The sequence below is a fragment of the Paraburkholderia sp. BR10923 genome (assembly GCF_040948765.1).
In the GTDB taxonomy this organism is placed as follows: domain Bacteria; phylum Pseudomonadota; class Gammaproteobacteria; order Burkholderiales; family Burkholderiaceae; genus Paraburkholderia; species Paraburkholderia youngii.
The window spans coordinates 1-56736 of record NZ_JBFPKO010000023.1; the positions used below are offsets into that span (position 1 = coordinate 1).

A 56736-nucleotide genomic window follows, 5' to 3' on the forward strand; every position below is an offset into this window, starting at 1 on the left:
GCCATCGGAGGAGCCACCGCCATCGGAGGAGCCACCGCCATCGGAGGAGCCACCGCCGTCGGAAGCGCCACCGCCGTCGGAAGAGCCGCCGCCGTCGGAAGAGCCGCCGCCGTCGGAAGCGCCACCGCCATCGGAAGAGCCGCCGCCATCGGAGGAGCCACCGCCATCGGAGGAGCCGCCGCCATCGGAAGAGCCACCGCCATCGGAGGAGCCGCCACCGTCGGAGGAGCCACCGCCATCGGAGGAGCCACCGCCATCGGAAGAGCCGCCGCCATCGGAGGAGCCGCCACCGTCGGAGGAGCCGCCGCCATCGGAGGAGCCGCCACCGTCGGAAGAACTGCCGCCGCCGATTGAAACACCGCCGGCAACCGGCAACGACGCGTAACAGCGTATTTCGCAGTACCGTGCAGCCGGCGAATGCCTTCGCGCATCGCCCTGCACGGTCTTTCAATTTTCATTAGGAGAAAATCGAGCATGTTTCCAGCGGCTCGCAAGGGCGATGCGATCGGACATGGCGGTTCGATCGCCGGGGGTTCCCCGACGGTCTTCATCAATCAAATGCCTGCGGCGCTCGTCGGTATGAGCTCTGCCGTTTGCACGCTGCACCCGGGCTCCCAAGCTGTGGTCGCGGGTTCGGGGACGGTGTTGATCAACAACCTGCCGGCGGCATTGGTTGGCGGCAAGGTTTCGTGTGGCGCGCCGTGTTCCGCTGGTTCGCCAGACGTGCGCATCGGTTCATGATGACGACGGTAGCCACGTGACGACGGGTCTCGCGGGAATCGGCGGCGAGCTGGTCAGACTGCCCGGCGTCGTATTGCCCGTCGCCTGTGTCGGACCGTTGGTCGATCGCTGTGAGCGCCTCGGCGGCCTGGTCGACCGCTTTCGAATGCGTCGTGCGCTGTCTGGCATTCTGTGCGGCTCGGTCGATGTGATCAGCGGCAGCAAAATCTGCCTGCCTGCCGACGAAACCGACTTCAGGCTGCGCGGCCGTCTTCCGCTTGCATGGTCGCGTTGTTATTCGAGCGCGCAGCATGCGCTCGGACTGCTCGGGGTTGGCTGGCGCACGAACTGGGAAGTCACGCTGCATAAGCGGGACGATCAACTGCTCTATACCGACGAATACGGCAGCACGCTCAGCGTGCCGTTTCCCGAGCGGGGGACACAGGTAATAGCGTCGGCTGCGCAATTGCACATCGCGCATCGGAGCGACGGACGCCTCGTCGTTGCGGATCTGACGCCGCATTACCGCGTGTTCGGCGACTTCGACGCCAACGGAATCGCACGGCTCAAATACGTCGAGGATCTGCGTCAGCAGCGGATCGGCCTGATCTGGGACCCCGACGGGCGCTTGCTGCGCATGCGTGGGACCTGCGGCCACGAGCTGCGCATGCACTATGAAGCGCGGATGGGACCGCGTCTGAGCGCTGTCGAGTGTGTCGACGGCGGTCCAACCGGCGCGCTGGTCCAGTACGGCTACAGCCAGCATGGCGAACTCACCGAGGTGCGCAACCGGGTCGGCGAAATCGTGCGTCGCTTTGCATACCGCGATGGGCGGATCGTCGAAGAAGCAGACGCGCTCGGCATGGCGACACGCTACGAATGGCAGACGATCGGCGGCGCCGCGCGCGTGGTTCGACGAGTCACGTCGGAAGGCGCGCGTGATCGCTTCGCTTACGACTTCGATAGCCAGACCAGTGAGGTCAGCGATGTCTTCGGCAACGCGGCGCATTGGCAATACGACGAGCAGGGCCGCGTGCTGTCGCACACGGACTTCGACGGCCGACGCTACCGGTTCGGCTACGACGCCGCCGTCGCGCCGGTCACACTGCAACTGCCCGGCGAGCGGGAGGTTCGCATCGAATACGATGCGCTCGGACGCGTCGCGTGCGAGACGGACCCGCAGGGCGCCACCCGCTCGACACAGTATGCGTTTGCGTCACGCGAGCCCGTGTCGGTCGCGTTGAGCGATGGCCGTGCGTGGATGTGGGCACGCAACAATCGCCTACAGCCATTGCACTATCAGACCCCGTCGGGAGAATTCACGCGTTTCGAATATGGCGACGCTGGCGATGTCGTACGCTCGACGGATGCGCTGGGGACCGTCACGACCTTCGCGCATAACGCGTGGGGGCAGGTGACGCGTCGCACGGGAGTCGGCGGGAGCACGACCCGCTACGAGTATGACGTCAATGGTTACGTCGTGAGCGTGACCGACGCGCTCGGCGCCGTCACGCGAATCGAGCGCGATGGCCTCGGCCGGCCGTTGACCATCACGCGCCCGGACGGACAGGCCGAGCGTCATGGGTGGAATGCGGCTGGCCAGCGCACGTCGTTCGTTGGCCCGAGTGGCCGAAGCCGGCACTGGTATCGAGACCGGCGCGGCAATGTCCTACGTGCGGTCGACGAAGAGGGTCACGTGATCGTGCGTCGGTACGATGCACATGGGCGTCCGGTTCGAATCGAAGGCGCGAACGGCGCGGTGCAGGTGCTTCGGTGGAATGCGAGCAGTTGCCTGTCGATCTCGGACGCCGATGGCGTGGAACGCAGCTTCGACTATGCGGCTAGCGGGCAGGTCCGTTGTCTCACGTGGAAGGCGGGCGAGCAACAGCGTTGCGAAACGTTCGACTACGACCGTGCGGGCCGTCTCACCCAGCGAGAAACCGCGCATAGCCGCTATATCTATCACTACGGGGCGGGCGGATTGCTCGACGGCGTGATCCGCGAGCCGACACCGGAAGGCGAGCTACTCGGTATCGGAGCGGATGAGATCCGCTTCGAACACGACGCCGGTGGCCGTCTGATCGCCGAGCACGGCGCAAACGGCACACTGCGTTACACGTACGACGCCGCTGGACGCGTTGTCGCGACTCAGCTGCCGCAGGGGCAGGAGCTGCGTACGCGCCGCTTCGAAACCGGCGACATCGCGTTCATCGAACTGGGCGAACGGCAGATTGCGCGCTTCTGGTATGACGCGATGAGGCGTCCGGTTGCGCGCACGCAAGGTCGCTTGCGCACGCATACGGGCTTTTCGCCGCTCGGCTTGCCGGTGTGGTGGCGCTCGGTGACGGGGCGCGACGTGGATACGCCGGGCTCCGCGACAGAATCTGTCACCGAATTGTGGCGCGAAGCCGATTACAGTCTCGCTGACCTGATCGTCAGGACAGGCGGAGAGAGCGACGGTCAGATGTGGTACGACTACGACCGGCGTGGGTGTCTGTTGCGATCGGTGTCGGAGAACGGGGACATCGAGTATTTCACGTGGGACGCCGCTGGCAATCTGCTCGATACGCCTGGCGGCAGCTGGTTCCCGGCCGTGAATCCGGACCACCGGTTACGGGAATGCCGCGGACATCGTTACGACTATGATGTGTGGGGACAAGTGGTGCGTAGAAGCGGCCGCGACCATACGCTATCGCTTGATTGGGATGCGGAGGGGCGCATCATCGCCGCGCATCGCAACGGCTATACCGTGCGCTACCAGTACGACGCAATCGGTCGGCGTATCGCCAGGCGTGTCGAATCCACTGCGTCGCGGCGCACGCAGCAGCTATCGATGCCGGAGCGCGACGAGCTCACGCGCTTTTTGTGGCAAGGGCACAGACTGATCCAGCAGCACCGCGCGATGGAACTGCGCACCTACCTGTATCAACCCGAGCCCGACGGCTCAACCGGCTTCGCGCCGCTCGCTCGCGTGGACCAGACCCTCGCCGATGATGGCGCGATCAAAAGCACGCAGGTCTATCACTATCACACTGACGTGGCCGGTACGGCCGTCGCGCTCACGGACGAGAGGGGCCGGGTGGTATGGCGTGGGCGTTATCGTGCGTGGGGCGGTCTCGTGACGCCGGAGTGGCAAAGCAGCGACGCGTTTGCGCAGCCGCTTCGCTATGCCGGCCAATACGCCGATGATGAAACCACGCTGTATTACAACGGCGCGCGTTTTTATGATCCTCACGCGGGCCGCTACATCAGCCCCGATCGCAACGGCGAAGCCGCAGCCAGTCCATACCGCTACGCGCCGAATCCGCTGACGTGGTGCAATCCTCTTGGCCGCGCGACGCCGGAAGCGTCTTGGTGCGTCGTCGTCGCGGACGCGTCATGCATCGATGACGCGTCGGACCCGGCTCAATACGTTGCCGGCGTCGTCGAACAACTCCACGACGTAACTGGCTGGGACCCGGCCAAGTTCTGATTCGAAAGACACATGGAAGTCGAGCCAGTCGTTTTTCCGGTATCGGGCAAGACCGCTAGCGTTGACGGTTTCCCGGCGCAGCTGCGTCTCGCCGTTGTCGTAGATCACCACGGCAACCGACGTTGCGGCCGGCAACGCGTGCTCGACGCCGGGCGTGAGCACATGCCTGTCGAATCCATTCCGATGTATGCACACACGAACGTCGTTTGCGCGTAGCAGAGAGGCCTTCCATGTCGCTTCGTCGGGACGTTGAGAGCCCGGGACGGGCGGATCGTCATTCAATACCGACTGCTGAACTCCGCGCCACTTGAAGCTGATGCCCGCGTAGGCCTCGTAATCGGCGAGCGTGCGTTCGGCCCCGAGTCCATACTCGCCGAACTCGGCGTCAGCCAGCGTTTGTCCGTCGATACCGAGCAGCGCACGATTGCGCTGCAATGAGCGCTCGTTGCGCTCATGCCAGGGCTCGTCGATTTCACCCCGTTCCTTGGCCTCGTGACTGTGATCGTTCCACATCTTGACGCGGTAGGAACGCAGATATTCGTGCCACCCGATCAGCCTGTGCGGACTGTACAGGTCATAGCCGTGGGTGAACGCACGGACGGCAAGCGAAATTTCTTCGCCGTGAAAGAAATAGTCGGGATCGTGCTGGACCACTTCGGCAAAGTGACCGTCGGCAAATGCGAAGTGTGCGCTGAAGAAGCGCGAACGGACCGGGCGAGCCCGGGTTCTCCAGTCGGAAAGTGTCTTCGAGCGGAATAGGACGACCCCTTCCCTGGAAAACCTCGCATAGGCCAATATCCTCGGCTCGTCGCTCGATCGAGCATCGTCGTTTTCGGGGTCGTACATCGGAAGGTAAGCGGTCAGAACCGGTTTCGGGCTTTCATCGCGTAACGACTCCAGCATTTCGATTGCGAGCATGTCCCATCCGTCGACGAAGCGATGATGCGAGTCGAGTTGCAGCGTGTAGCACTCACCGCTGTATCGCTGCTGGACCAGATTGCGGGCCCAGCATGCGCCCTGCGTCATCATGTGGGGAACGTCGATCAATTCGATCTTCGCTTCACGATGACTGAGATGGTGGACGATCCAGTTGTCGGTCTGCTCGACTCGCCAATCGCCAAAGCCCCGCTGCCAGAACTGGATCATCGTTTCGTCGTGCGCATGCTGCCAGCAGACGATGATCCGCAACAGATCTGGCCTTCCAGCTTTGTTGATCAAATCCAGCAGGGTGGGGACCAACTGCGGGTCGCGATAACTCGCGATTTGCACGAAGATCGAGTTCGGTGGTGCGACGGGTATCTCGGTCATGCTAGTTGCTTCTGGTAGACGTTCGCCGTTGATAGTCGGTTTAAAGAATGGTCATCGTGACTGTTGCGGTTGCCTGGATCTTGCCGGCGGTTGGCGTCGCTGTGCCGACGCGCAGCACGGTCGCCTCGAGTGCGAACGGCGATTGCATCGCGCCCCGCGGTGCGTGGACGAGGGTGCTCGACGGATCGTTGGGCCGGAAAACGGTTTTGCTTGAAACGTCCCGCAAACGAATCGCAAGATGCGTCGCGCCGGTGTTCTTCAACATGCTGCTATCTTCGGTATCGGGGGTTCCGGAAAGTGCAGCGGTGATCGAAGCCGGTGGCGTGGGACCGGTGCAGAGCACCGTAAAATCGACTGGCTGGGTCGGCCCGCTCGTGGTCGACACATCGCTTGGGCCGAACGTGCCGAAATCGATGTTCAGTGCGCTGGTATTGACCGAGCAACTCGGAAGAACCTTGACGTTGATGCTGCCGCCTGTGATCGTCACGACCCGACTGCCGTCACCATCGGCAATGCCGGTTCCCAAGGTGTTGAACATCACGTCGACGTTGCTCGCGATGTCGCCGGTTTTGACCAGTTCGATCAGGAACTGCGAGCCAATGCCGAAGCGACCGTAGATCACCTGATTGGGCTCGCCGGCGGGAAAGGATGGCGTAAACGGAAGTGGCGAATTCGTGCCGCTCGCGCGAAGGTAGGTCACACGAAAGCCGATTCCGGGAACGTTGGTGTTATAGACCCCTGACATCGTGGACGGCGTTGCGTTGAAATAGCCGAATGTGACCGTGCCCCCGTTGGTGCAGTCCGCGAAGTTCCCATAGGTAGCGTACGCCGGCGACAAGCCCGTGGCGATCACCGAGCCGACCGGTAAGCCAGGATCGATCGATACCGAGCTTTCCTGAAACGGTATGTTGACCGCTATTGGATACCCCGCAATGTAGCCTTGAGACAGCAGTTCGGAGATTTGCGCAGGCTTCAACTGGGTGCAGGTGGCGAACGCGAAATGGGGTATCGCGAAGCAAATCAGGATAAAAAATTGAACGAGTCTTTTCATTGGAGCTTGTTGGTTGACCGGCGGACTGTAGGGGCCGACAGCGGAGAAACTACGCAGATGCGCGCACATTGCCTCAACCGTCGAACTCATCCCATTTAGCGAGTAAATCGGCGGGAATGATATGGGCGAGTTCTGAAAACCGTTTGCCGACCATTCGTTCCGACTGGCGCAGCAAAACAATGACGGGACTGCTCGGTTCGTTTTGCTCGAACCACATGCGTGTGTCCTGAATGGCTGCGAGCGCGCTCCAGCGATCCGTTGGACACGGCGCGGTGACTGGCGGATCGGCCGGCGCGTCGGACTGCGCGAGGGTTGCCGTAGCGACGCTAGCCGGCGCCGGTCCACGCACGATATCGTTGTCCTGCTCGTTGGCGGCTCGCGCGGCCGCAGGCGCCGGCGCGGACGCGCCGCCGCCGTCCATCCGATGCTGCGCGAATGGCTGCAGCGCTCGGGACAACGCGCCAAGATCGGGCGCATCGACGCCGAGCGTCTCATCGCACCAGGCAGCGATGCGTTGCGTCAGACCCTGCGCTTCGACCAATGCGGCAATCGCCGCGTCGCGTCGGCCCCACCATTCCTTTAGCAAGCGGGCGACGGATTCAGGGGCGAGCGCGTCCTTCTGGCGCGGCGTCGCGAATGATTTTTCGATATCGCGCAAATGCAGTTGCAGCCCGGCCGCCCGCGGCATCGGGATGTCGCGCGCATCGGCCAGCATGCCATCCGGTTCGACGAGTCCGCCGATCGCGTTGGCGAACATCGCCGGGTCCGGTTCGCCTTCGAACACTGGCAGCGGGTGGAGCGCTTCGCCATAGCATTCGAACATCGCCAGCAGCAAAGCCAGTCCGTCGCGCAGGCCGGCCGCGCCGTCGAGCCGGGTTCGACAACGCAGCAGGATCACCGCGAGGCGGATGTCTTTCGTGCGCAGCAGCAGCGCGCGGCAATCGCGTTCGATGTCGGCCCAGTTGGCCGTTGGCGGCATGTCGACGAAGTCGCCGTACTGCGCTTCGGCGCGTGGAGCCGCGGCCGCCTGCAGCATCACGAAAGCCGGATCGTATTCGAGATCGGGACCGCAAGGCGCGTGCGCCGACACCGGTTCGAGCAGATCGGCGTAGCGCAGCACGACGGCGGGAGTGTTGGCGTTCATGCGAAGGAACTCCGGGGTCGGTCGTTGTACTGTTCAGGTTCGAAAACCATGCCGACGACCGGAAGGTCGTCGACGGAATCACCGAGCCACGTCGAGTAACCAAGTCTCTGAGACGTGCCGATGCAGGCGGGTGGCGCCGCACGCGGGTTGACGAGCAGCTTGACCTCCCACGCGTATTCATGGCCGACGAAGGCCCGCACCCATTCGACGAACGTCGGCAAGTCCTCGCCGTGCGGCGTGAGGCGCAGATACTGATCGAGGTCCAGCGGACCCACGACGAGCCGGAACTTGTGTTGCCGGTCGGGAATGGCCTCGCCGAGCTGCGCGCATTCACCGATGATCGCCGCGGGCCCCGGCACCCCGAGCCTCGTATGTTCCGATGCGCACAGGTGGATCCAGTGCGGCACGAACTCTTCGATGGTCATCGGAACACCGAAGTAATGCGAGAGCGTCGCCTCGATGCCGTGCGGCGTTCGCGCCTCGCGCACGAGGTGCGCCGCCGCGCTGTAACGCGAGTGCGTGGGCAGACAGGACTGCCCCGCCTCGGCCGGATCGACGCCGATCAGACTGGCGACGTAGAACGAAAACGTTTCGTCGCCGGCCCGGTCCAGCGACGCGGTGGCTTGCCCTGAAGCCCACGCGCGATAAAACTGCGACAGTGCGCGGTGATGGAACAGATCGACGAGCCCGACGAGCGCATGATCCTGGTGGCTTTCCACGCGACTGTGCGCCAGCTCCGTCATATGCAGCGGCAGCGGCCCTTGCGGCCCCCACAGGCCGAGCCCGAACAGCCGCACGTCGAGGCGCCCGTCTCGCGTGCCGAGCGACGCGATTTCGCGCGGCGCAAAGGCCAGTGTGGGCTGCTGACCGATCCGGAACGGCTCTTCTTGCGGCAGGCTCGCGGTGCCCGGCAACGGCATCAGCGGGTCGCGCGCGGCGATCGCGCGCAGCAGGCTCAGAAAGCCGGACTGCCACGGCGTGTCGGGATCGAACCAGGCGTCGAGCGATTGCGGATCGAGCGATGATCGCGTCGGCGCAACAGCGCTCGCAAATGTCCCAGCCATGCTCATACCGCTCCGCGTCCGCCCATGCGCGGCCGCCATTGGGTGATCAGGCCACGTTGCATCGAACGAAGTTCGGTTTCCGTGAACACGTTGATCGAAACGTGGCGCGCGAGGTAATGCTCGAGCACCAGGCCGAACAGATACGGGCTGATGCCTGAGAAGCCGGTTTCATCGACCGTCAGTTCGCAGCGCACGCCACGCCCATAGACGAGGAGTCCGTCGCCCGGCAAACGCCGCACCACCGGTTCGGTGCGTGCACCGACGAGTGCCTCGATTTGCCGTGCCTGTTCGCGCTCGCCCGGCGCGATGAAGAGGCCGAGCATGTTGCGCAGCGCCTGGCCGCCGTCGCTGTGGTCGAGTTCGGCGAGCGGCATATAGTTGAAGCTCAGCTGCCGGATCAGACGCCACGCCGTTTCACCGCTCGCGTACGGCGCGCGCGGCGCGCTCGGTGCATGCACGAGGCGCACGCCTTCGATCGGCACGGAGTCGGACATCGTGAGGTCGGTTTTGCCGTTACGCGGAATCAGGCGCGGCAGGTCACGGTTCGTGACCCACGCCTCGACCGACAGGTAGCGAATGTCGTCGGCGTACGGCGCCTCCGCCTGATCGACGAGCGACACGTAGACCTCGGTGCCGATATACGGCGTGCGGGTGCCGTACCTGCGCGCATTGGCGGACAGCGCGCGCTGCTCGCGACGCACCGAAAAATAGCGGCCGTGGTTGCCCACGTCGCTATGCAGTGTTTGATAAAGCGGATTGAATTCGACTTCGAGCGATGTCTGCGCCCGTTGACCGAATACGCGGGACACCGAAAAAATCTCATAGTCGAGCGGCCGGGTGCGGTCGGCGAGCAGATGAAAATCGGTTTGAGCTCGATTGATTTCGACGCGATCAGTGCGTTTGCGAAACAGGTTGATGACCGGTGTACAGAACAGCAGGAAACGCGCTGCGTCGACGTGCGTGGCAAGCTCTTCCGGCAGACGGTCGAGCAGCAGCACGATCTCCGCTTCCTTGCTGTCCACGCGCGCGAGACCGGCCGCGAGCTGCGTCAGCGCGAAGAAATAGAAGCGCTGGCGGCATGCGAAGTATTCCTGCAGCAGGTTGTGGCCGTGAAACGTATTCCAGCTAAGCGGCAGCAGGCACTGCTCCGCTTGCAGACCTTCGAATGCGAGCGGTGTTTTCGCGATCACGTGCCCTTCGTCTCGCGACGCACCATACGCGCGCACGACCGAGGCGACGCTACCGGCATGGATCAGCTCGAACAGATGCGAAGCGATCCGCTCGTCGCCACCGATGTAAATGGGCAGCCGGTCGAAGTTCGTCATCTGGCTGAACTTCACTTCGCCGGTTGTGCGCAGGCGCAGCCGCAACGCGCCGCGCAATTGCACGTGCGGCAACAGATGGCGATCGGTGTCGGGGATATCCGGCGGCACGGCGGTAAGCCGGGCTTCAACGATTTCGATAGGCCATAGCGTGACGTCCTGGCTGCTGCGGAATTCGCACGCGGTTTGCTCGCCGGGCGGGATGGCCGAGCGCAGCATGCTATCCCTGGGCACTTTCAGCCCTTTCGTGAAATCGCCTTCACGCAGGCTCGGACGCAACTGCGCGACCGCGATCGCCGGCGTCGGCGCGACGTAATTCGGATAGACCACTTCGAGCAGGCGCTGCGTAAAGCGCGGAAACTCAGCATCGAGTTTGATCTGCGTGCGCGCCGACATGAAGCAGAATGCCTCGATGAGTCGCTCCACGTAGGGGTCGGCAACGTCGATGCCCTCCATGCCAAGGCGGCGCGCGATTTTCGGGTGCTGCGCGGCAAACTCGCCGGCCATCTCCCGCATGTAAGTCAGTTCGCGGCTGTAGTAGTCGAGAAATTGCGGGTCCATGTCAATTTCCCCTGCCAGAGTCCGCATCGAACGTGACGTGATTCGTTTCGATATCGAATGCGCTCTGGATGCGAAATTCCAGTGGATAGGGCGACCAGCGCATGAGGCCGTGAATCTCGAACGCGAGCTGGTTGTAGCGTACAGGGTTCTCGCTATTGAGCGGCCGGATGCGCAGCGACTCGGGAATCAGACGCGGCTCGAAGCGCACGATTGCGTTGCGTACCATCTTCTCGACGGTCTCCCAGTTGCGACTGGCGAGGTAGCTGCCGGACAACGCGGGGATGCCGTAGTTGACGACCGATTCGGCTAGCATCGGGTAGCGCGCGATGTCCATTTCGTCGTCCAGGTTCGTTGTGTTGAGCAGCAGACTCAGATCACGCTGGATGATGCGGCGCATGCCTTCGCTGTTCGGCGCATAGGCGTCGGGCCGCTCGCTGCGCCGCGCGGGCGCGTCGTCGAGCAGGCGGTCGATCAGCGACGGCATATAGGCTTGCCGGTGCCGCGCGTCGGACCTGGTCATACGCGCTCGTCGTGATTGAACCGGCATTCGCCGATGTCGAGCAGGCCGACGTCGCCCTTGTCGGTGCTCCAGGTTTTCTGGCCGAGCGCGATCACGCCCGTTTCTCCAACGTCTTTCCAGGTGGTTTCGCGCGCGAGCCGGGTGGCAGCGGAGCCAGTTTCCGAGCCGGGATAGCGCACCGGCAGATAGCCGCGCAGGACAGTCGCGTCGCGTAGGCCCACGACGGCCGAGCGCCATACGAGGTCGGTCAACGCGGTGACCGGACCGAGTGTCAGCGATTTCATCGAGTCGAACGGCACCCAGCGATAACCGCCCGCGACGGTCAGCTCACACACCGGACCCAGCCGGCTATCGCTATCGGTCAGCCACTCGAATTCGCCGATCTGCGTGCTTTCGCCGCGCGTGGCCGGCGCGGCGTCCAACGCGGCGCCGCGCAGTTCATCGGCGGCGGCGAGATTGCCCTCGCCGAGCTCGAGGTTGGCTTGCAGCAGTGTTTTCACCCATTCGGGCAGCGGCTCGATCTCGCCCGGCGTGCGCTGACCCGCGAACACCTCGGCGCGGAACATCTCGCTGCGGATCAGCCCGCGATACATCTGGGCGCGCGATGTGCCTTCCGGCTCGAGCGTGGCCCACGTCTGCAACTGCTGTAGCGCGCGGTTCCATTCGCCGTCCAGGCACAACAGCTCGAACAGCAGCCAGCGTTCGCGCACGTTCGACGGATGCTTGCGCACTTTGTCGATGGTTTGCTCCTTCAGTTCGCCGTAGGTCTGCGCGTCGAGCAGGCTGCTAAGGGTTGGAGGGTCCGACTTGGGCAGGTCAGCGGTTATGTTCATCTGAAAATGCAGGCTCTTCGTATTCGATCGATTCAGGCATGGCGATGTGGCTGTCCATGCTGACCAGGTGATGTTCTTCGCGTGCGAGCAGCGCGGTCCTGCTCGCACGGTGTGCGGGAATTCCGCGCGGCGCGAGCAGCGCGAGGATCTCGTGCGTTTGGTCCGCCTCGAAAATCTGCTCGGCACCGAACGAGTCAAGACCATCGAGCAGGGTGTCGATGTTCTTCCCCTGCGTCAGCAGGTCGAACACGGACGCTTCCGTCTGCGACGGATCGACAAGTTCGGCGAACGGATCGGGAGGTGACCCGATGATCGACTCGCTCTGAGCTTCGGCCGACGCCTTGGGCTCGGGCCCGTTCTCGCTCTTCCGGTTCAGCAGCGCTTCACGGTATTCGAGCGTGAGCGCGGCGAGCGGGTCCGCTTCATCGATGTCGGCTGCCAGAAGCTTTGCCATGCCGTCGTGTCCGCCGCGTTCCGCTGAATGCGGTTCGCGCCGCAACTGCAGCGGATCGTCATCGTCATCGTCCTCGTCGGCTAGTGCGATCAGGTCGCTGAAGTCATCCGGCTTCGTGAGCACGGGCTCGATCCGGTCCGCGGGCGGATTCAGGCTCGACGGTGGTGTCGGGACGGATTCTTCAGGCGTGTTCGCTTTTTCGGGAGGCGGGTTCAGTAACAAATCGGGCATAAGCTGAAGGTCGGGATGCGCGCTCGGAACAGCGTCAGACGAACACGCCACGCCGGCGTGACCGTTGCGCGAAGCGGTACGAACGAGCCCGAGAGACTGGATGGTTCGTGCGAACGTCCTGAGCGCACCCGCTTCGAAAGGCGAATGGTCCCAGCGAGCGTGATATCCAGTCATGGCTTGGCCGGTATGCAATGGCGAATCAGATCTGCCTGTAAAGCGCGCATTGGTAAAAGACTCTCCCGACGCAGAAATAAAAGGATCACCAACTAAAAATGCGGTTGGCGCCTGGCAGATGTGAATGCTACTTCGCGCACCTCGAGCGGAATATGGGCGACGGCCCAAATACACGCAGCGATCGACCGGCTATCCTTGTCGCTCGATCAGTGTGGCCAGCACGCTTTTTCGGATACCTGCGCGCGGTGTGCCGGATGTCACGGCAGAGCCGCGCTTTCCGCAACAAACATCTTTACCTGCAACGTCATCATGTCCATTTCACGCCACGCGTTGTTCGGCAAGCTCGGCGCGACGCTCTTCAGGAGCATCGAATCCGCTACGGCGTTTTCCAAGCTGCGCGGCAACCCGTATATCGAGCTGGTGCACTGGCTGCACCAGCTGCTCGCGCAGTCCGATAGCGACCTGCACCGCATCGTCAGACACTGCGGCATCAGCCGCGAACTGCTCGAGCGGGACCTGCAGAGGGCACTTGCCGCGCTGCCGTCCGGGGCGAGCGCGCTCACGGATTTTTCGCATCATGTCGAGACGGCAATCGAGCGCGCGTGGGTCGTCGCGACGCTGGCATTCGGCGACGGGCGGATTCGCGGTGCATGGCTGATGGCGGCGCTTGTCGAGACGCCGGATTTGCGGCGCTTGCTGCTGGCCATTTCGCCGGAGTTCGGCAAGATTGCCGTCGACGGCCTTCACGATGCGTTGCCGGCCTGGATCGACGGTTCCCCCGAAGAGAAGGACACCCCGTACGACCAGAGCGACTTTTCGTCCGCGGTGCCGGGCGAGGCGTCCGGTGCGCTCGCAGCCTCGGCGAAGGGCGCGGCGGCACTTGCGCAGTTTTGCGCAGATCTGACCGCACGTGCGCGCGCCGGTGAAATCGATCCGGTGGTTGGCCGCGAAGTCGAGATTCGCACGATGATCGACGTGCTGTTGCGGCGGCGCCAAAATAATCCGCTTCTGACCGGCGACGCCGGGGTTGGCAAGACGGCGGTCGTCGAAGGTCTCGCGCGCGCGATCGCGGCCGGCGAAGTCCCGCCGAAACTTGCCGACGTGCGGCTGTTGAGCCTCGACGTCGGTGCGCTGCTTGCGGGCGCGAGCATGAAGGGCGAATTCGAGGCCAGGCTGAAGTCGGTACTCGAGGAGGCGGCGAAGTCGGCGGCTCCGGTCGTGCTGTTCGTCGACGAGATTCACACGCTGATCGGCGCCGGCGGTCAGGCCGGCACCGGCGACGCGGCAAACCTGCTGAAACCGGCGCTCGCCCGCGGCACGTTGCGCACGATCGGCGCGACGACGTGGGTCGAGTACAAGCGGCACATCGAGAAAGACCCGGCGCTCACGCGGCGCTTTCAGGTGCTGCAGATCGCCGAGCCAGAGGAGCCGTCCGCGATCGACATGGTCCGCGGACTCGCACGCACGCTCGCGAGCCATCATGGCGTCGTGGTTCTCGACGAAGCGATTCGCGCAGCCGTGACACTGTCGCATCGCTATATTCCGTCGCGTCAGTTGCCGGACAAGGCGATCAGCCTGCTCGACACCGCCTGCGCGCGCGTCGCGCTATCGCAGCATGCGCCGCCGCGCGAATTGCAGCGGATTCGCGAGCGCTTGCAAGCGGCGCGCGTCAAAGCCGAGCTGCTCGGGAACGAGGTGCGTATCGGGCTTGGCAGCGAGGCCGCGCTGGCCGACGTCAACGCGACCATCGCAACCCTCGAGTTCGAGGATCGTGTTGTCGAAACCGCCTGGCAGACCCAGTCCGAGGCGGCGAAGGCGCTGGCGGGCGCGCGCGAGGCCGTGAGCGCGCGCGCCGCAGCAGGCGGACCCGAGGCCGACGCGCGCGATAGCGCGGCGAGCGAACTGCAGACGTTGCGCGAGCTGGAGCGCACGTTATCGAACCTGCAGGCGGCTACGCCATTCGTGTTTCCGGAAGTCGGCGAAGCGATCGTCGCCGACATCGTCTCTGACTGGACCGGTATTCCAGTCGGACGCATGATCACCGACGAGGTGAGCGCCGTGCAGATGCTGCCCGCCACGCTGGCGGCGCGCGTGATCGGCCAGCACGACGCTTTGCAACAGATCGGCGAGCGCGTGCAGACGGCGCGCGCCGGGCTCGCGGACCCGCGCAAGCCGCTCGGCGTCTTCCTTCTCGCGGGACCGTCCGGCGTCGGCAAGACGGAAACCGCGCTCGCGTTGGCGGAGGCGCTCTACGGCGGCGAACAGAATCTCATCACGATCAACATGAGCGAATACCAAGAGGCGCATACGGTCTCGGGACTCAAGGGCGCGCCGCCTGGCTACGTCGGTTACGGCGAGGGCGGCGTGCTGACCGAAGCGGTGCGCCGACGTCCGTACTCGGTCGTGCTGCTCGACGAAATTGAAAAGGCGCACGGCGACGTGCATGAAATGTTCTACCAGGTGCTGGACAAGGGCTACATGGAAGACGGCGATGGTCGCTATATCGATTTCCGCAATACGACCATCCTGATGACCAGCAATGTCGGCGCCGATCTGAGCGCGAGCCTATGCGCGGACGAAATGCTTGCACCGGATTTTGACGGTCTGCGTTCCGCGCTTGCGACGGAATTGCTGAAGGAGTTTCCGGCCGCCTTCCTCGGGCGTGTGACGCTGGTGCCATATCGTCCGCTGGGCTCGGATTCGCTCGCGCGGATCGTGCGTTTGCATCTCGATCGCGTCGTTCGGCGCATGGCGGATAACAACGGCATCGCGCTGAGCTATGCGTCGGAGGTGGTCGACTACATCGTCGGGCGCTGCCTCGTGCAGGAGACCGGGGCGCGTCTTTTGATCGGCTTTATCGAACAGCACGTGCTGCCGCGCCTCGCACGGCAGTGGCTCGATGCGTTTGCAGCGAAAAGTGCGCTCACGCATATGACAATCGAGGTGACCGATCCGGCTACGGCACCTGCGGATGCGCTCGTGGTCCGGGCTAGCTGCTGACCCATGCTCCGAATTTATTCAGGTTTCTTTACGACAGTTAATGAAGGCTGCCATTCAATCGATGCATCTCGCAAACACGCTTTTTGGCATTTTTTTTGCATAGCAATGGCGCTCGCAGTTCACATCGTTTTCACATGATGCATGTCCAATGCCAGCGGCATGATCGCCAGATCGTCAGAAATGGCCAATCGAAGGGAATCCTTAAAAATTGCTCGCGTTCCTTGAACGGAATAGTCTATAAAGACAAAAAGTTCCGCATCATGCGCATGTCTTTCATACAGTATGAATGCACGTGCCCAATCGACATGCGGTCATGGTAGATTTTCAGCGCTGCCATGCTAATCGTGTGCGCCATCCATAGCAGGCAACCATAGGTCGAAATCCGTTACGCCTTTCAATTGCAACCGGAATGACTGGAGAACAACAATGCTCTTCTTTAATGATGGTTTCACATTCCCGAATTTTCTGGCCGACGTCTTTTCCATCTTCATCTTTATTCTGTGGTTCTGGCTGTTGATCACGGTGTCGAGTGACCTGTTCCGCCGCCATGACGTGTCGGGATGGGGCAAGGTTCTGTGGGTGATTTTCCTGATCATCCTGCCGTATATTGGCATCTTCGCGTATCTGCTCACGCAGCATCGCGGCATGGCGGAACGCGATCAGGCGCGGGCGAAGCAGATGCGCGAAGATTTGCGCAATGTGGTGGGCTTCAGTGTCGCCGATGAAATCGAAAAGCTCGACAAGTTGAAAGCGTCCGGTTCCATTTCTGCGGACGAGCACTCGCGTCTGCGCGCGAAGCTCGTGCAGTAAGCGTCGGTTACCTTAGTGCAGCCATCGGCGAGCGGGCGCATTGCCCGTGTCGCCTTGGCTTTTGCGCGGTGAGGGTTTCCCGATCGACGCGCGATCGAACGTAACGGGAGGAACCCATGCTTGCCCGAGTCGCCCACGTTCGAAACGCTGTTGCGCGAACGGCACGGGCGCCGCTGGTTGTGCGCCGCGCCGCGCTCACGTGCGTGACGGCGTTGATGCTCGCGGCTTGCGCGCAACCGTGGCAGCAATTCCAGGCTGGCCAGGATCAAGCGGCGATCATCGCCCGGATGGGTCCGCCGCGCGAAACCTATGACCTGCCCGGAGGCGGCCGCAGGCTGATGTGGCCGACCCAGCCGATGGGTTCGACCACCGTCGCCGCCGACATCGACGCTTCAGGCAAGATCGTGAGCGTGCGTCAAGTGTTGCAGTTGAGCGAATTCAATCGCGCGGAAATCGGCAAATGGACGCGCGAGGATGTGCTGACCAATTTCGGCCGCCCCGTGCAGACGCAGTTTTTCCGGCTCTCGCAACGCGAAGTCTGGTCGTACCGTTACATCGAAAACAACATCAACCACATGCTGTTCAATTTTGCGTTCGACACCAACGGCGTGTTGCGCGCGACGCAGCGCTCGCCCGATCCATTGCGGGATCGCGATTTGCGACGGTTCTGAACCGCAAGCTATAGCAACGACTCAATTGGCATAATCGACAGCATCCATACACCGAGCCGCGCGTACCACGTCGCATTCGGTTCGGTATCGAGGCGGGTTTCGACGCCGTCGTTGGTTTCGATCCAGTACAGCTTGCCGTTTGCGTCGAGATGCACCGCGTACGCGACTGTCGGCAGCAAAGCGAGAAATTTTCGATCGACCCGCGTCGCGAGATCGGGGCTGTCGATCACGAGGCCAAGCTCGGTATTCAGATGCGCGGAGCGCGGATCGAAGTTGAACGAACCGACGAAAACCCGCTGGGAATCGGCGATGAAAGTTTTCGCATGCAAGCTCGAACCCGAGCTGCCGAACGGCCCCGGCGACTGTTCTTTCTTCTGGATGACGCCCGCCACGCGCCGCAATTCATACAGGTGCACGCCGTTTTGCAGCAACTCGACGCGCCGCCTGATATAGCCCGAGTGCACGGCGGTGACATCGGTCGCTTCCAGCGCGTTCGTCAACACGCGCACATCGACGCCCTGGGCGGCGAGGCCGCTCAGAAACTGCGTGCCCGTATTCGCCGGCACGAAGTAGGGCGAGACGAGGTCGAGCGACTTCGTCGGCTGGCCCATCACTTCGCGTAGCTGGTGCGGAATCAGCGCTTCCGGCGGCGCGTCGTTCAAGCCTTTCGCGGGGTCGTCGCTGATCATCTTCGTTTTGGCCCAATCGAGCGGCAGCTTGTGGTCGAGCAGGTTCTGCACGACGCGTGGACCGCGCAGCGCTTGCTTGTACTCCGCGGCGGCGGGCTCCTGTTCGATCGCCTGCGCATCACGCTCGAGCGTGGCCAGTTCATCGACGCTCTCGTGCGGCAGGATCTTGTCGACCGGATACGCCGACGCGCTGGCCCAGTAGCGGTCGAAATCGCGCGACACGTCGGCCGCGGCCGGTCCGATCGCGAGGACATCGAGGTCGGCGAAGACGACGCCGTCGGTGGCATCGAAATACTCGTCGCCGATGTTGCGGCCGCCGAGGATCGTCGCGGTGGCGTCGGCGGTCAGTGACTTGTTGTGCATGCGCCGATTGGCGCGTGAGAAGTCGGTTACAAAGCCGAGGAATTTCGGGCTGCGCACGACGAACGGGTTGAACAGGCGTACCTCGATATTCGGATGCGAGTTGAGCGCCGAGAGTGTCGGGTCGAGCGCGGACGCGATGCCGAGATCGTCGAGCAGCAGGCGCACCCGCACGCCCCGGTCCGCCGCTTCGTGGATCTGTTCGAGCAGCAGCGTGCCGGTCAGATCGTCGCGCCAGATGTAGTACTGGATGTCGAGCGTGCGTTGCGCGGAACGGATCAGGTCCATGCGCGCGGCAAACGCGACATGCGCATCGGCCAGCGGATAAATGCCCGCCAGCCCCGCGTGCGAGGCCAATTCGGGCGCGACCGCGCGACCGAGATCCGTGGTGGCCGCCACCGCGGGCGACAACGCATGCGACTCCTTGCGGTCCTCGAGCGACGGTAACCGCGCGCAGCCGGCGAGCAGGCTTGCGCACAGCAGCGCGCACAGCGCGCCCTTCCATCGACGATGCGGGAACGACGGGTGGTGTATCTGCGCTTGCATGGAGTCCGGGTCTTCCTTTGGGTCGCGCGTTCTTGCACGCAGCTTGCATTGGTTGAGAAGAATACTATGAGCGCATGTCCATCGGTGCGCCGCCCGACGCTCTTGTTGCGCCAGGCGCTTTGTCCGATGATACGGGCAGGCTGCGCGAATTCGAACGGGGGCCAACCCGGCTGCGCATCGGCCGCACGGTTTCTGTGCGAGCGAGCGTGATCCGCTTCGCGTCAGCGTAAAAGGGTCGCCAAGAGGCGTAAAAGGTCCGGTTCACGGCGCCTTCGAGCATTTCGCCCCACTGTGGAGTCGAGCAACGTGAAGATCTCCCGCTTGCTGCTGGCTAGCGTGCTGCTTTTCCTGGCGGGCACCGTGCTGCAGATGATATGGCCGCTCGCGCAGCCTGCCTCGTATCACCACTTCGCCGATCAGCGCTCGCTGGGGCCGCTGCACAATGCGGCGGACGTGCTCTCGAACATCGTCATTCTGATCGCCGGCGTGCTCTGTCTGCGCTGGGTCACGCGGCATGCGTCGAACCAGCCGGCGCAATTTCCCGGCATGGTCGTCGCCGCGATCGGGCTGCTGTTCACCGCGTTCGGTTCGGCTTACTACCACATGGCGCCGAACGACGCGACGCTCGTCTGGGATCGCCTGCCGATGACGATCGTGTTCGCCGGCATCCTCGCGATGCTATGGACGTCGTGGAGCGGACAGCGCGTCGGCTGGGCGCAGATGCTGATCATGGTGGTCGTGTCGCCCGCCACCGTCGGCTACTGGCTGGTATTCAACAGCCTGTGGCCTTACGCGATTCTGCAGTTCGGCGGCCTCATGCTGATCGTCGGCATGACGCTCACGCGCAAGGTGGACGGCGTGATCGCATGGACGCTCGTGATCGTCTTCTACGGGGTCGCGAAGATTTTCGAAAGCCTCGATTGGCAGATATGGGAGCTCACGCATCACGTGATCGCCGGCCATGCGTTGAAGCATGTGTCGAGCGGTCTTGCCGGCGCGTCGATGATTCTGGTCGCGAACGCGGCGCCGCGCTCCGTCGCGGGCATCATGCCGCGACGGCCGCGCGGCATCGGGCATTCCGGTACGCCGCGTTGAAGCCGCATCACGGCGAAGTGACGCGGCCTGCGGCGGATGTTATTGCGGCTCGTACCACGAATACGTCGCCAACGTGCTCACCGGCGGCGTGCCGATCTGCAGCGTGATGTCGCGCAACGATGTCAGTTCGATATTGCGCAAGTCGCCCATATAGCGGCGCGAATCGCCGTTGTCGTTGATATACGCGACCACGTCGCCCATGATGCCCGCGACGTTCGTGCTCGTCAGCGGCTCGCCCCAGATATCGAAGAAGTCGCCGAGCGTATAGGTCCTTTCGGTCGGCGCTTCCATATGGATGATGCCGGTGTTGTCGTGCGTGTGCATTTCATACGTGCATTGCGACAGGATGCCGACGTTCGCCGGCAACGCGAGCCATTGCCCGTCCTTGATGATCGCGAGGTGCGCGTGCACGTGGTACAGCACATTCATGTTCGGCGCGCAGGTCAGGCCGTCGACCGGCGAGCCGTTGCCGCCCGTCGACGTCGTGCCGTTCGGCCAGAACGACGAGCCGACCACGCCTCCGAAGACGAGCGTGATCGGGTTCGGGTCGAACGGCGGCGGATCGGTCCACGCATAGGTGGGCACTTGTGTGACAGGCGTGCCGACCATGATCGTGATTTCGTCGTGCGGCTTCAGCACGAGGCTCGCGGGGTCGCCCGTGTATTGCGTGAGAGTGCCGCCGTCGTTCACGTAGATCGCGATCGGCGAGGCGGTCAGACCCGCCACGTTTGACGCACTCAGCGGCTCGCCCCAGATCGAGAAGAACTGGCCGAGCGTATAAGTCGCGCCGGTCGTCGCGTCCATATGGATCTTGCCGCTCGAATCGACCGTGTGCACCGGATACGCGCAGCCAGTCGGCGCGGTGATGGTCGGCTCGACCATGCCGATGTTGGGCGGCAGCGTCAGGAGTTGCCCGTTCTGATAGATCGAGACGTGAGCATACGTGTACGCGGTGCTGCGCAACGCGCAGTTCAGTCCGCCGACGGGCTGACCGGTTCCGCCCGCTGACGTGACGCCCGCGGGCCAGATGGCGGCGCCGAGTGTCGTGCCGTCGATGATCGGCGTCGCGGCGGCGAGCTTGGGCGTCGTCGCGCTCGCGTCCGATGCGCCCGACGGGCTCGACGCCGGAGTTGGACTTGATGCCGGAGTTGAACTTGATGCCGGTGCCGGACTCGACGCGGGCGCGGGACTCGATGCGGGGGTGGTCGCTCCGGCCGCGCCGTTCGAGCCGGTGCCGCCCGGCTCCGCGCCGCTGCCGCCACCTCCGCCGCCACAAGCGGACAATGTCCAGATCAGACCCAATGCGACGAATCGCGACCCCAGCCGTTGCAGCATCTCGTTCTCCATGCCGTGAGGTGAAAGGGATGCGTGCAGCGGACATCGCGCATAGACAAAGTGCGGACATCGCACCGCCACGCGCGGCGCGGGTTTCACTGCGTGATTTGGCCGAACGCTGTCACCGCGTGGCGCAGGCGCTCGCGTCGAACCACGTCAGGTGATCGAAACCGATTAAAACAGCCTAACAGATGGTTTCACGAGCGAGACCGGCGCATCACAACGTTTCGCGACATTCTGCTGGCGCATTTCGAGGTATCGGCCTGGAGTTGGCGGACGGAACGATCTGGCGCGCTTTATATGTGAGCTGTCATCGTTCTGTGCGAAGATCGGTTCTGTCCATCGCGCGGCCTGCTGTGTAAGGGGCTCGTACGGCGGGCGCGTGCGCGGCGATCGCCGTCGTCCTCGGGTTGAGCGCGGGCGCACCTGTTTGCCGATTCATGGAGCACTGAGCAATGACCGACAGATTGCAAGCGTCCGTATACGTAGTGCTGCTGCTGCTGATTGTGGGCTGGTTGCTGTATATCGGGCGTGCGGTTTTCGTGCCGATCGTGTTCGGCGCGATCGCGGTGTACCTGGTGGTCGACCTCACGCGGCTGCTGCAACGCATTCCGCTGATCGGCCCGCGGCTGCCGGTGCAGTTGCGCTATGGGCTGTCGATGTTCCTGATCTGCGCCGCGATTTTCTTCGCAGTCGACATGCTGGTCGCCAACTATGACGCGCTCGTCGCGCTCGCCCCGCGCTACCAGGACTCGGTCTTGCTGATGATCCACAAGATCTCGACGCTGCTGCACCTCGAAAGCGAGCCGACCTGGGAGTCACTGCGGCGGAACATACTCACGCAACTTAACATTCAGGCGATGGTGACGGGCCTGCTGGCGTCGCTCTCGTCGATGATCATCGACCTGTTCGTGATCGTGCTGTATGCGAGTTTTCTGCTGTTCGAGCGCCGCACGTTCGGCGACAAGCTGGCGAACATGACCGCCAATTCGACCAACGCGGCGCGCATCCGGGGCGTGGTCATCGACATCAACCGGCGCATTGGCGCGTATCTCGCGCTGAAGACGTTTCTCGGCGTGCTGCTCGGCGGGCTCTGCTGGCTCGCGATGCGCAGCGTCGGCCTCGAGTTCGCCGGGCTGTGGGCGATACTGACCGCGCTGCTGAACTATGTGCCATATATCGGCTCGGTGCTCGCGGTTGCGTTCCCGGTGCTGATGTCGGTACTGCAGTTCGGCGACGTGAATTCGGTCCTGATCGTGCTGGTTTCGCTGTCCGCGATTCACTTCGTGATCGGCAATATTCTCGATCCGTATCTGACGGGCAATTCGCTGAACCTGAGCCCGTTCGCGATTGTCGCGAGCATGGCGGTGTGGTCGGCGTTGTGGGGCGTGCCGGGCGCCTTTCTCGCGGTGCCCATCACCGCCAGCATGACGATCATTTTCTCCGAATTCGAAATGACGCGGCCTGTCGCGGTGCTGCTGTCGAAAAACGGCCGGCTCACTTACGGCAAGACCGAGCAGACCGCTTGAAGCGGTCGCCGCGGCGGCTCTTTCACCCGCGCGTTCTTCGACGAGCCGTTCCAATGCGAACTCATGTCCCGCTCACACGACCCTGAACTCCAGCCCCTTCCCATCCCGGGCAGCGCCGAAGCGCTCGAAGACCCGGCGTTGTTGCGCCGCCTGCTGCGCGCGAAAGACCGCATCGATGCCGCGTCGCACGAAGCCTGGCCGGTGCGGCGCCTGGCTGAAGTAAGCGGCGTGTCGGAAGCGCACTTCGCGCGTTCGTTCAAGCGGGCCTTCGGCGTGCCGCCGCACCGCTATCTGTTGACGCGCCGTATCGAGCAAGCCACCACGCTGCTGCGTGACACCGACCTCGGCATCACGGACATCGCGTTCGCGACCGGCTGGGAAAGCCTCGGCACGTTCGGCCGCGTGTTTCGCGACATCACCGGCCTGAGCCCGAGCGAGATGCGCGTGCAGGCACGCGCCAATCAGACCGAACTCGATCGCGTGCCCGCCTGTGTGCTGAAGGCCGCGCAACGTCCGGACCTGACGGCCGCGGTTCTGGAAAAGCGTCGCCGCACGAACGGCGACGCTGCCGAGCCTCCTGCCAGCGAGAAAACATGAATCAGGCAGTGCTCGCGCCCGCCGCACCGTGATGCCGGAATCCGCATATTCGATGCGGTTTCCAACCAAGACCCGCCCATTTCGACTTCCTATACTCGTTCGACCAAGCCCGGTGCCACGGCGCCGCCCTTTCTGGAAGGAAGCTATGTCGACGATTCCCGCGCGTATAGAGCGCCTACCGTACTCGAGCTTTCATCGCAAACTGCTATGGATGGGAGGACTCGGTTACGTCTTCGATGCGATGGATGCCGCGGTACTGGCCTTCATGCTGCCAGTGCTGCGCAATCAGTGGAATCTGAGCAGCGTGCAGACCGGCGTGCTCGGCAGCGGCACCTTCATTGGCTACTTCTTCGGCGCCGCGCTCGCTGGCATCCTCGGTGACGTGATCGGCCGCCGCACAGTGATGGTGTGGGCACTGATCGTCTACTGCCTCGCATCGCTCGTCAGCGCCACTGCGCAGAACTGGCCTTTTTTCATGGCGACACGCATCATCGCCGGGCTCGGCACCGGCGCCGAAAGCGCGATCGTCGCGCCCTTCCTGTCGGAGTTCTGCGCACGCAAATATCGCGGCACCTTCACCGGCAGTCTGGCGGTGTTCTTCTCGTTCGGCTTCGTCTTCGCCGCGATACTCGGTTATCTGGTCATACCGCTCGCGCCCGACGCCTGGCGTGTCGTGTCGGTGATCACCGCACTGCCGATCGTCATGCTGCTGTGGTGGCGGCGCGCGTTGCCCGAATCACCGCGCTGGCTCGACAGCCGCGGCAGAACCGCCGAAGCCGAGGTGATCGTCGAACGGATGGAAGCCGTGGTACGCGCCGCCGGTTTGCCGCTGCTGCCGGAGCAAGCGCAGGGGGTGAGCGCCCCAGCCCCGGTCGCGTCCGGTACGCCACTGGCGAAACTCAAGGCGCTGTGGTCGCGGCAACTGGCCGGCATCACCGCGATGGCCTGGTTGATGTGGCTGTCGATCACGTTCAGCTACTACGCGTTCTTTACGTGGATTCCCGGTCTGCTGGTGCAAAACGGCATGACGATTACGCGCAGTTTTTCGTATTCACTGGTCATGTACCTCGCGCAGATTCCCGGCTACTTCTCGGGCGCGTGGCTCAATGAAAAGATCGGCCGCCGTGCGACCATCGTCACGTACATGGCGCTCGGCGGATTCTCCGCGTTGGGGCTCGCGCTCACGCACAGCGATGCCGAAATTCTGACCTCCGGCTTTTTGCTGTCGTTCTTCATGAACGGGACTTATGCCGGCGTCTATGCGTACACCCCCGAGGTGTTCCCCACCGAAGTGCGCGCGACCGGCATGGGCGTCGCTTCGGCGATCGGCCGCCTCGGCGCGATCGCCGCGCCGATCCTGGTCGGATTTCTTTATCCGCGGCTGGGCTTCGGTGGGGTTTTCGGCGGCACGACGCTGGTGCTGATCATCGGTGCGCTCGCCGTTCTGATCATGGGCGTGTCCACTCGCGGCCGGTCGCTCGAAGAAATTGCCGCGATGCGCCTGAACCGCTGAACGGCTGATCGCCGGCGGATTACGCGCTGGCACTCTGCAACCCCAGGAACAACATATGGACCGCATCCTGTTCAAGAACGCCGCTTTGCTCGATCCAATGCATCATGCATTGCAGCCGGGTCACAATCTGCTCGTCGAAGGCGACACGATCAAGGCAGTCTCGCAGCAGCCGATCGACGCATCCGGCGCACAGGTCATCGATCTGCAAGGGAAGACCATCATGCCGGGCCTGATCGACCTGCACGCGCACATGGTCGCGACGCAGTTCGACTTGCCGAGCCAGGTCAACATGCCCAACGTATTCGTCACGCTCAAGGCGCTGCCGATCATGCGCGGCATCCTGCGGCGCGGCTTCACGACCGTGCGCGATGCGGGCGGCGCCGGCTTCGCGCTCAAGCAATCGGTCGAGATGGGACTTGCGCAAGGGCCGCGCCTGTTCGTTGCCGGACGCGCGCTGAGCCAGACCGGCGGCCACGGCGACGGCCGCGCGCGCACCGACTTCATGCCCGGCGACGCGCCTTGCAATTGCTGCGTGCGCGTCGGTGCGTTGAGCCGGGTCGTCGATGGCGTCGACGCGTTGCGCCGCGCCGTGCGCGAAGAACTGCAAATGGGCGCTGACCAGATCAAGATCATGGCGTCTGGCGGCGTCGCGTCGCCGACCGATCCGATCGGCGCGCTCGGCTACTCGGAGGACGAGATTCGCGCGGTCGTCGCCGAGGCCGAGGCGCGCGGCACCTATGTGATGGCGCACGCCTATACGGCTGAATCGATGCGGCGCGCGGTGCGCTGCGGGGTGCGCACGATCGAGCACGGCAATCTGATCGATGCGCCGACCGCCGATCTGATGGCCGAGTGCGGCGCGTACGTGGTACCCACGCTGGTGGCCTACGAGGCCTTGCATATCGAGGGCGTGCGCTATGGCCTGTCGGCCGAGAGCGCGGCCAAGATCGACATCGTGCGTGACGCCGGTTTGAAGTCGCTGGAGATTTTCAAGCGCGCCGGGGTCAAGATGGGCTTCGGTTCCGATCTGCTCGGCCCAGGCCACCGGATGCAAAGCGACGAGTTTTCGATCCGCGCGCAAGTGCTGACCCCCGCCGAGATCATCGGCAGCGCCACCACCATCGGCGCCGAGATTCTCGGCATGACGGGTAAGCTGGGACGCCTGACACCGGGCGCCTTTGCCGACGTGCTGGTGGTCGACGGCGATCCGTTGCGCGATCTGAGTTGTCTGACGGGCCAGGGCGAGCGTATCCCGCTGGTGATGAAGGCCGGGCGCGTCGAGTTCAACGAATTGCATTGAACCGGCGCGCGAGCCGAGCGCAGTTTTGGAGAAGCGCCGCCCGGTGCTCAGCGATACAGTCGAGCCCTCAACCACCGAGGGAGGAGTCATGAATCAGGGTATCGATGTGGTCGGTTTGTACGTCGACGATCAGGACGCGGCGCTTTCGTTCTACGTCGACAAGCTCGGCTTTCGCGTCCACACGGACGTGCGCAACGGCGCTTACCGCTGGCTCACGGTCCAGCACCCGGAGCAGCCGACTTTCCAGTTGGGCCTGTTCGCGCCGGGGCCGCCGATCCACGATGAAGCGACCGCGCAAACGCTGCGCGCGATGGTCGCGAAGGGAGCGATGCCGCCGTTGGTGCTGTCCGTTGCCGACTGTCGCGCGAGCTATGAGCAATTGAAGGCGCGCGGCGTGGAATTCACGCAGGAGCCGGTGGATCGTTTCGGCAGCGTCGATGCGGGCTTTCGCGATCCTGCGGGCAATGGATGGAAGATGATCCAGGCGGCGGCGCAGAAGTGAGCGTAAGCGATCCGGGCGGCGCGTAGTCACAAACGGCCGGCGACAAGTCGCACGATCGCGACGCGTTCGCCGGCCGTCCCCCCTACGGGACCGATGGCCTAACCGGGTATCACTGCTGATGCTGCTGCAGATACTGCCGCACGTCGTTCAACGTCACACGACCCGAATGCGCGCTATCGATCTCGTCAAAATGCCTGGCGATATAGCCGAGCCCATTGCTTTGCGCCAGAGCCTTGGTGATCGACGAGCCGTTGCTGAGCACCGAATTCGCGCCCAGCCTGCTCTCCATGCGCTGCTGAGCCTGCTGCTGCAATGTCGAGCCGGTGGTCGGCGCGACCGCGCTAGCACGGTTATGAGGAAAGAACGGACCGTCGACGCCGTGTCCGCCGTGGGGTAGCGTCACGGGCGCGACCGGCTGAGGCGGCAGCGCCTGCGCACTACCGACGACCACACCGAGGACGATCAACGCCAGCGTACGTCGCAAGATATCGATTGAAGACATGATCACTCGCCATAAAAAGTAGTCGGAGGGTCTCGCGCGAAGCGAAACCACCATCGATCAGGGCGCGGTCGCGGCGACCGCCTCGCTCGTCGGCGTGGCGGCGGGCGCTTCGTCGGCCCACGGCTGCGGCAGCGTCGCGAGCGTGAGTGCGCCCGCTATCGGCGTGCCGCCATAGAAGGCCGCCAGATCCGCCTTCATCTGCGGGCGCGCCACGTCATCCAGATAAATCATATGCCCGCCCTGGAAGAAGTTGACCTGCAGATTCGGCTCGAGGCCCTGCACCGTCTTCAGTCGCGCGAGCTGCTTCTCGGTATTGAAGAACGGCGTGGCCAGATCGTGGTAGCCGTTTTCCGCCAGCACCTTCAGTTGCGGATTCAGCTGCAGTGCGCCGAGCAGATCGGGGATCGTGTCGGGCAGCGGCTGACCGCCGTGCGAGAAATTCCACGCCTCGATGACCGCGTCGTTCAGCGGCATATACGCGGCGTTCGGTGCGGTGTAGCCGAGGTAATCCGGCATCTGCGTGGCCAACGCATTGGTGAACGGCAGCGAGATCAGGATGTCCGACGGGTCGCCGTCGCTTTGCAGGCGCGGGTCCGAGTTGGGCAACGACACGCGACCATCGTAGCGGCCGATCGTCGAGCCCGGCACCAGCGTGATGTTGAACGGATTGACGTTGAAGTAACCCTGCATCGCCTGCAACGTGAGGCCGGATTCGGCGTCCCAGAACTTCTCGAGCCACGTCGGCGGGAAGTTCGGCGGTCCCGCGTAAGTGGGCGCGCCGAGCTGGCTCAACGTCCAGTACAGCGAATAGTTCTTGAACAGGTTGTAGTTGGCGGTCACGAACGCCTCGCTGCGAAGCGCGTAAGTCGCCTGATTCACTGGCGCGGGCGACACCTGGTTGTAGTATGCCGCGACCTGGGCATAGCCCGGCATGTAGCCGCTCAACGTATCGGTTTCGAGCGCGAGCTGATTGGGCGAACCCGTGATCGCCACCGCCTCGATCGCATCCGCGAAGTAGTTCAGGATCGAGGACTGCAGCGTGATCCCTGTGAGGTGCACGCCGGCCGATTCGAGCGCGAGCGCGAGGATGTCGGTGCGAGGCGTGCCGTACGATTCACCGTACAGATAGATCGGCGAGCTGCTGCGCGAATTGACCGTCAGGTAGCGAATGATGAAGTCACGCATGATGTTCGCGTCCGCATCGGTGCTCCAATAGGTCTGGTTGGTGTTCGGCAGGATCGCCTCGGAGAGGCCCGTGCCCGGCGGATCGATGAACACGAGATCGGTCGTGTCGATCAGGCTTTCGGTGTTGTTCACGAGCGGGTAGTTCGGCCAGCTGGTGCCGTTCAGCAGCGGATCGGTGGTCGCGACGCGCGTCGGCGCGAACGATCCGAGCCGCAGCCAGATCGACGAAGAGCCCGGCCCGCCGTTATAGACGAACGTGACGGGCCGCGGTTTGCCATTCGTGCTCGGCGCCGTGTAGGCGACATAAGACATCGTCGCTTCGGGTGCGCCGCTCGTCAGATCCATTGCGGTCAGATGGCCGGTGGTCGTCGTGTAGTTGATGGTGGTGCTGCCGGACGTCCATTGGTAATGCATGATCGCCGCTTTCTCCGTGACCAGCGACGAGGCAATGCCGGATGTCGCGCTCGTCGAATAGCTGGTGAGATCGGTATAGGGCTGATTGGCGGACGGCGTCTGCGGCGCGGATGCGGCTTGCGCCTGATTGGCGACCTGCGCCATGCTGCCTGGAACCGCCGACGCCGACGAACCTCCATCGCTGCCGCCGCATCCGGCGACGATCACGATTCCGAGTGTCAGCACGCTTAGCGCGGCTAGCCGGCCATGACGACGGACGCGGCCATCGTCGGTACTCCTTCTGTCTGGTTTCATCTCGTTCCCTGGTGAGTGATACCGCTACACAACGGCCGCTTTTCGCCGGTCGCGCGTTGGAGATCGAATAACCCGCACCGCACTCGAAGACACGCAGCGCTTGCATGGACAGCTTTTCCGAATTCATTAATTCAAATTGCTTGCGTGGATATTTCTATTTGCTTTCCAGAGTTACCGATTGAATGGGCAAAGGAATTTCCTGTCGATTTATCTCGACATTTGAAGAGAAATTTAAAATTGAATCTTTCCGGCGCTTAGCAAGAGTGAAAATAAGATGCGAAATGAGGTCTTGTCAAGGATAGAGCGGTGATTATGCTATTCGGGATAGAGATGGTCTGTTAGCGAGCACCGGTGCGGTCTCGGCGGCTTGGCGCGGAAAAATGCTGTCCGGATTTATCCGCATTGCATTGGATTTTGGTGGGAAAGTCGTCGGAATTAATTGCGTTTCAAAAATGAATTAAATGGTAAATTTAACCGGTGCAAACGTATCCTTCATCGAATTAAAAAGGCGATATTCGAGTCAGGCCCGTGGCCGAATTCGATACCAGGTAAGAATCACCGCCAACAAAAACGCGACATAGGCGACCACGAACACCCACGGTGGAAAGTCGTAATACAGCCAGGCGCTTACCCACCGCTGTATGAAGCCTTGCGGACCAGCCGTGCCCGTGCGCAGATTGTCCTCCAGCACGGTCAACGGGCACGGCACATCGAGCACCGCGAGCGCCGCGACGATACCGATGGCGAGAACATGCAGCGTACGAAACGCGCGATTGCGCGCCCACGGGAGTCGCAAACCGTGGGCGATCCAGATCGCGAATAGTCCGCCGACGATAAACACCACGATCAGCGCGTGCAGCACGAGAACAACATTGGCGAGCCAGATCATTCTGCTTCCACTCGGGATGTATCTGGAATCATAAGGCCAAGCTCAGTGCACTCGCCTGAACATGCCGCCGCGCCTCACTGCCCATTGCCATACAGATCGAGCAGCATCAACGTCACACCATTGGTCCACCCGAAGCCGTCCTGCAGCGGATACTCGCCACCCCCGCCGCCGCCTTCCCCCGCACCTTCGACGACGTACTTCTCGACGAGCTTCTGCTGCGTGTTGTAGACGTTCTGGACGTCCGCGAGAAAGCGCGTGCCGATCGACTGAGCGAGATCGGTGCGTCCGTAGCGCTTGAGGCCCTGAATCGCGATCCAGTGCAACGGCGCCCAGCCGTTCGGTGCGTCCCATTGCTGCGTGGTGTTATAGATCGAGGTCGCGAGGCCGCCTTGCTTGAGCAGCACGTTCTGCACGGTCTGCGCAGTCTTCCACGCGCGCTCGGGCCACGCCACGCCGGCCATCAGCGGATACAGCATCGCCGGGGTCTGGTTGTCGCGTGACTTGCGGAGTTGCCAGTCGTAGTCGCCGTAGTAGCCGTTGCTATTCCACAGATAACGGTTGATGCCTTCCGCGCGACGCGCCGCGTAGCCGATGAACTGCGCGACGCAATGGAAGTCGCGTGTCGCCGAGCAGCCGCGCGCGATCGTCGTCTCGAGATGGAATAACAGGCTGTTCAGATCGACTGGGATGATCGATGTCGTGCGCACCGTGGCGAGCGTCTGGTTGTCGCCGAACCAGCGTGAGCTGAAATCCCAGCCGCTTTCGGCGGTCGCGCGCAGATCGCGGTAGACCTGGTTGGCCGGACGGCCGCTCGCCTGCGCGGTCTGCACGTCCTCGAGATAGGACTCGTCGCGCGGCGTGTCCAACTCGTCCCAGTAGCGGTTCAGCACGGTGCCATCGTTGAGCACGACGACATTGCGCGTCGCGCCGCCGCGGGGCGTGCTGGCCGAACCCTGCATCCAGTACGCGTACTCCTTGCGCAGTTCGGGCAGGTACTTCTGATAGACCTTATTGCCTTCCTTTTGCGCCGCGAGCTCGACCATATACGAGTAGAAAGGCGGTTGCGAGCGGCTCAGATAGTACGTGCGATTGCCGTTCGGGATATGACCGAACGTGTCGATCATGTACGCGAAGTTGTCGAGCATATCGTCGACGAGATCTTCGCGTCCGGACTCCTGCAGCCCCAGCATCGTGAAATAGGTATCCCAGTAGTAGCCCTCGCGAAAGCGGCCGCCCGGCACGACGTACGGTTTGGGCATCGGGATCAGCGAGCTGTAGTCGGGCGCGCTCGTCGTCGTGCGCGTGAGGCCGCTCCACAGCCAGTCGATGTGCTCGCGCAGACTCTGATTGGGCGGCGGCGTGATGCTCTGATCGGGCGGCGGAGTGAAGTACTGGCTGACGAATTGCTGCAGCGAAAAACCGGGCTGGCTCTTCCGCGTTTCGTATAACTGCACGATCGCGGCGGGACTGCCATTCGGCGTCGAGTCGACGAATGTCTTCTGATCGTTGAAGATCTTCGCGGTTTGCACGGCGACGAACAGATCGCCGTACAGGATGTCGGGCGCGGGCGGCAGCGCGGCGCCCACCTGGGTATCGGCCAGACAGCTCGCAGATGCGAAGACGAGCGTGGCGATGCACGCGATGCCGAGCGTGATCGGCGAACGTCGCGGCACGAAGTGCTCATTTAAGCTGGGAAAGAGATGCGCGTTGGATGCGGTGCTGCTGCGAGACAGTGATTGAGTGCTCATGATGCCTCCAAGGTTGTGGGCATGTCACTGGTCTCTTCGCACGCCATTCGACGTCGTCTCCCGACGACATGCGAGTCCGGCACGAGGTGGCCGGATCAATGGCCCCGAAAGCATCGCACGCTTTCGAAGCATCAGGCAACTGCGGCGCAGCACATCCTGTATGCACTCAGCATGAAGATCGAAACGTGATGAACGAAGGGGAAGATGCGCGCAATCGCGTATTTGCGCGTGCTTCGTGATTCGAAGCAATGGAAGCGATGAGCGCGAGCGATTCCGCGAGAAAAACCGCTCGGGGAGCAAGCGACGTACCCGCGTCGACCATTCTGCAGGCCGGCGCGAGTACGGGAGAACAACGAGAAATTTACTGCGCGAGAGGCTGCGTCACGTCCGTACCGAACCAGTGCATCGAGATCTTCTTGAGCGTGCCGTCCTGCTTCATTTGGGTCAGCGCATCGTCGAGTGCTTTCGCGAACTTCGGATTGTCCTTGCGGAACGGGATGCCCATTTCCTGGTCGGCGCCTTTCAGCACCGCGCCCGTACGCAGCGGCAATTGCGAGTTCTTGATGATGTAAGGCAGCATCAGCCGGTCGTCGATGGTCGCGTCGATACGCTTGGCCGCGAGATCGCGCAGCTTCTCGGGTGCGCCCGGATAAGTCTGCACGTTGATGCCGGGTACTGCGCGCGCCATCTGGTCGTAGTTGGTGCCGAGCGTCACGCCGATCTTCTTGTCGCCCTTGAATTCGTCGAGCGATTTGAACTCACGCTTGTCGTCCGCGCGTTGAATCAGCTGCGCGGCCGAGTACGTGTATGGCTGGCTGAAATCAAGAACCTGTTTGCGTTGCGGGGTAATGGTGACCTGGTTGATGATCACGTCGAATTTGCCACTCTGCAGCGCCGCGATAATGCCGCTCCACTCGGTCGGAATGAACTCCGGTTTTACCCCGAGCTTCGCCGCCACGGCTTTTGCGACATCGACGTCGAAGCCTTCCAGTTGACCGTCCTTGTTGCGCGAGTCGAACGGCGGATAGGTGCCTTCGAGACCGATCTTCAGGACTCCAGCCTGTTTGACCGAGTCGAGCAGATCTTCGGCATGAGCCGCGATTGCGGTAAAGCTGAAGGCGGAGATGGCCAGCGCGTTAATCAGCAGCTTCGAAAGTTTCATTGAGTGTCTCCTCTGTACTTGAGTATCAGGCTGCACAACGCAACGATTTCATCATCGTGTGCACACTCTCGACTGTCTCGTTTCGTGAATCATGTCGGGGTGCGGCGTCATCCTAGCACTCCAAAAGTCGTCTGTTTTATCTTTGTTCGGAGGCGGTGGAGCGACGCTTCGAGCCCACGATGATGCCAATCAGTCAATTCGTGAAGACACCCTACGCCCTCACCACGGTCACCCCGGCCGCTTCAATCGGCTTCGTCAATTCCGCACTGGTCTTCTTCTCGACCACGATGGTCTGCGCGAGCGTGATATCACCGATCACGAAGCGGGACGCGGCGTTCAGTTTCGACGACGACGCGAGCACGACCGTCTCCGCCGCGCGCGCGGCGAGCGCGCGCTTGATCGCGGCTTCCTCGAAGTCGCCGGTGGTGAGCCCTGCGCTCGGATGCACGCCGGTCACGCCCATGAAATACAGGTCGGCATGGATGCGCGAAATGCCTTCCATTGCCGCGGCGCCGACGGCCACGATCGAATGCTTGTAGAGCCGCCCGCCGATCAGGATCACTTCGACGCAAGGATGCGCGGCCAGCGCCGTCGCGACGCTCGGGCTATGCGTGACGATGGTCGCGTGCAGATCGGCCGGCAGTTCCCGGACCAGTAGCGCCGAGGTGGTGCCGCCGTCGACGATCACGGTTTGCCCCGGCGCGATCAGCTCGACCGCTCGCCGCGCGATGCGCCGCTTGGCGAGCGTCTCGATGTCCTGACGCTGCTCGAATGACGCGAGCGCGGCAGACGCCGGCAACGCGCCGCCGTGGACCCGCTGCAAGCGCCCCTCAGCGGCCAGTTCGCGCAGATCACGGCGGATCGTATCTTCCGACACGCCAAACGCCACACTCAGCTCGCCTGCGAGCACCTGCCCGTTGCGCGCGAGCTCGTCGAGGATCGCTTTCTTGCGTTGGGTGGTCAACATTGGATTGCACGAAATCACTTGAAATTGCACGAAGTTGCACGATAACATGAATCATTGTCGGTGATCGACAGGAGGGCAACATGACTGCAACGAAAGACCGGGTTCGCATCGTCGCCACGACCTTGCTGTCGGACGACTGGTACGCGCTGAAAAAGGTGACGTTCGACTTCCTGCGCCGCGACGGCACATGGCAGCGCCAGAACCGCGAGACCTACGATCGCGGCAACGGCGCGACGATCCTGCTGCACAGTCCGCGCACCGGCAACGTGATGCTCACGCGACAATTCCGCATGCCCGCGTTCGTGAACGGTCACGACGGCATGATGATCGAAGCGCCGGGCGGATTGCTCGACGACGCTTCGCCGGAAGAGCGCATCCGGCTCGAAGTCGAGGAGGAAACGGGGTATCGCGTCGGCGCGGTCCACAAGATTTTCGAGGCCTACATGAGCCCGGGGTCCGTGACCGAAAAGCTCCACTTCTATGTCGGCGAGTACGAGGCGTCGATGCGCGTCCACGATGGCGGCGGCGTCGAAGATGAAGGGGAAGATGTCGAGGTGATCGAAATGCCGTTACAAGCCGCGTTGCGAGCGGTCGAGGCAGGGGAAATCGTCGACGGCAAGACGATCATGCTGTTGCAGTACGTCGCTTTACGTGGGTTTGCGTCAGCGCGGGCAGCCTAGTTGCGTCGCGAGTTCGCGCAGATCGCCGACAACGAAGTCCCATGCCTCGTTCGCCTTCAGATCGCTCGTCTGCTGAGGGCCATGCTCGGTGGGCCGCAGCACGAACGCGGTGCTCAGACCGACGCGCCGGGCGGCGGCGAGATCGTTGTTATGTGCGGCAACGAGGCATAGCTCGCGCGGTGCGATGCCGAGAATTTCCGCCGTTTCGCTATAGACCCGCGGCGAGGGCTTATAAGCGCGGACGACTTCGGCGCCGAGAATGGCATCCCAGGGCAGACCGGCACGCTTTGCGATGTCCACCATCAGGCGAATGTTGCCATTCGATAGCGGCGCGATGATGAAGCGCCCCTTCAGGCGCTGCAATGCATCGACGGAATCGGGCCACGGGTCCAGCCGATGCCAGGCCAGGTTCAACTCATCGATCTCGGGCTCGGTAACGTCGACGATGCCGAAACGCGTCAGCACTTTGACGAGGTTTTCCCGGTGCAGCACTTCGAGTCTTACATACGGTCTGCGCCCGCTACGCACTTCTTCCATCGCAGGCGAATACTCGCGTCGCCACGCGTCCGCGAAATCGGATGCGTCGAGATTCGGTGCGTACCGCTGCAGAAACGGTTGCGCTTCACGCGCGACGCCGCTTCGCCAGTCAACCACGGTTCCGAAGACATCGAACACGAATGCTTTGATGGTGGTTTGGCTGGTAGAGTCGATGCCCATGATCGTCCTTTGCGGGTATGGCGGGAACAATCCATCTTAGGCGAAGAGAAAGCACGCGTTGCTAGCATCGCGGCGGAGTGTACAGGGCTCGTAATGAACGAGGAGCCGCGCAGGTGCTGAGAGCCGTCCAGGGTTTTGCCTGGTCTCGCGCGTGTCGATTCCCACAGCGGCGGCCCGTCGTGACAGTATGTTCAACCCCTCCTGTGAAAGGCACACTCATCATGGCTACCGGCACCGTCAAATTTCACCGTGTTTTGCGCACGACGCCCGAGCGTATCTATCGAGCGTTCCTCGAACCCGCCGCGATGGCGAAATGGCTGCCGCCGTATGGTTTCACCTGCGACGTGCATCAGATGGATGCGCGCGTCGGCGGCACCTACAGGATGTCGTTTCATAACTTCGGCTCGGGCAAGGGTCACTCGTTCGGCGGCGAATACCTCGAATTGGTGCCGTTCGAAAAGATCCGCTACTCGGACTATTTCGACGATCCGAATCTGCCCGGTCAGATGCATACGACCGTTTCGTTGCGGCAGGTGTCGTGCGGAACTGAACTGAACATCGTGCAGGAGGGCATCCCCGAGATGATTCCGGTCGAGATGTGTTACCTCGGCTGGCAGGAGTCGCTCGCGCAGCTTGCGAAGCTGGTCGAGCCCGAGATTCCGGACTGACATTCAATATCAGTCGCGTGCTGCGTCATCCAGCAAATGTGCGAGCCCGGCGCGGTCCGAAACCGCGCCGCTCGCACTCAATCAGGGAAGGTTCGGCACTTTGACGGGCGCGCCGGCTACATCGTCGGAATCACACTCGGCGACTCCAGATGGCTCTCCACCCGCTTGATGCCGGGCACGTTTTCCGCGGCGATGCGGATCGCGCGCTTCTCCTCTTCGGATTCGATGATGCCCCACAGATGCGCGACGCCGTCCTTGACGAATACACCTTGTTTCGCGAGCCCCCAGCGCTGTCCGTGCATCTCGCGCACGATTGCGTCGCGCAGGCTCGCATCGTCGTGCGAGCCCGTGTCGATTATCGGCTCGGCGGAAGCGAGCGCGCGGATCAGGTTAGAGCGGCTGACGATGCCGACGAGCTGCCCATCCTTCAGCACTGGCACGCGTTTCAGATGCCGGCGTTCCATCAGGTCGGCGATCTGGTGCAGCGGCATGTCTTCGGGAATCGAAATGACGTTCTCGCACATCACGTCGCCGACCACATGCCCATGCTCCTTGATATACCTCGCGGCCTGCTCGCGCGCCGACGAGGACAGCAGTTCGAGCCACCATCGACGTTTGCCGTGCCCGGTGCCGTTTTCCACACGATGCAGCAGATCGCCCTGGCTGACGATGCCTATCACCTGCCCATTGGCGCCGAGCACCGGCATGCCGCTGATGTGGTGATCGACGAATAGCTTCGCTGCGTCGTGGATGGTCATATCCGGTGTGGCGGTAATGACCGAAGAAGTCATGATGTCGAGCGCGCGCATGTTCTTCTCCTGTGCGGGCCGCGACGGGTCCTCATCGGTTGCACGCGTCGCGCGAGGTCGGCAGACGCACCGGGGGACAACGCCGCGGTGCTGAGGCGCCTTGAGTGTAGGTTAACTTTACCGGCTGGTATGCAACACAAGGCAGATCTTCCCGCTGCTAGTGGATTACGACAAAGTCGGCGCCGAACCATATTCAATACCTGATTAACGATAAGGTCGGTTTCAACCGGGATGTCGCTTAGTGCGATGCAGCAATATTCGAGGTCGACACGGAGTGTAGGCGGCGAGCTGTGCGCGGAATCACCCATGCGATTTCGGCATTCGTCGTCGCAGCGAGCGCTTCTGAATCGCTGTCCCGGCGCGGCTTCCTACCGCTGGCATTCTTTAAGCTTGAATTAAGCGACGCGACCTACGCTTCAAACCGTAGCGTGAGAGGAAAACGGCGCGACGGAGTGCACCTTTCCGCCGAGCTACGCATGTAACAACTCGGGCATCCCCGGCAGAAAGAGGTTGAGATGATGTACTTGATTACCGATCTGAAAATGGTCGAAAGCTACGGTCGCATCAAGGCTGACAGCGGCAATGATGCGCTGCATGAGTTTGCGCTCAGCAAGGGCTTCGTCGACCTGATGGAGCTTGCCTCCGCCCGGCCCGCGTTCGCCAACGACTTGCTCGCTGTTCAACTGCAATAAGGAGACTGACGTGGCCATAACTTTGGGGCAGGCGCTGGTGCACGCCGAGCAGCTGGAAGTCCACGGCGTGATTTCCAAGACGTCGCAGGCGCTCATCCGGCTGATGCAGGAGTACCGAGCCGTAGTCGGCGTGGAACAATACGAGCAGGTTATCGAGGAAGCGGGCCTGGCTCATCCGGAGCCGCAGTGAACCGCTTTGCGCATCTTGAACCAAGAAAAAAAGCACTACATATGCGTGCGGTGCCGGCGGGAATTTGTGCGCATTCTCGCCGACACTGAAACCGCCAAACCTCCAAAAGCCGCACTTTGCCGCTAAAAGATAAAACCGGTGTTCACGAACTTCGAGTGATGATTCGTGACAATCGTGTCGAGCAGCGTCTTGTTCAAGTCGGTCTCCTTGGCTGCGACCATGGACCGGATCGAGAACGCGCGCAACGCATCGGTGACCGATAGCGTGCCTTCCGCGGAATCCTTGCGGCCGGCAAACGGAAAGACGTCGGGACCTCGCTGGCACTGGCTGTTGAGATTGACACGGCACACCTGGTTGACGAGAGGGTCGACCAGCGAGCCAATCTGGGCGGCGTCGGTGCCGAAAATGCTGACCTGCTGACCGTGGTCCGAAGTGATGACATATTCGAGCGGTGTATCGATGTGATCGAACGGCACGACTGGGATAATCGGTCCGAACTGCTCTTCACGGTAGAGCATCATCCCTTCCTTGACGGGGTACACCACGGCCGGATAGAAAAGCGTTTTGCAGAACACGCCACCACCTTCATTCACGACCGCCGCGCCTTTCGCTTTCGCATCGTCAATCGCCTGAGTCATGTAGGCTGTACGATGCATGCCGGGCAGCGGTGTAATGGACACACCCTTTTCCCACGGCATACCAACCTTGAGATTCTTGAGCGCTGCGTTGAAGCGTTCTAGAAACGTATCGACGATCGAGCGGTGCACCATCAGGATCTTGAGCGCTGTGCACCGTTGACCATTGAACGACAACGTACCGAGCAGACATTCTTTCACGGCGAGGTCTATGTCGGCATCTGCCAGCACGATCGCGGCGTTTTTGGCGTCAAGGCCGAGAACGGCGCGGAGCCGATGCGACTTCGGGTGCTGCTTTTTCAGATGGTCTGCAACCTTGCTCGAGCCGATCAGGGCAAGCACGTCGATCTTTCCCGAGGCGAGCATGTGTGGCACGACCACCGCGCCCGGTGCATAAATCGTGTTGATGACGCCCTTCGGAAAAGCGGAGCGGAATGCCTCGAGCAGCGGGAAGAACAGTAGCGTGCCATATTGGGGCGGCTTGAATACGACGGTGTTGCCCATCAGCAATGCGGGAATGAGCGTCGCGAACGTTTCGTTCAGCGGATAGTTGTAAGGCCCCATGCACAGTACGACGCCAAGCGGTGTGCGGCGAATCTGGCCGATGGTGCCCTCGGCGATGACAAAGCGCGAGTTGCTATTGTCCAGCTCCTTTAGCGCCGAGATCGTGTCTTGCATATAGCTGATGGTGCGGTCGAACTCCTTCTGTGAATCGGCAAGGCTCTTGCCGATTTCCCACATGATCAGATTCACAATCTCATCGCGCCTGGCCGCCATCAGACGAATGAAGTCCTGCATGCAACCGATGCGCTGCGCGACCGTCATCGTCGGCCACTCACCGCGGCCGTGGTCGTAGGCTCGCACGGCGGCGTCGAGCGCGGCATCGCTCTCGACTTCGCCCATGACGGGATAACTGCCGATTACGACCTGTTCAGCGTCGCCGGAGGCTTGTCGCACGCAGACCGGAGATAGCACGGTCTTGCAGTTTCCATCCCATGCCTTCAGTTCTCCATCGACGAGCGAGACGCGCTGATGAATGGGCTCCGCCAGGCGGGCGGTCTCTGGAATATCGTCGGTGACTGGAAACAACTGCCGGAGGTTTTCGAAGTCGATACTTGCCACGTTTCGCTCCCATGTTCGTGCAGTACGCGGTACGCGCAAGACACAGACAGAAGCATAGCCAATGGAGGCAGAGTTGGAGCCGAACGGTGTCCAACATCAATCAGGAGCGGCGGAAGCGTCCTGGAAACCGGATTCGATGAGATTCATCATCGTGGTCTGCAATTCGACCAGCGGCGTAGCAGTCACTGCAGTCGCTACCCCGTCGGATTTCGGGAGCAGTCCAACGAATGCCGCAATGCCGGTTCCGCATGCCCCTATGAGTAGGGCGGCAGCCAGTACGGCTACACTGCCGCGCACCGCTTGCCTGGGAACGAAGTCCGCAAAACATCGCATGATGGCTATCTCCGATTGACGCAGCTTCTGCAAGCAAAGGATGTGCCGACGCAGCGGGCTGCCAGGCAAGCGTGCCGCTGGAAGGCTGCGTACGCGTTGGCTGCTCGCGCGACAGCGGCAACGTGGATTCGATGGTGGGATTCACCAGACAGTTTGAGCGGGCAAAGACGGTCCGAAACCAACACGTTCGCGCGGAGAATCGGGCGCTTCGACCTTGACGGCGACGCATGCAATATCCTGTGACAGGGAAGGACGGCAGCGAGTAAGCCTCGCGACAGTTCATTTATTGCGAAGTCCGACGCGACGCCTATGCGGCATGCGCACACGATTTACTGTTTCCTCCTACCGAACAGCTGTACTAACATCCAGTAACGGTTCGAGCACTGACGACCGGGCGGGGCCGGGAGGCAAATTGCCTCCTCCTGGAGGACCAAGATGAAACAAAACTCGTCTCGGGAAATCGTCGAACTGCTGACCAAAGTAGTCGGGCTGGCCGCCATGCATGTGCCGAGGGGGCAGACCCGCAGGAGTGCGTCGATAGCGATCGACCAGCTCGAAGAGATCAAGCGCAACGCGGCGTTTGCTCGCCAATATGAATCAGCACCGGAACCGCTACGCGAACTGGTGATGAGGCGGGCCGTAGAAGTCCATGACCTTGCGACTGCACAAGACTACGCGAGCGCCCTCAATGCCCTCAAAGCGGTAGTCGATTTCCTTTATCAACATCTGGTAGACGACTCCGGCTCAGCAACGCCACCGAGCAAACTGGCAAGCATTGATTTGAATGCCGTTCACAGGGCTCTTCAATTCGGAGGTCTTCCGGGACAGTCGCAGCAAGACCCCGATGACGACAACCCGCCGCCAGTGCGTCGCTGAACTTGCCAAGGATAATCGCCGATGCTCTCGGGCCTATCGAAACTACTGGACAAAGCATTTATCCTCGGCTTCTTTTTGCCAGCCCTGCTTGGCTTTACAGGTTTTCTCGCAGCTAATGCGGATATCCCGGTGTTTGGCGATTTGCTGAACAAAGCGACCTCGGACAGCGAAAAGGTCGGCGGCTTGTTTACTTTCCTCATAATCGTATGGGTTCTATCGCTGCTCTTGATGGTGCTGAACAACTGGTTTTATCAGGTCCTCGAAGGATACAAATGGCCATTCAATCGAGAGGCCTGGAAGCGCGATGAGCGCGACCGCCGCAATCGTCAGCTCGGCCTTATAGAACGCCTCCGTACCGAACTCGATACTGAGAACAGTACGATCGAGCGGCTCAAAGCCTCAAAGGAATCGTCGGAATACAGAAAAGCCGAATTGAACAGAGCCACCGTAAGGGCGAGGCTGTATCGCACTCAGGAGCGCAACGCGCGTGATTTCCCTCGCTATGAAAACCTCGTTCTTTCTACGGCCTTTGGGAACACGTTGCGTGCATTCGAGGGTTACTCGAGCGAAGTCTACAAGGTCGACAGCATATTCGTCTGGCCGCGTCTTCTTGCCGTGATCCCAAAGGACTATCAGGCAATCATTGCGGACGCGAGAGCTCCAGTTGACTTTCTGGTCGGACTCGTCGTTCTGGGTTCATTTACGTCCATCTTTACGTTCGTGCGAGCGCTTGACATCTGGCTTGCGGACGGGCTGGGCGGCAATTACGTGTTAGCCGATCTTTTGCAGAATGCCGCGATTGCGGCCGCTATTGCGGTAATCGCGTATCGGCTGGCGATTCTTGAGGCAAGAAGCTGGGGCGACGTTGTCAAATCGGCGTTTGACCTTTATCTGCCGGCACTCGCCGAGCAGTTAGGTTTCGTTCTTCCGACGTCCCAGGCCGCGCAGCAGGAGTTTTGGGCCGCATGGAGCACGCAGTTCCGCTTTCATGCACCGGCAAATACCGCGTGGTGGACACGTGTCCAGCCGGCGACGCCACCAGCAACGACCCAGGCGGATTGGGAGGCGACTGACTCCGCAGGCGAAAGCGACGAGATGCGCGGAGGTTGAGAGGCAACTGCGCTGCCTTTTATTCAGCCTGGAGTTGCGTGCACCATGACACCACAGTTCGATACCGATTTGCGGACCAGACTGGTGAGAGTCTACGGTCGTGTGCAGGGGGTAGGTTACCGGCAGGCTTGCATCGAGGAGGCCACGGCTCGAGGGATCACGGGTTGGGTGCGCAACCGGATGGATGGTTCGGTCGAAGCTGTGTTGCAAGGGCGCGCTGAAGACCTCGAGCGAATCTGCGACTGGCTGGTCGACGGTGCGCATGGAGCGCTGGTGGACCGCCTGGAAATCAAGGAACTGTCGCCACCGGTAGCCAGGTTCGATGAATTCAAGCTGGCCGCGACGGTCTAGTTCGGGTCACGCTACGAGTCCACGCCGTCGGACATGAACGCTGATTCTTCGAGCGCCCTAAGGCTTGACCGCGGAGGCCAGAACGCAGCTCATCGGAAGCCGCAGGTCCCCGTTATCGCTGCGATACGCCTCTGCGTCGCGTGCGACGGCCCGTTCGATAGACGCCAGCGCGGCCGGCGTTTGCGCGTGTAGCAACGCGGAAAACCGCACGCCGCCGCGCAGGAGTGCATGAAAAGGTGTATTGGGAGCATGAAGCACGAGCGTGAGGTCCAACTGCCGCATCTCGGGTTGGACGAACCCGGCATCGAGCAACATGTGCTTCGATTCCTGCCAATCGCTGAACCGGAAGAGGGCTGGTCCCGGCGGCAGGGGCACATCGGTCGTCCCGTGCTGCTCGATTGCCTTCAACACCATGTCGAAGGCCACCGCCTTGTTCGGTGTCGCCCATTCCGTGAAGGCAATTCTGCCATCGGGTCGCAGTACACGAAGCGCCTCCGCGAGTGCGCGCTCGGGGTGCGCGAAGTGCAACATTCCGAAGCTGATCCCCACAGCCGAGAAGCTTTCGTCGGGAAATGGCAAATCCTCCGCGTCGCCGACGCGGAACTCAAGTGCCGGAAAGACGCGTCTCGCCTTGTCGACCATCGCAACCGAGAAATCCACGCCAGCGACATCCGCGCCGCACAGTGCGGCGGCCGCCGCGAGGTAGCCGGGGCCGCATGCGACGTCGAGAAAACGCGCACCCCGACCAATGCAGAGGGTCTCGAGAATTGCCTGGTTAGACTGCGCGGTCAAATCACCGAAATACTCATGATAGGCCTGCGCGACCCGCTCCCAACCTTCATGTTCGAAGGTGCTGAAGTCGAGTTGTCCCATGCTTACCCCCACCGGTTTTACACGTGTGCAACTTGTAGCGCACGACTATGTTCCTCGGAATCCGTAGGTCTGGCTATCGGGGAAACAATTCAGGCGGGCGACACAGCAAACAAACGGATGTGTGGTGCGGCGCACAACTAGCGTCGTCTAAAGCCGCCAGACTTTCGCGCGCGTCGGCGCCGGCTGACGCATCCCGACGAACCGGCCGGCCTGGTTTCCGTGCAGCATCTTGCATTGCAGCGCCAGGTCGCGAACCGCCTCACTTGAGCTAGACTGGCTCGAGCAACCGGAAGGAGACCCAGGATGATACGCAAGACGCTTAATGCCTCGCAGCTTCAGCAGGAGGTCAATCGGAGAATTCATCGACTGCAGGAGATCGTCGATGATGGCGTGAAGATTCGCGTGCCGCGGCCGCAGTTGCAAGAGCCTGACAAGACAGGCTGCAACTGGAACATGACCCACTTCGGCAATGCGATTGGCTTCGAGCGCGACATCGAGGGCGTACTGAAGGCCATGCGTGCGGAATACAACCTCAGTACCGAAGTCAAGGACACCGGCAATCCGTTCGGTGACTAGCCGCGACACACACCGATTCCTTGTTCGTTATTGATCGCGTGCGCATGTTGGAAACGGGAATGGCAACGCACGCCCGCAACGCGTCGTTACAACCAGCGCGGGTCGCGCGTAAACGCGACGGTCAACCAGCGGTCCGGGCCCGACTCACCGATCGCGCGCGAGATTCTGTCGCGGATATGATCGAGTTGGCGCACGCCGGCGTGCTCCATCGCCTCGGGCAACACGATATGCACCTCGACGAACAGGCCTCGGCCGACGCGTGTCGCGTAGTGCGAGTGCTTGACGAAGCCATAGTCGGCGGTCAGTTGTTGCATCAGGTCGCGCAACTCGTGCTCCAGATCCGGCGGCGTGATCAGCAACACTTCCTTGACCGCGCCGATCACGGTTCCGATCGGCATCGGGATCAGCACGAGAGTTAGCAGGGCCAGCACGCCGGGGTCGATGTACGGCGTCAGGTGGCTTTGTCCGATGCGTTCGAGCAGCCATGCGATCGAAAACGCCAGCAGCAGCGCCGAGCTGATGCACGCCGACATCAGCCAGCTCTTGATGTCGAGGCCGATCAGTTCGGAGTCGATCACGCGATTCACGCGCCGTTCGCGCCAGAACATGAAGAAGCAAAACGCGGCGACCACCACGGCGTAGAAGACCCCCCAGCCGAATTCGAGTTCGCGGCCGCCGTCGAGCAAGCCTTTGACCGCGTTGATGAAAGCGTAAAAGCACAGCACCGCCAGCAGACTGCCGTTGAACACGAGCACGAGCGGCTCGATGTGCCAGAAGCCGTGCTGGAAGCGTCGACTGCTCTCCTGTTGAAGCAGGCGGGTGACGAGCAACGACAGGCTGCACATCGCGGCGTCGAGCGCGGAGAACATGCCGTCGAAGATGATCGCCAGCGAGCCGCTCAGAATCCCGACCGCGATGCCGAGTCCGGCGATCATCACGGTGCAAAGCAGCGACTGCTTGAGGATGCGTTGTTCGAGGTCCGTTGCTTTCATGATCCGAGTAACCGCCCGTGGCTGAAAGACGTTCAGAGGTGAGGGGAGTATATCGGGCGCGTATGCCCGGAATGTCGCGGCCACGCGCGAGCGCGCCGCAATTCGTCGGTAGCGGCCAACGTCGCGGGCCCGGTGCTCGATACGGCTAGCCAAAGCTATTCCAACGGCTTGTCCGCGCACCCCCGCCCGCGCCACATCCGCGCGTCTACCCGGGCTTGTCCTGGGGTGCCTCCACGCGCATCCAATTCACCCCATCCGCATCCCGCCAAGCCTTGCCCACGCTCGCCGACGCGCTATCCCTCGCGATTATTTGCGATTCACGAATACCGCATTCGCCGCTTGTCCCGTACCTGAGCCGCCGCACTTGGGCCAATCTTGGCCGCGTCGCTGCCGCATCGACGAAGCGCGGCACGACCCCCGTTGCTGAATTCGACGAACCCGGCGGCGCGCCGCGGCGCCAGCGAATGCCGCGCGCGCGCCAAGCGGCCGGACCACGGAGACATGGAGACACAGATGAAATCGAACGACTGGGACGTGGCCTACGAATGGAAGGCCGTCGTGCTGCTGGCCCTCGGCTTCGGCCTCGTGGGACTCGACCGCTGGCTGATCGCGCCGCTCTTTCCGGCCATCATGAAGGACCTGCATCTGACCGCGCAGGACGTCGGCAACTGCATCGGCATCCTCGGCTTGTCGTGGGGCATTTTCGCGGCGCTGATGGGCGGCATCTCCGACAAGATCGGGCGCCGCAAGGTGCTGATCCCGGCGATTCTGGCGTTTTCGCTGCTGTCCGGTTTCTCCGGACTTGCCGGCGGCCTGATGAGCCTGCTCGCGGTGCGCGCATTGATGGGCGTCGCCGAAGGCTCGTTCTGCCCGACCAGCTTCGCCGCGACCGCCGATGCGTCGCATCCGAAGCGCCGCGGTTTCAATCTCGGCCTGCAGCAAAGCGGCTTCGCGCTGTTCGGCCTCGCGCTGTCGCCGATCATCGCGACGCAGCTGCTCAGCGTGGTCACGTGGCGCTGGGTGTTCGCGCTGGTGTCGGTGCCCGGGCTGATTCTCGGCGTGCTGATGTTCTTCGTGATTCGCGAACCGAAAGCCGCGCCGCAAGCTACGCCAAAGCGGCCCGCCTGCCCGGCCGAACGCGGCAATTGGCGCGACGTGCTGAAGAGCCGCAACATCCCGATCGCGATGGCCGCGCTTTTCTGTGCGATGACCGGCGTGTTCGTGCTCGGCGCGATGCTGCCGCTGTACCTGACCGAGTATCTGTCGCTCGACACGCAGCGCATGGGCGTCGTCGTCTCGGCGATCGGCTTTGGCGGCTTTATCGGACAGTTCGGTTTGCCGGGGCTGTCGGATCTGACCGGGCGGCGCGTGGCAAGCATCGTCGGCTTCGCCGGCACCGCCGTGATGCTGTACCTGTTCCGCGGACTCGGTGCGCAGCCGGTGCAGCTGTTCGCGGTGCTGTTCGTCGCGTCGTTCTTCACGCTCGGACTCGTGTCGCTGCTGTCCGGTCCGGTTGCGACCGAAGCTGCGCCGATCGGCATGATCTCGACGTCGATCGGCATCGTCGTCGGCGCGGGCGAGATTTTTGGTGGCGGCATCGCGCCGGCATTGGCGGGCTTCGTCGCGACGCACTTCGGCATTCAGAACATCCTGTGGCTGCCGATCTGCGCGGTGCTGCTCGGTATCGGCGTGAGCCTGCTGCTCGAGGAAACCGCGCCGGCCCGAGTGCGTCGTCAGCGGCTTGCGCCGTCGCTCGACCTGCCGGCCAGCGAGCAACCGGAATGATGCGCTGCAACCGGTCGGCGCAGCGCTCGGCAACGAGGCCGTTGTCGCCGACCGGGCGGCGCGTTCACGCGCCCCAGCCCAGATACACTGACAGGCTGGACGAGTGGACAAGGACCCAGCATGGATCGTTTTCTGAGCATCGAGGCCTTCGTACGCGTGGCCGAGACGAGCAGCTTCGCCGAAGCGGCGCGGCAGTTGGGCGTGACGAGTTCGGTGATCACGACGCGCATCCAGCAGCTGGAGAAGTTCGTCAACGCGCCGCTCTTTCATCGCAGCACCCGGGTCGTACGCCTGTCCGAAGTGGGCGAGGCGTTCTATCGCGAATGCGCAGAGGTGGTCGGGCGTGTCAACGAACTGACCGACCAGATGCGCGAGTTGCGCGCGACACCGACCGGCCGCTTGCGCATCCAGATGCTGCCGGGTTTCGCGCTCGGCCACTTCGGCGCGCCGCTTGCGGAATTCAACCGACGCTATCCCGGCATCCAGCTCGATGTGATCGTCAACGACCGGGTGGTCGATCCGATCGAAGAGGGCTTCGACGTCGCTTTCCAGATCTTTCCGCCGATCGCCGAATCGCTGATCGAGCGAAGGCTGTTCAAAGTGCGGCGTCTGTTCTGCGCGACGCCCGCGTATTTGAAGGAGCATGGCGCGCCGCAGCATCCGCGCGAGTTGCTGCAACACACCACCGCGCTTTATTCGGGCTACCCGTCGCGCAATCGCTGGACCATGACGCACGGTGACGAGGTGGTCGAAATGGAGCTGCCGGGCATGATCCGTTCGAACTCGGTGCATCTGCTGCGCGACTATGCGCTGACTGGAGGCGGCGTCGTCTGTCTGCCGACGCTGGTCGCGAGCGCCGCGCTGCTCGATGGTTCGCTGGTGCCGATTCTGACCGGCTACACGCTGTCGCCGCTGAACTTCGCGGCCGTGTATCCGGCGACCCAACGACAGGCGCTCAAGGTGAAAGCGCTGGTCGAGTTTCTGGCCGAGTACCTGGGTCCCGAGCCCGCGTGGGACCGGCCGCTGATCGAGCGTGGCTGGGTGACGTGAGGCTATTCACGCGGCGATTATTTGCAAAGTCCGAATGCTGTAATCGCCCGATCGCCGGTTGTTGCCATCCTGTTGCGCTTCTAAAGTTGAATCAAACGACACCCGCTTCCAACCAGGAGACAGCAATGACCGAGTCGTCATTCCACACCGTCTTTGGCTCGCTCGACGGCTACCGCAAAGGCGAAATCGAAATCACGAGCGGCGAAGCGCGCCATTACGTGTTTTCCAACATCTTCGAAGTCGCTTCCGGGTCGGCGCCCTACGAGAAGGTCGTGGTCGGCAAGAACCTCGACTACGTGATCGAGGCGCTGCGCACCGAAGGCCAATCGCAATGGTTCGCCTGCGCGCACGACGAGTTCGCGATCCTGATGGACGGCGAAGTACGCATCGATTTCATCAAGCTCGACAACCCGCCGAAGAGCGGCACGGGCACCGTCGCAGCGGGCGCGCAACCCGCCGGCCGCGCGATGGGTTACGTGGTGCTGCGTCGCGGTCATCAGGCATTGCTGCCGGCCGGCTGCGCATATCGCTTCACCGCGCAGAAACCCGGCGTCGCGCTCGTGCAAACGATGCTCGGCGAACTGTCGGTGGAGAAGTGGGCCGACATCTGCCTGCACTGATACGCAGAACATGCACCCACCCCGCAACTACGTTGCATGGGACCAGAGTAAGCGCTAAAGCGCCAACTCTGGTCGACATAGGAGACAAACCATGGCATCCCTCGAAACCCTCGATCACCCGGCCGGCTTCGCCGCCGACACCGTGCGCGCCAGCGAACCCGACGCGGTCACCGGCTATCGCCGCTTCACGCTCGGCGCGTTCGAATTCCTGCGCGACGAGTACTTCGTCAAGATCAACTGGCCCGCGAAAGGCCAGACCCGCACCCATGCGGTGCCGGCCGATGCGTTCCTGCGCGCGATGATGCGCGACGTCGCATGGGGCTTCTTCTACGGCTGGGTTAATTTCGACCAGGTGTTCGGCACGCGCAATCACTACGGCAAGGTCGACGTGTATGCGGGTTCGTTCAACGGCATCATGAAGGACGCGGGTGTCGATTACATGGAGACCTTCGAGACGCCGACGATCATGGCGACCTTCAAGGCGATCCTGCACGACTGGACCAACGAAGGCTTCGACCCGTTCGCGGCACCCGAGGAAACCGGCACCGCGTTCGGCCGCAAGCATGGCGACAACGATGCCGCGATCGAGCGCACGCGCATCGCGACGCGCCGCATGCCGGGCCTCGAAGGCGACTCGCCGCTGCGCGATGATCTGCCGGTGAACCGCGCGTTCACCGACGTCACGCAGGACGATCCGGAGGTGCATGTCGAGCCCGGCTTCGAGGGCCAGCTGCACGCGTTCAACCTGTTCAAGTATCTGTCGCGCTCGGACGTTACCTGGAATCCGTCGGTCACGTCGGTGTGCGGCCAGAGCCTGTTTTGCCCGACCACCGAGGAATACATCGTGCCGGTGTTTCACGGCAACGATCGCGTCGAGTGGTTCCTGTAACTGTCCGATGAGATCGTCTGGGACATCGGCGACAAGAACACCGGCGCACCGCGCGCGCGGATCACGATGCGTGCGGGCGACATCTGCGCGATGCCGGCCGATATCCGCCATCAGGGTTATTCGACCAAGCGCTCGATGCTGCTCGTATGGGAGAACGCGACGCCGAATTTGCCGAAGCGTTACGAAAGCGGCGAGCTGAAGCCGTACCCCGTCGATTTCTGAAGGCTCGATTCAAGAGCTCCGCGCCCGCATTCACCGAGGACCATTCATGCAAACCCAACTGTTCATCGACGGCCGCTTCACGGACGCCGTCGAAGGCGGCACGATCGACGTGCTCAATCCGCACGACGGCTCGCTGATCACACAGATCGCCGCAGCCACCGCCGCCGATGTCGATCTGGCTGTCGATGCCGCCGCGCGCGCGTTCCCGAAATGGGCCGCGCTGCCCGCCGCCGAACGCGGTCGGCTGCTGCTTAAGCTCGTCGACGCGATCGAGGCCAACGCGGAAGAACTCGCGCAACTCGAATCGCTCGACACCGGCCACCCGATCCGCGATTCGCGCTCCCTCGACGTGCCGCGCACGGCGGCATGCTTTCGCTACTTCGGCGGCATGGCCGACAAGCTGCAAGGCTCGGTGATTCCGGTCGAAGCGGGCTTTCTGAACTACGTGCAGCGCGCGCCGATCGGCGTGGTCGGACAGATCGTGCCGTGGAATTTCCCGCTGATGTTCACGAGCTGGAAGATGGGTCCGGCGCTCGCGGCCGGCAACACGGTCGTGCTGAAGCCGTCGGAGATCACGCCGCTGTCCACGCTGCGCATCGTCGAGCTGATGGCCGAGGTCGGTCTTCCCGAGGGCGTCGTCAACATCGTCGCGGGCTATGGTCATACGGCGGGGCAGCGGCTCGCCGAGCATCCGGGTGTCGGCAAGATCGCGTTCACCGGATCGACCGCGACCGGGCGGCGCATCGTCGAGGCCTCGCAGGGCAATCTGAAGCGTGTGCAGCTCGAACTCGGCGGCAAGGGCGCGAACATCGTGTTCGACGACGCGAACCTCGACGCCGCGATCAACGGCGCCGCGTGGGCGATCTTCCACAACCAAGGCCAGGCGTGCATCGCGGGCTCGCGGCTGATCCTGCACGAGCGCATCGCCGATCGGTTCCTCGAACGCTTCGTGTCGCTGGCGTCGTCGATCCGGCTCGGCGATCCGCTCGATGCCGACACCGAGATGGGGCCGCTCACGTCGAAGCAGCATCAGGAACGGGTGCTCGCGTTCGTCGACATCGCGCGTCAGCAGGGCGGTCGCGTACTGACCGGTGGCAGCGCGCCGAGCGATGCGTCACTTGCGAACGGCTACTACGTGCGCCCGACCGTCGTCGAGGCTGCGAGTTCGAACGACCGCGTCGCACAGGAGGAAGTGTTCGGCCCGTTCGTCACGGTGCTCCGTTTCCGTACCGACGACGAAGCGCTCGCGATCGCCAACGGCACCGACTACGGACTCGGCAGCGGGCTGTGGACGCGCGATCTGTCGCGCGCGCATTCGATGGCCGCCCGAATCCATGCGGGCATGTGCTGGGTCAACTGCTACAAGCGCGTCAATCCGGGCAGCCCGTTCGGCGGCGTCGGACAGTCTGGCTATGGCCGCGAGATGGGCTTCGAGGCGATGCACGACTATACGGAAGCGCGCTCGGTGTGGGTCAACGTCGACGGCAATGTGCCGCCGCACTTCAAGCGCTGAGGGCCGCATGGAGCGCTTCGTCTATCAGGGCACGCCGTCGCGTGTGGTGTTCGAATGGGGCGGGCTCGCGACGCTGCCCGCGGAGGTCGAGCGGCTAGGAGCCAGGCGCGCGCTGATCCTGGCGACGCCCGAGCAGCACTCGCTGGCCGAGCGGGTCGCGGAGGTGCTCGGCAAGCGCGCGGCGGGTGTGCATGCGCAAGCCGTGATGCACGTGCCGATCGAAGTCGCTCGCGCGGCGCGCGATGCGGCCGCCGCGCTCGATGCCGACTGCTGCGTCGCGGTGGGCGGTGGTTCGACGGTCGGCCTCGGCAAGGCGATCGCGCTCGAATCGTCGCTGCCGATCATCGCCGTGCCCACCACCTATGCGGGCTCCGAGATGACGCCGATCTACGGGCTCACCGAAGGGCGTCTGAAGCGCACGGGCCGCGATATGCGCGTGCTGCCGCGCACAGTGATCTACGATCCGTCGCTGACTTTGTCGTTGCCGGCGGGCATTTCCGCCGCGTCGGGCATCAACGCGATGGCGCACGCGGTCGAAGCGCTGTATGCCGAGGACGCGAATCCGGTGATCAGCCTGATGGCAGAGGAAGCGATCCGCGCGCTCGGCGAAGCGCTGCCCGCGATCGTGCGCGCACCGGACGATGCCGCCGCGCGCAGCAGCGCGCTGTACGGCGCGTGGCTCGCGGGCACCTGTCTGGGCGCGGTCGGCATGGCCCTGCATCACAAGCTTTGTCATACGCTGGGTGGCACGTTCAACCTGCCGCATGCGCAAACCCATGCGGCGATGCTGCCGCATACGGCACACTACAACCACGGCGCCGCGCCCGATGCGCTCGCGCGCGTTGCGCGCGCGCTCGGCGGCAAGCGCGAGGCCGACGCGGGTCCGCTGCTGTTCGAACTGAATCGCGCGCTCGGCGTTCCGCTGGCGCTCGCGCAGATCGGCATGCCCGAGCAGGGACTCGACGAAGCGGCCGATCTCGCGTGCAAGAATCCGTATGCGAACCCGCGTCCCGTGGAACGCGATGCGATCCGCGCGCTGCTGCAACGGGCGTGGCAGGGTGCCGAACCCGTCTGAGCGCCGGGCAACGCGGCGCCGCCAGAACAATCGATGGAGGAAGACATGTCGACAGACAGCAAAGAGGCCGAGCAGGCCCTGACCGAGCAGGTGGTAGCAAGCTTCGCCGGCACACCCGACGATCGGCTGCGCACGCTGATGCAAAGCCTCGTGCGGCACATGCATGCATTCGTGCGCGAAGTCGAGCCGACCGAGGCCGAATGGATGACGGCTATTCGCTTTCTGACCGACACCGGCAAGATGTGCGACGACCTCGTGCGCCAGGAATTCATCCTGCTGTCGGATACGCTCGGCGTATCGATGCTGGTCGACGCGATCAACCATCGTCTGGCGACGGGCGCCACCGACACTACTGTATTTGGCCCGTTCTACATTCGCGGCATGCCCGAGCGCGCGTATGGCGAGAACATCGCGTTCACGCCCGGCACACCCGCGCTCGTGCATGGGCGCGTGCTGTCGACGGACGGCGAGCCGCTTGCGAACGCGGTGCTCGACGTCTGGCAGACCGCCGGGAACGGCATGTACTCGGGGCAGGACACCGAGCAGCCGCACGGCAATCTGCGTGGACGTTTTCGTACCGACGCCGAAGGCCGCTACGCGATTTCGACGATCGTCCCGGTCAGCTATCCGATTCCGACCGACGGGCCGGTCGGCCGCATGCTCGAAGCGACCGGACGGCATCCGTGGCGGCCCGCGCATCTGCACTTCATGATCGACGCGCCGGGGCATCGTACGCTCGTCACGCATGTGTTCGATCGCGAAGACCCGTATCTGGGTTCGGACGCGGTGTTCGGCGTGAAGCCGTCGCTGATGGTAGATTATCGCGAGTGCCCCGCGGATCACGAACTCGCGCGCCGCTTCGGTTTCGATGGACCGTTCCGCGAAGCGCGCTACGACTTCATCCTCGATCGGAGCTGATGGCGATGGCACGTTTTTTCGCGGTATTCGCGACCGACAAGCCCGGCATGCGCGAAGTGCGCGAACGGGTGCGTCCCGTGCATCGCACGTGGCTGCGCGGCGGTACGCATCGCGGCGTGCTCGTGCGCCTTGGTGGTCCGACGCTCGCGCCGCAATGCGATGCGATGAATGGCACGTTGCTGGTCGTCGAAGCGGAGCGTATCGACGACGTGATGGAGTTCGTCAGCAACGATCCGTACATGCAGGCGGGACTGTTCGATTGCGTGGAGATTCGCCCGTGGGACTGGAGCCTCGGCAACCCGGAACGGAGAGTCTGAGCGATGAACGAAACGCCGCTATGTCCGCTCGCCGACGTGCCCGATGGCGGCGCGCGGGTCGTTGATGCAACGGCCGCCGGCGTGCCTGTCGTGGTGGTGCGGCGGGGCGAGCAGGTGTGGGCTTACGCAAACCGCTGTCCGCATTTTTCTGTGCCGCTCGATTTCGAGCCCGGCTATGTGCTGTGCTATCGATCGCAGGTGTTGATGTGCGCGCATCACAGCGCGTTGTTTCGCTTCGAAGATGGACGCTGTATCGAGGGGCCGTGCGCGGGGGCGAGCCTCGATGCGGTGAAGATTGCGGTCGATGGGGGCGCGTGGGTGGTGTTGAATCCGTAGCCGACGCGACTTCGCTCGATAACATCGCGCCGTCACGACAACGACCAGGGATCGACCTTGCCACCCTCGATCACGAAGTGCTTCGCATCGACGCTGGGCGCGAAAAGGCGCCAGTCCTCGTCATCTTCGATTCCGTCTGGAATCACCACAAGGCGATACCCTCGCGAGAACAAAACGACGATGCCGCCCGCGTCGTCTGCCGATGCGTCCGCGCACTTGAAAGGCTCTTGCGTTACGAGCATTTCGTGCAAGCGCCTGGCCGTGTCGTGCGCTTTTTCATCAGAGCCGCGCAGATCTTCCCGTGTTGCTACGGTTAATCCATCTCGCTTGATCTGCCAGGCACATTGCACGTGGAGCGCCCACGCTCCATCCTCGTGCTCTTCGCCCCCGAGCGTATACCGCCTTTGGGGACCAAACTGCATGGTGAGCATGTCTCCCGCATGACTGACCCAACTCACCTCGAGCCCAACAAGCACGGCAAGCCGCTTCGTAATTTCTGCCTTAATATCAGTCATCACCATCTCCGAACATTTCCCGCCCGCGCTCTAGCATCTCGTGATAGCCAAAGCCCTGTCTACTGGTTTCTCGATGAAGTCGCTGGGCTTGATCTTTATTCAGACCCAACGCTTTACAACGGCCTTGAACTGCCTGTTTTGCGCCTGATTGTTGCGCGGCGTACCTTCGCTACCCGCGACCTGCACCCCGTCACCATCCGGCATATCGGGCTGATAGTCGAACGGCTGTGCATTACCGAGGTTCTGCGGCACGCGCGGTCCGTTGCCATAGAGCGACCTTGGCATGTCCGCGCGGTCCGGTTGCTGCGCGCGCGCGGAGTCCGATTGTGAGGCCTTTTCCCGCTGCTCTCGTATCGCCTGCACGCACTTTCGCATCTCGTCCCGCTCAGGGACAAAGATCAGACTGCCGCCCTTCACCTCGTTGTACAGGGCTTTGGCAACCTCATCGTCTCTCATCCTGTACATATGAAAGCGGTTGTGACTCCGGCCGAGCATATCGCGCAACTCGTACGACTGGTGCGACAGCAGCATGGATGGGCTATATCGCAGCCACGCTGCGCGCGCTTCCTCCATGCCCTGCACGATGTCATCGTGCGACTCGCGGCGCACGCTCGCCGGCAATGCAAAATGGAACCACCGGTCGACGTCAAACAACCAGTTAGATTCGATGTGAAGGTTGAACGATCTGTAAAGACTGATCGAGAAGAAATGTCCGTGCCGCCTTTCACGGACCTCATGGAAAGAACCGAGGGAAAGTGAAGTCATCGCGCCTCACAGTCAGTCAAGGAGGCCCGATTGTGCAACAGGACGCCATCTTAAAAAACCTCATATTGAGTCTTGCAGGAGGCGCGCTGCGCGACCTGTCCAAAAGCTCCTTTTCGAGTATGTGGGCGTTCGTTGGCTCGCACCTGTCGCCGCATGTAAATTTGCGATTTGCGGGAGAAGGCCAGGGCGGATCGGGCATCGCTGCAAAGCTGGCAATACGTTGAAGCCCGGGACCGACCTCTCCCCCCGCAACCCGAGTCTCGACAGCAGCCCTCCAGTGACGTACCGTTATGGCCTCCCGCATCGGGCTCGCTCCGCCGGCCCGGGCAGATTTCCTTCATCGATAGACAGGCGCATGGATATTCGGGAATTAGCCAGAGAGCTCAAGCTGTCCATTTCGACTGTTTCGCGCGCCCTGAACGACGCCGACGAGGTCAGCGCCAAGACACGCGAACGCGTCCGCGCCGCGGCACTCGAACTCGGCTACGCACCCAGCAAGTCCGCGGCGAGTCTGCGCCGGGGCCGGCTGGACATCGTCGGCCTGATGCTACCGGTGCGACGTGAAGAAGAGACCTACACCCTCGGCATCTTCATGAGGCTGGCCGACGGATTGCAATCGGTTCTGTCGCAGCATGGCATGGACCTCGTCATGTACTCGAGCGAGTCCTGGGACGACGAGTTCGCGCGGCTGCGGCGCATCGTCGATCGCCGCCAGGTGGACGGCGTGATTCTCGCCGGCACGCGGCGGCACGACGAGCGGCTCGACTATGTCGCGAGTCGTAATTTTCCATTCGTCGCGTTGGGCCGCAGCGAGTCGGGCGGCGAGCACACGTGGATCGATCTCGACTTCGAAGCGGCCGCTGCCGCGGGTGTCGCTCGACTCGTGGCAGGCGGACATCGACGCATCGCGCTGGCGGTCCCCGACGGCGACGCCATGCAGGCGCACATCTATTTGCGTGCATGGAAGAAGGCGATGAAGAAGCACGGGCTCGAAGTGCCCGCGGGATACGTGCAGCGCAACCGGCTGTCCGAGCGCGGCGGGTATCTGGCGACCGAGGCGCTGCTCGCTCTCGACGACGCGCCGGACGCGCTGATGTTCCAGAGCGACTGCATGGCGATCGGCGCCTATCGGAAGCTTCACGAAATGGGCCAGGTGCCGGGCCGCGATCTGGCGATTTCGGCCGGGGTGCTGGCCGGCGAGGTGTCGGAATACCTTGCGCCGCCTTTGAGCGGGTTTACGCTGGATGCCCGTGGACTGGGCCAGCGCCTCGCACGAGCGCTGCTCGCCCAGCTTCCCGAGCTTGCCGACACCTATCGCGCCGAGCGCGAGCCGGTGCTGTGGCCGCTGGCCCTGCGCGACAACGACGACGCTGCGTCCCCGGCAGCCAGATAGCAATCGGCCCGCACGCATCGCGAGCTGCGTGCCACACGGTCCTCGCCGCGCCGGCGCGCATTGTGGTTTGCGCCAAATGCAGTTGCGATTTTCGTGGGCTGCTTGACGACACCTCCCGCCCGGACGATCATTCAAGCGGTTCCGGAAACGTTTCCGGAACTCCGGTCGCAACGGCGCGAACGAGCGTGCTGCTGCGCCCACCGAACGAGACGGCTCCCGCACAGCCCGACGAAGAAGAAACCTGGACAAAGCGCGGTCGCGGCGCGCAAAAACGGAGACAGCATGAAGAAGCTACTTGCCGCATCCGCGGCGATCGGTCTGGCATTCTCGCTTTCCTGCGCGCCGTTGCATGCGGCGTCGCTGTCGGTCTGGGCCGTGGACGAGCCCGACGATTACACCGCGAAGATGGCGCAGGAATTCGCGAAGCTGCATCCCGATGTCCATCTGCAGATCCGCAAGGTGGGCTTCGCTGCGCTCAACGACGAAACCATGCGCGCCGTGATGTCCGGCAACATGCCGGACGTCGTGCCGATCGACAACCCGAACACGGCGATGTTCGCTTCGAAGAATGCGCTGCTCGATCTCGGGCCATACCTCGCGAAGTCGAAGGTAATCGACGCTAAGACGATCTTCCCAGGGCCGCTGAAGAATGCCACCTGGAACAGCAAGGTGTATGCGATTCCGCGCGGCACGAACACGCTGGCCATGTACTACAACAAGGACATGTTCAAGGCCGCGGGACTCGATCCCGA

The 56736-nt window shown here is 62.8% G+C and carries 54 protein-coding genes and 1 pseudogene (1 of these 55 only partly in view); 31 read left to right on the forward strand and 24 right to left on the reverse strand.

Features of this window, described 5'->3' with window-relative positions:
* Positions 1–375: hypothetical protein (locus AB3X94_RS31715; RefSeq protein ID WP_368613600.1), on the reverse strand; the 375-nt coding region annotated here is incomplete at its 3' end.
* Positions 376–474: 99 nt separating this feature from the next.
* On the opposite strand from AB3X94_RS31715, the gene AB3X94_RS31720 reads away from it, so the two are divergent.
* Together AB3X94_RS31720 and AB3X94_RS31725 are read left to right on the forward strand one after the other, a co-directional pair.
* A complete protein-coding gene (locus AB3X94_RS31720) occupies positions 475–741 on the forward strand; it encodes a PAAR domain-containing protein (RefSeq protein WP_176111993.1) in 267 nt (88 codons plus the stop codon).
* 16 nt (positions 742–757) lie between these two features.
* Positions 758–4192: an RHS repeat-associated core domain-containing protein gene (locus AB3X94_RS31725; protein ID WP_368613601.1), complete on the forward strand. Its 3435-nt coding sequence runs from the start codon at positions 758–760 to the stop codon at positions 4190–4192.
* Here the strand turns inward: AB3X94_RS31725 and AB3X94_RS31730 are convergent.
* The 8 genes from AB3X94_RS31730 to AB3X94_RS31765 are packed head-to-tail and all read right to left on the reverse strand — an operon-like array spanning position 4097 to position 13028.
* Positions 4097–5500, reverse strand: coding sequence for a GlcNAc-transferase family protein (locus tag AB3X94_RS31730; protein WP_176111530.1), 1404 nt, complete (start codon positions 5498–5500; stop codon positions 4097–4099). The two genes, AB3X94_RS31725 and AB3X94_RS31730, sit on opposite strands and share 96 nt — an antisense overlap.
* 40 nt (positions 5501–5540) lie before the next feature.
* On the reverse strand, positions 5541–6620 hold the full coding sequence (locus AB3X94_RS31735) for a fimbrial protein (RefSeq protein WP_368613602.1): 1080 nt from the start codon (positions 6618–6620) through the stop codon (positions 5541–5543).
* A 4-nt stretch (positions 6621–6624) separates the two neighbouring features.
* Positions 6625–7695: an ImpA family type VI secretion system protein gene (locus tag AB3X94_RS31740; RefSeq protein ID WP_368613603.1), complete on the reverse strand. Its 1071-nt coding sequence runs from the start codon at positions 7693–7695 to the stop codon at positions 6625–6627.
* On the reverse strand, positions 7692–8759 hold the full coding sequence (gene tssG, locus AB3X94_RS31745) for a type VI secretion system baseplate subunit TssG (RefSeq protein WP_176111528.1): 1068 nt from the start codon (positions 8757–8759) through the stop codon (positions 7692–7694). Before tssG ends, AB3X94_RS31740 begins: the two co-directional genes overlap by 4 nt.
* A 2-nt stretch (positions 8760–8761) precedes the next feature.
* Positions 8762–10642: a type VI secretion system baseplate subunit TssF gene (gene tssF, locus AB3X94_RS31750; protein WP_368613604.1), complete on the reverse strand. Its 1881-nt coding sequence runs from the start codon at positions 10640–10642 to the stop codon at positions 8762–8764.
* A gap of 1 nt (position 10643) precedes the next feature.
* On the reverse strand, positions 10644–11162 hold the full coding sequence (gene tssE, locus AB3X94_RS31755; protein WP_176111526.1) for a type VI secretion system baseplate subunit TssE: 519 nt from the start codon (positions 11160–11162) through the stop codon (positions 10644–10646).
* On the reverse strand, positions 11159–11995 hold the full coding sequence (locus tag AB3X94_RS31760) for a type VI secretion system accessory protein TagJ (protein ID WP_176111525.1): 837 nt from the start codon (positions 11993–11995) through the stop codon (positions 11159–11161). Before AB3X94_RS31760 ends, tssE begins: the two co-directional genes overlap by 4 nt.
* Entirely contained in the window at positions 11979–13028 is a 1050-nt protein-coding gene (locus tag AB3X94_RS31765) for a TagK domain-containing protein (protein WP_368613605.1), read from the reverse strand. The genes AB3X94_RS31760 and AB3X94_RS31765 overlap by 17 nt, the downstream gene beginning before the upstream one ends.
* Positions 13029–13163: 135 nt before the next feature.
* On the opposite strand from AB3X94_RS31765, the gene tssH reads away from it, so the two are divergent.
* From tssH to AB3X94_RS31780, 3 genes are all read left to right on the forward strand, one after another.
* Complete coding sequence (tssH, locus tag AB3X94_RS31770; protein WP_368613606.1) at positions 13164–15854, forward strand: type VI secretion system ATPase TssH; 2691 nt, start codon at positions 13164–13166, stop codon at positions 15852–15854.
* 426 nt (positions 15855–16280) lie between these two features.
* Positions 16281–16664 carry a PLDc N-terminal domain-containing protein gene (locus AB3X94_RS31775; RefSeq protein ID WP_176369344.1) on the forward strand — a complete coding sequence of 128 codons (384 nt, stop codon included), beginning with the start codon at positions 16281–16283 and terminating at the stop codon, positions 16662–16664.
* Between the two features lie 215 nt (positions 16665–16879).
* The gene (locus tag AB3X94_RS31780; protein ID WP_176121648.1) at positions 16880–17335 is read left to right on the forward strand and encodes a hypothetical protein; all 456 of its coding nucleotides are present in this window, start codon (positions 16880–16882) and stop codon (positions 17333–17335) included.
* 8 nt (positions 17336–17343) lie between these two features.
* Here the strand turns inward: AB3X94_RS31780 and AB3X94_RS31785 are convergent, their stop codons facing one another.
* Entirely contained in the window at positions 17344–18930 is a 1587-nt protein-coding gene (locus AB3X94_RS31785) for a phospholipase D family protein (RefSeq protein WP_176111520.1), read from the reverse strand.
* A gap of 306 nt (positions 18931–19236) precedes the next feature.
* On the opposite strand from AB3X94_RS31785, the gene AB3X94_RS31790 reads away from it, so the two are divergent.
* On the forward strand, positions 19237–20025 hold the full coding sequence (locus AB3X94_RS31790) for a hypothetical protein (RefSeq protein ID WP_176111519.1): 789 nt from the start codon (positions 19237–19239) through the stop codon (positions 20023–20025).
* A 39-nt stretch (positions 20026–20064) separates the two neighbouring features.
* Here AB3X94_RS31790 and AB3X94_RS31795 read toward each other — a convergent pair whose 3' ends face one another.
* Complete coding sequence (locus AB3X94_RS31795) at positions 20065–21360, reverse strand: hypothetical protein (protein WP_368613607.1); 1296 nt, start codon at positions 21358–21360, stop codon at positions 20065–20067.
* 455 nt (positions 21361–21815) lie between these two features.
* On the opposite strand from AB3X94_RS31795, the gene AB3X94_RS31800 reads away from it, so the two are divergent.
* From AB3X94_RS31800 to AB3X94_RS31820, 5 genes are all read left to right on the forward strand, one after another.
* Positions 21816–22889, forward strand: a complete 1074-nt coding sequence (locus AB3X94_RS31800) for an AI-2E family transporter (RefSeq protein ID WP_176111517.1) — start codon at positions 21816–21818, stop codon at positions 22887–22889.
* Between the two features lie 63 nt (positions 22890–22952).
* The gene (locus tag AB3X94_RS31805) at positions 22953–23486 is read left to right on the forward strand and encodes a helix-turn-helix domain-containing protein (RefSeq protein ID WP_368613608.1); all 534 of its coding nucleotides are present in this window, start codon (positions 22953–22955) and stop codon (positions 23484–23486) included.
* A gap of 145 nt (positions 23487–23631) precedes the next feature.
* Positions 23632–24999, forward strand: a complete 1368-nt coding sequence (locus AB3X94_RS31810; protein ID WP_368613609.1) for an MFS transporter — start codon at positions 23632–23634, stop codon at positions 24997–24999.
* A gap of 55 nt (positions 25000–25054) precedes the next feature.
* Positions 25055–26299, forward strand: a complete 1245-nt coding sequence (locus AB3X94_RS31815) for an amidohydrolase family protein (protein ID WP_176111514.1) — start codon at positions 25055–25057, stop codon at positions 26297–26299.
* An 88-nt stretch (positions 26300–26387) separates the two neighbouring features.
* The gene (locus tag AB3X94_RS31820; protein WP_176111513.1) at positions 26388–26801 is read left to right on the forward strand and encodes a VOC family protein; all 414 of its coding nucleotides are present in this window, start codon (positions 26388–26390) and stop codon (positions 26799–26801) included.
* Positions 26802–26910: 109 nt separating this feature from the next.
* On the opposite strand, the gene AB3X94_RS31825 is transcribed toward AB3X94_RS31820, so the two are convergent.
* The 6 genes from AB3X94_RS31825 to AB3X94_RS31850 form a co-directional block, all read right to left on the reverse strand.
* A complete protein-coding gene (locus AB3X94_RS31825; RefSeq protein ID WP_176111512.1) occupies positions 26911–27303 on the reverse strand; it encodes a 2-oxoglutarate dehydrogenase in 393 nt (130 codons plus the stop codon).
* Positions 27304–27360: 57 nt separating this feature from the next.
* Entirely contained in the window at positions 27361–29196 is a 1836-nt protein-coding gene (locus tag AB3X94_RS31830) for a peptidase S10 (RefSeq protein WP_176111511.1), read from the reverse strand.
* A 520-nt stretch (positions 29197–29716) separates the two neighbouring features.
* Positions 29717–30085, reverse strand: coding sequence for a DUF2784 domain-containing protein (locus AB3X94_RS31835; protein ID WP_368613610.1), 369 nt, complete (start codon positions 30083–30085; stop codon positions 29717–29719).
* Positions 30086–30159: 74 nt separating this feature from the next.
* The gene (gene treA / locus AB3X94_RS31840) at positions 30160–31833 is read right to left on the reverse strand and encodes an alpha,alpha-trehalase TreA (protein WP_368613611.1); all 1674 of its coding nucleotides are present in this window, start codon (positions 31831–31833) and stop codon (positions 30160–30162) included.
* Positions 31834–32194: 361 nt separating this feature from the next.
* Positions 32195–32995, reverse strand: coding sequence for a transporter substrate-binding domain-containing protein (locus AB3X94_RS31845; protein WP_176111508.1), 801 nt, complete (start codon positions 32993–32995; stop codon positions 32195–32197).
* Positions 32996–33206: 211 nt separating this feature from the next.
* Positions 33207–33962, reverse strand: a complete 756-nt coding sequence (locus AB3X94_RS31850; RefSeq protein ID WP_176369357.1) for a DeoR/GlpR family DNA-binding transcription regulator — start codon at positions 33960–33962, stop codon at positions 33207–33209.
* An 80-nt stretch (positions 33963–34042) separates the two neighbouring features.
* Here AB3X94_RS31850 and AB3X94_RS31855 point away from each other — a divergent pair, with 80 nt between their 5' ends.
* Positions 34043–34642 carry an NUDIX domain-containing protein gene (locus tag AB3X94_RS31855; protein WP_368613612.1) on the forward strand — a complete coding sequence of 200 codons (600 nt, stop codon included), beginning with the start codon at positions 34043–34045 and terminating at the stop codon, positions 34640–34642.
* Here AB3X94_RS31855 and AB3X94_RS31860 read toward each other — a convergent pair.
* Entirely contained in the window at positions 34625–35359 is a 735-nt protein-coding gene (locus AB3X94_RS31860; RefSeq protein ID WP_368613613.1) for a haloacid dehalogenase type II, read from the reverse strand. The genes AB3X94_RS31855 and AB3X94_RS31860 overlap by 18 nt on opposite strands.
* Positions 35360–35580: 221 nt before the next feature.
* On the opposite strand from AB3X94_RS31860, the gene AB3X94_RS31865 reads away from it, so the two are divergent.
* On the forward strand, positions 35581–36027 hold the full coding sequence (locus AB3X94_RS31865) for an SRPBCC family protein (protein ID WP_176111504.1): 447 nt from the start codon (positions 35581–35583) through the stop codon (positions 36025–36027).
* 116 nt (positions 36028–36143) lie between these two features.
* On the opposite strand, the gene AB3X94_RS31870 is transcribed toward AB3X94_RS31865, so the two are convergent.
* Complete coding sequence (locus tag AB3X94_RS31870; RefSeq protein ID WP_176369360.1) at positions 36144–36836, reverse strand: CBS domain-containing protein; 693 nt, start codon at positions 36834–36836, stop codon at positions 36144–36146.
* A 524-nt stretch (positions 36837–37360) separates the two neighbouring features.
* Here AB3X94_RS31870 and AB3X94_RS31875 point away from each other — a divergent pair.
* Together AB3X94_RS31875 and AB3X94_RS31880 are read left to right on the forward strand one after the other, a co-directional pair.
* On the forward strand, positions 37361–37528 hold the full coding sequence (locus tag AB3X94_RS31875) for a hypothetical protein (RefSeq protein ID WP_176110689.1): 168 nt from the start codon (positions 37361–37363) through the stop codon (positions 37526–37528).
* Between the two features lie 10 nt (positions 37529–37538).
* Positions 37539–37718, forward strand: coding sequence for a hypothetical protein (locus tag AB3X94_RS31880; RefSeq protein ID WP_176111502.1), 180 nt, complete (start codon positions 37539–37541; stop codon positions 37716–37718).
* Between the two features lie 122 nt (positions 37719–37840).
* On the opposite strand, the gene AB3X94_RS31885 is transcribed toward AB3X94_RS31880, so the two are convergent.
* Complete coding sequence (locus AB3X94_RS31885; protein ID WP_312883689.1) at positions 37841–39475, reverse strand: NADP-dependent glyceraldehyde-3-phosphate dehydrogenase; 1635 nt, start codon at positions 39473–39475, stop codon at positions 37841–37843.
* Between the two features lie 768 nt (positions 39476–40243).
* On the opposite strand from AB3X94_RS31885, the gene AB3X94_RS31890 reads away from it, so the two are divergent.
* Genes AB3X94_RS31890 through AB3X94_RS31900 form a run of 3 tightly spaced genes read left to right on the forward strand, consistent with a single transcriptional unit; the run spans position 40244 to position 42145 of the window.
* Positions 40244–40684: a hypothetical protein gene (locus tag AB3X94_RS31890; RefSeq protein WP_176111501.1), complete on the forward strand. Its 441-nt coding sequence runs from the start codon at positions 40244–40246 to the stop codon at positions 40682–40684.
* A 21-nt stretch (positions 40685–40705) separates the two neighbouring features.
* A complete protein-coding gene (locus AB3X94_RS31895) occupies positions 40706–41794 on the forward strand; it encodes a hypothetical protein (protein ID WP_368613614.1) in 1089 nt (362 codons plus the stop codon).
* Positions 41795–41839: 45 nt separating this feature from the next.
* Positions 41840–42145: an acylphosphatase gene (locus AB3X94_RS31900; protein ID WP_176111499.1), complete on the forward strand. Its 306-nt coding sequence runs from the start codon at positions 41840–41842 to the stop codon at positions 42143–42145.
* A 57-nt stretch (positions 42146–42202) separates the two neighbouring features.
* On the opposite strand, the gene AB3X94_RS31905 is transcribed toward AB3X94_RS31900, so the two are convergent.
* A complete protein-coding gene (locus tag AB3X94_RS31905; RefSeq protein ID WP_368613615.1) occupies positions 42203–43018 on the reverse strand; it encodes a class I SAM-dependent methyltransferase in 816 nt (271 codons plus the stop codon).
* A 303-nt stretch (positions 43019–43321) separates the two neighbouring features.
* Between AB3X94_RS31905 and AB3X94_RS31910 the strand changes: the two genes are divergently transcribed.
* Positions 43322–43594: a hypothetical protein gene (locus AB3X94_RS31910; protein ID WP_368613616.1), complete on the forward strand. Its 273-nt coding sequence runs from the start codon at positions 43322–43324 to the stop codon at positions 43592–43594.
* An 86-nt stretch (positions 43595–43680) separates the two neighbouring features.
* Here AB3X94_RS31910 and AB3X94_RS31915 read toward each other — a convergent pair whose 3' ends face one another.
* A complete protein-coding gene (locus AB3X94_RS31915) occupies positions 43681–44586 on the reverse strand; it encodes a cation diffusion facilitator family transporter (RefSeq protein ID WP_368613617.1) in 906 nt (301 codons plus the stop codon).
* A 513-nt stretch (positions 44587–45099) separates the two neighbouring features.
* On the opposite strand from AB3X94_RS31915, the gene AB3X94_RS31920 reads away from it, so the two are divergent.
* The 9 genes and pseudogenes from AB3X94_RS31920 to AB3X94_RS31960 all read left to right on the forward strand — a co-directional run bounded on the left by AB3X94_RS31920 (position 45100) and on the right by AB3X94_RS31960 (position 53311).
* Positions 45100–46371 carry an MFS transporter gene (locus AB3X94_RS31920; RefSeq protein ID WP_176378482.1) on the forward strand — a complete coding sequence of 424 codons (1272 nt, stop codon included), beginning with the start codon at positions 45100–45102 and terminating at the stop codon, positions 46369–46371.
* 120 nt (positions 46372–46491) lie between these two features.
* A complete protein-coding gene (locus AB3X94_RS31925; protein ID WP_176111494.1) occupies positions 46492–47421 on the forward strand; it encodes a LysR family transcriptional regulator in 930 nt (309 codons plus the stop codon).
* A gap of 125 nt (positions 47422–47546) precedes the next feature.
* Positions 47547–48041 carry a hydroxyquinol 1,2-dioxygenase gene (locus tag AB3X94_RS31930; protein WP_368613618.1) on the forward strand — a complete coding sequence of 165 codons (495 nt, stop codon included), beginning with the start codon at positions 47547–47549 and terminating at the stop codon, positions 48039–48041.
* A gap of 91 nt (positions 48042–48132) precedes the next feature.
* Positions 48133–49152 (forward strand): annotated as a pseudogene (locus tag AB3X94_RS31935) (hydroxyquinol 1,2-dioxygenase).
* Positions 49153–49198: 46 nt separating this feature from the next.
* Complete coding sequence (locus AB3X94_RS31940) at positions 49199–50665, forward strand: aldehyde dehydrogenase family protein (protein ID WP_368613619.1); 1467 nt, start codon at positions 49199–49201, stop codon at positions 50663–50665.
* Between the two features lie 7 nt (positions 50666–50672).
* Positions 50673–51740 (forward strand): maleylacetate reductase, encoded by a 1068-nt coding sequence (locus AB3X94_RS31945; protein ID WP_368613620.1) that lies wholly within the window; start codon positions 50673–50675, stop codon positions 51738–51740.
* 45 nt (positions 51741–51785) lie between these two features.
* Positions 51786–52658, forward strand: coding sequence for an intradiol ring-cleavage dioxygenase (locus AB3X94_RS31950; protein ID WP_176111489.1), 873 nt, complete (start codon positions 51786–51788; stop codon positions 52656–52658).
* Between the two features lie 5 nt (positions 52659–52663).
* Positions 52664–52975, forward strand: coding sequence for a YciI family protein (locus tag AB3X94_RS31955; RefSeq protein WP_176111488.1), 312 nt, complete (start codon positions 52664–52666; stop codon positions 52973–52975).
* A gap of 3 nt (positions 52976–52978) precedes the next feature.
* Positions 52979–53311, forward strand: a complete 333-nt coding sequence (locus tag AB3X94_RS31960; protein WP_368613621.1) for a Rieske (2Fe-2S) protein — start codon at positions 52979–52981, stop codon at positions 53309–53311.
* A 32-nt stretch (positions 53312–53343) separates the two neighbouring features.
* Here the strand turns inward: AB3X94_RS31960 and AB3X94_RS31965 are convergent, their stop codons facing one another.
* Entirely contained in the window at positions 53344–53826 is a 483-nt protein-coding gene (locus tag AB3X94_RS31965; RefSeq protein ID WP_368613622.1) for a hypothetical protein, read from the reverse strand.
* Positions 53827–53925: 99 nt separating this feature from the next.
* Positions 53926–54480: a hypothetical protein gene (locus tag AB3X94_RS31970; RefSeq protein ID WP_368613623.1), complete on the reverse strand. Its 555-nt coding sequence runs from the start codon at positions 54478–54480 to the stop codon at positions 53926–53928.
* Between the two features lie 143 nt (positions 54481–54623).
* Here AB3X94_RS31970 and AB3X94_RS31975 point away from each other — a divergent pair, with 143 nt between their 5' ends.
* The 3 genes from AB3X94_RS31975 to AB3X94_RS31985 all read left to right on the forward strand — a co-directional run.
* Positions 54624–54815, forward strand: a complete 192-nt coding sequence (locus AB3X94_RS31975; RefSeq protein ID WP_176111485.1) for a hypothetical protein — start codon at positions 54624–54626, stop codon at positions 54813–54815.
* Positions 54812–55984: a substrate-binding domain-containing protein gene (locus AB3X94_RS31980; RefSeq protein WP_368613624.1), complete on the forward strand. Its 1173-nt coding sequence runs from the start codon at positions 54812–54814 to the stop codon at positions 55982–55984. The genes AB3X94_RS31975 and AB3X94_RS31980 overlap by 4 nt, the downstream gene beginning before the upstream one ends.
* A gap of 282 nt (positions 55985–56266) precedes the next feature.
* On the forward strand, positions 56267–56736 hold the beginning of the coding sequence (locus tag AB3X94_RS31985; protein WP_176111483.1) for a sugar ABC transporter substrate-binding protein. The gene runs 742 nt beyond the window's last position; 470 of the gene's 1212 nt are visible here — the first part of the coding sequence; the start codon lies at positions 56267–56269; the stop codon falls past the right edge of the window.

What these genes read in the sequence shown, in the direction of transcription:
- AB3X94_RS31855 (WP_368613612.1), top strand. Translation starts at nt 34,043, where the DNA reads ATGACTGCAACGAAAGACCGGGTTCGCATCGTCGCCACGACCTTGCTG.
- AB3X94_RS31810 (WP_368613609.1), top strand. Translation starts at nt 23,632, where the DNA reads ATGTCGACGATTCCCGCGCGTATAGAGCGCCTACCGTACTCGAGCTTT.
- AB3X94_RS31950 (WP_176111489.1), top strand. Translation starts at nt 51,786, where the DNA reads ATGTCGACAGACAGCAAAGAGGCCGAGCAGGCCCTGACCGAGCAGGTG.
- AB3X94_RS31955 (WP_176111488.1), top strand. Translation starts at nt 52,664, where the DNA reads ATGGCACGTTTTTTCGCGGTATTCGCGACCGACAAGCCCGGCATGCGC.
- AB3X94_RS31940 (WP_368613619.1), top strand. Translation starts at nt 49,199, where the DNA reads ATGCAAACCCAACTGTTCATCGACGGCCGCTTCACGGACGCCGTCGAA.
- AB3X94_RS31795 (WP_368613607.1), bottom strand. Translation starts at nt 21,360, where the DNA reads ATGCTGCAACGGCTGGGGTCGCGATTCGTCGCATTGGGTCTGATCTGG.
- AB3X94_RS31920 (WP_176378482.1), top strand. Translation starts at nt 45,100, where the DNA reads ATGAAATCGAACGACTGGGACGTGGCCTACGAATGGAAGGCCGTCGTG.
- treA (WP_368613611.1), bottom strand. Translation starts at nt 31,833, where the DNA reads ATGAGCACTCAATCACTGTCTCGCAGCAGCACCGCATCCAACGCGCAT.
- AB3X94_RS31820 (WP_176111513.1), top strand. Translation starts at nt 26,388, where the DNA reads ATGAATCAGGGTATCGATGTGGTCGGTTTGTACGTCGACGATCAGGAC.
- AB3X94_RS31900 (WP_176111499.1), top strand. Translation starts at nt 41,840, where the DNA reads ATGACACCACAGTTCGATACCGATTTGCGGACCAGACTGGTGAGAGTC.
- AB3X94_RS31870 (WP_176369360.1), bottom strand. Translation starts at nt 36,836, where the DNA reads ATGCGCGCGCTCGACATCATGACTTCTTCGGTCATTACCGCCACACCG.
- AB3X94_RS31910 (WP_368613616.1), top strand. Translation starts at nt 43,322, where the DNA reads ATGATACGCAAGACGCTTAATGCCTCGCAGCTTCAGCAGGAGGTCAAT.
- tssF (WP_368613604.1), bottom strand. Translation starts at nt 10,642, where the DNA reads ATGGACCCGCAATTTCTCGACTACTACAGCCGCGAACTGACTTACATG.
- AB3X94_RS31835 (WP_368613610.1), bottom strand. Translation starts at nt 30,085, where the DNA reads ATGATCTGGCTCGCCAATGTTGTTCTCGTGCTGCACGCGCTGATCGTG.
- AB3X94_RS31780 (WP_176121648.1), top strand. Translation starts at nt 16,880, where the DNA reads ATGCTCGCGGCTTGCGCGCAACCGTGGCAGCAATTCCAGGCTGGCCAG.
- AB3X94_RS31730 (WP_176111530.1), bottom strand. Translation starts at nt 5,500, where the DNA reads ATGACCGAGATACCCGTCGCACCACCGAACTCGATCTTCGTGCAAATC.
- tssE (WP_176111526.1), bottom strand. Translation starts at nt 11,162, where the DNA reads ATGACCAGGTCCGACGCGCGGCACCGGCAAGCCTATATGCCGTCGCTG.
- AB3X94_RS31825 (WP_176111512.1), bottom strand. Translation starts at nt 27,303, where the DNA reads ATGTCTTCAATCGATATCTTGCGACGTACGCTGGCGTTGATCGTCCTC.
- AB3X94_RS31850 (WP_176369357.1), bottom strand. Translation starts at nt 33,962, where the DNA reads ATGTTGACCACCCAACGCAAGAAAGCGATCCTCGACGAGCTCGCGCGC.
- AB3X94_RS31775 (WP_176369344.1), top strand. Translation starts at nt 16,281, where the DNA reads ATGCTCTTCTTTAATGATGGTTTCACATTCCCGAATTTTCTGGCCGAC.
- AB3X94_RS31815 (WP_176111514.1), top strand. Translation starts at nt 25,055, where the DNA reads ATGGACCGCATCCTGTTCAAGAACGCCGCTTTGCTCGATCCAATGCAT.
- AB3X94_RS31735 (WP_368613602.1), bottom strand. Translation starts at nt 6,620, where the DNA reads ATGTGCGCGCATCTGCGTAGTTTCTCCGCTGTCGGCCCCTACAGTCCG.
- tssH (WP_368613606.1), top strand. Translation starts at nt 13,164, where the DNA reads ATGTCCATTTCACGCCACGCGTTGTTCGGCAAGCTCGGCGCGACGCTC.
- AB3X94_RS31915 (WP_368613617.1), bottom strand. Translation starts at nt 44,586, where the DNA reads ATGAAAGCAACGGACCTCGAACAACGCATCCTCAAGCAGTCGCTGCTT.
- AB3X94_RS31860 (WP_368613613.1), bottom strand. Translation starts at nt 35,359, where the DNA reads ATGGGCATCGACTCTACCAGCCAAACCACCATCAAAGCATTCGTGTTC.
- AB3X94_RS31865 (WP_176111504.1), top strand. Translation starts at nt 35,581, where the DNA reads ATGGCTACCGGCACCGTCAAATTTCACCGTGTTTTGCGCACGACGCCC.
- AB3X94_RS31895 (WP_368613614.1), top strand. Translation starts at nt 40,706, where the DNA reads ATGCTCTCGGGCCTATCGAAACTACTGGACAAAGCATTTATCCTCGGC.
- AB3X94_RS31720 (WP_176111993.1), top strand. Translation starts at nt 475, where the DNA reads ATGTTTCCAGCGGCTCGCAAGGGCGATGCGATCGGACATGGCGGTTCG.
- AB3X94_RS31965 (WP_368613622.1), bottom strand. Translation starts at nt 53,826, where the DNA reads ATGACTGATATTAAGGCAGAAATTACGAAGCGGCTTGCCGTGCTTGTT.
- tssG (WP_176111528.1), bottom strand. Translation starts at nt 8,759, where the DNA reads ATGGCTGGGACATTTGCGAGCGCTGTTGCGCCGACGCGATCATCGCTC.
- AB3X94_RS31925 (WP_176111494.1), top strand. Translation starts at nt 46,492, where the DNA reads ATGGATCGTTTTCTGAGCATCGAGGCCTTCGTACGCGTGGCCGAGACG.
- AB3X94_RS31785 (WP_176111520.1), bottom strand. Translation starts at nt 18,930, where the DNA reads ATGCAAGCGCAGATACACCACCCGTCGTTCCCGCATCGTCGATGGAAG.
- AB3X94_RS31800 (WP_176111517.1), top strand. Translation starts at nt 21,816, where the DNA reads ATGACCGACAGATTGCAAGCGTCCGTATACGTAGTGCTGCTGCTGCTG.
- AB3X94_RS31945 (WP_368613620.1), top strand. Translation starts at nt 50,673, where the DNA reads ATGGAGCGCTTCGTCTATCAGGGCACGCCGTCGCGTGTGGTGTTCGAA.
- AB3X94_RS31890 (WP_176111501.1), top strand. Translation starts at nt 40,244, where the DNA reads ATGAAACAAAACTCGTCTCGGGAAATCGTCGAACTGCTGACCAAAGTA.
- AB3X94_RS31805 (WP_368613608.1), top strand. Translation starts at nt 22,953, where the DNA reads ATGTCCCGCTCACACGACCCTGAACTCCAGCCCCTTCCCATCCCGGGC.
- AB3X94_RS31905 (WP_368613615.1), bottom strand. Translation starts at nt 43,018, where the DNA reads ATGGGACAACTCGACTTCAGCACCTTCGAACATGAAGGTTGGGAGCGG.
- AB3X94_RS31960 (WP_368613621.1), top strand. Translation starts at nt 52,979, where the DNA reads ATGAACGAAACGCCGCTATGTCCGCTCGCCGACGTGCCCGATGGCGGC.
- AB3X94_RS31930 (WP_368613618.1), top strand. Translation starts at nt 47,547, where the DNA reads ATGACCGAGTCGTCATTCCACACCGTCTTTGGCTCGCTCGACGGCTAC.
- AB3X94_RS31740 (WP_368613603.1), bottom strand. Translation starts at nt 7,695, where the DNA reads ATGAACGCCAACACTCCCGCCGTCGTGCTGCGCTACGCCGATCTGCTC.
- AB3X94_RS31845 (WP_176111508.1), bottom strand. Translation starts at nt 32,995, where the DNA reads ATGAAACTTTCGAAGCTGCTGATTAACGCGCTGGCCATCTCCGCCTTC.
- AB3X94_RS31830 (WP_176111511.1), bottom strand. Translation starts at nt 29,196, where the DNA reads ATGAAACCAGACAGAAGGAGTACCGACGATGGCCGCGTCCGTCGTCAT.
- AB3X94_RS31760 (WP_176111525.1), bottom strand. Translation starts at nt 11,995, where the DNA reads ATGAACATAACCGCTGACCTGCCCAAGTCGGACCCTCCAACCCTTAGC.